The 45,990-nt window shown below is 69.2% G+C and carries 41 protein-coding genes; 19 read left to right on the top strand and 22 right to left on the bottom strand.

Annotated features, from left to right (window positions below; all coding sequences use genetic code 11):
• The first annotated feature begins 191 nt into the window (after positions 1–191).
• Both ABN028_RS32015 and ABN028_RS32010 read left to right on the top strand, forming a co-directional pair.
• The gene (locus ABN028_RS32015) at positions 192–1,502 is read left to right on the top strand and encodes a sulfotransferase family protein (protein WP_349699192.1); all 1,311 of its coding nucleotides are present in this window, start codon (positions 192–194) and stop codon (positions 1,500–1,502) included.
• A gap of 160 nt (positions 1,503–1,662) precedes the next feature.
• A complete protein-coding gene (locus ABN028_RS32010) occupies positions 1,663–2,322 on the top strand; it encodes a DUF1707 SHOCT-like domain-containing protein (protein WP_349331949.1) in 660 nt (219 codons plus the stop codon).
• Positions 2,323–2,439: 117 nt separating this feature from the next.
• Here the strand turns inward: ABN028_RS32010 and glpX are convergent, their stop codons facing one another.
• The 3 genes from glpX to xseA form a co-directional block, all read right to left on the bottom strand.
• Positions 2,440–3,483 carry a class II fructose-bisphosphatase gene (gene glpX / locus ABN028_RS32005; RefSeq protein ID WP_349331950.1) on the bottom strand — a complete coding sequence of 348 codons (1,044 nt, stop codon included), beginning with the start codon at positions 3,481–3,483 and terminating at the stop codon, positions 2,440–2,442.
• A gap of 109 nt (positions 3,484–3,592) precedes the next feature.
• Positions 3,593–3,838: an exodeoxyribonuclease VII small subunit gene (locus ABN028_RS32000; protein ID WP_349331951.1), complete on the bottom strand. Its 246-nt coding sequence runs from the start codon at positions 3,836–3,838 to the stop codon at positions 3,593–3,595.
• Positions 3,839–3,848: 10 nt separating this feature from the next.
• Positions 3,849–5,090, bottom strand: a complete 1,242-nt coding sequence (xseA, locus tag ABN028_RS31995) for an exodeoxyribonuclease VII large subunit (RefSeq protein WP_349699191.1) — start codon at positions 5,088–5,090, stop codon at positions 3,849–3,851.
• A 139-nt stretch (positions 5,091–5,229) separates the two neighbouring features.
• Here xseA and ABN028_RS31990 point away from each other — a divergent pair, with 139 nt between their 5' ends.
• A complete protein-coding gene (locus ABN028_RS31990) occupies positions 5,230–6,204 on the top strand; it encodes a 4-hydroxy-3-methylbut-2-enyl diphosphate reductase (RefSeq protein ID WP_349331961.1) in 975 nt (324 codons plus the stop codon).
• Here the strand turns inward: ABN028_RS31990 and ABN028_RS31985 are convergent.
• A complete protein-coding gene (locus tag ABN028_RS31985) occupies positions 6,125–8,434 on the bottom strand; it encodes a DUF6542 domain-containing protein (protein ID WP_349699190.1) in 2,310 nt (769 codons plus the stop codon). The genes ABN028_RS31990 and ABN028_RS31985 overlap by 80 nt on opposite strands.
• Before the next feature lie 195 nt (positions 8,435–8,629).
• Positions 8,630–9,904, bottom strand: a complete 1,275-nt coding sequence (locus ABN028_RS31980; RefSeq protein ID WP_349331954.1) for a DNA recombination protein RmuC — start codon at positions 9,902–9,904, stop codon at positions 8,630–8,632.
• Positions 9,905–10,147: 243 nt separating this feature from the next.
• On the opposite strand from ABN028_RS31980, the gene ychF reads away from it, so the two are divergent.
• Positions 10,148–11,221: a redox-regulated ATPase YchF gene (ychF, locus tag ABN028_RS31975; RefSeq protein WP_349699189.1), complete on the top strand. Its 1,074-nt coding sequence runs from the start codon at positions 10,148–10,150 to the stop codon at positions 11,219–11,221.
• Between the two features lie 17 nt (positions 11,222–11,238).
• On the opposite strand, the gene ABN028_RS31970 is transcribed toward ychF, so the two are convergent.
• The gene (locus tag ABN028_RS31970; protein WP_349329904.1) at positions 11,239–11,913 is read right to left on the bottom strand and encodes a HigA family addiction module antitoxin; all 675 of its coding nucleotides are present in this window, start codon (positions 11,911–11,913) and stop codon (positions 11,239–11,241) included.
• Between the two features lie 370 nt (positions 11,914–12,283).
• On the opposite strand from ABN028_RS31970, the gene ABN028_RS31965 reads away from it, so the two are divergent.
• Positions 12,284–12,904: a DUF305 domain-containing protein gene (locus tag ABN028_RS31965; RefSeq protein WP_349699188.1), complete on the top strand. Its 621-nt coding sequence runs from the start codon at positions 12,284–12,286 to the stop codon at positions 12,902–12,904.
• An 81-nt stretch (positions 12,905–12,985) separates the two neighbouring features.
• Here the strand turns inward: ABN028_RS31965 and ABN028_RS31960 are convergent, their stop codons facing one another.
• A complete protein-coding gene (locus tag ABN028_RS31960; RefSeq protein WP_349699187.1) occupies positions 12,986–14,395 on the bottom strand; it encodes an MFS transporter in 1,410 nt (469 codons plus the stop codon).
• 91 nt (positions 14,396–14,486) lie between these two features.
• Between ABN028_RS31960 and ABN028_RS31955 the strand changes: the two genes are divergently transcribed.
• Complete coding sequence (locus ABN028_RS31955; protein ID WP_349699186.1) at positions 14,487–15,092, top strand: TetR/AcrR family transcriptional regulator; 606 nt, start codon at positions 14,487–14,489, stop codon at positions 15,090–15,092.
• 108 nt (positions 15,093–15,200) lie between these two features.
• Here the strand turns inward: ABN028_RS31955 and ABN028_RS31950 are convergent, their stop codons facing one another.
• Together ABN028_RS31950 and ABN028_RS31945 are read right to left on the bottom strand one after the other, a co-directional pair.
• Positions 15,201–15,971 (bottom strand): phytanoyl-CoA dioxygenase family protein, encoded by a 771-nt coding sequence (locus ABN028_RS31950; RefSeq protein WP_349699185.1) that lies wholly within the window; start codon positions 15,969–15,971, stop codon positions 15,201–15,203.
• Positions 15,972–16,000: 29 nt separating this feature from the next.
• Entirely contained in the window at positions 16,001–16,777 is a 777-nt protein-coding gene (locus ABN028_RS31945; protein WP_349699184.1) for a GntR family transcriptional regulator, read from the bottom strand.
• Between the two features lie 636 nt (positions 16,778–17,413).
• Between ABN028_RS31945 and ABN028_RS31940 the strand changes: the two genes are divergently transcribed.
• Together ABN028_RS31940 and ABN028_RS31935 are read left to right on the top strand one after the other, a co-directional pair.
• Positions 17,414–18,274 (top strand): M23 family metallopeptidase, encoded by an 861-nt coding sequence (locus tag ABN028_RS31940; protein WP_349699183.1) that lies wholly within the window; start codon positions 17,414–17,416, stop codon positions 18,272–18,274.
• A 43-nt stretch (positions 18,275–18,317) separates the two neighbouring features.
• A complete protein-coding gene (locus tag ABN028_RS31935; protein WP_349699182.1) occupies positions 18,318–19,277 on the top strand; it encodes a coiled-coil domain-containing protein in 960 nt (319 codons plus the stop codon).
• Positions 19,278–19,402: 125 nt separating this feature from the next.
• On the opposite strand, the gene ABN028_RS31930 is transcribed toward ABN028_RS31935, so the two are convergent.
• From ABN028_RS31930 to sdhC, 6 genes are all read right to left on the bottom strand, one after another.
• Complete coding sequence (locus ABN028_RS31930; RefSeq protein ID WP_349329896.1) at positions 19,403–19,939, bottom strand: hypothetical protein; 537 nt, start codon at positions 19,937–19,939, stop codon at positions 19,403–19,405.
• Positions 19,940–20,166: 227 nt separating this feature from the next.
• The gene (locus tag ABN028_RS31925) at positions 20,167–20,466 is read right to left on the bottom strand and encodes a 4a-hydroxytetrahydrobiopterin dehydratase (protein ID WP_349699181.1); all 300 of its coding nucleotides are present in this window, start codon (positions 20,464–20,466) and stop codon (positions 20,167–20,169) included.
• Positions 20,467–20,683: 217 nt separating this feature from the next.
• Complete coding sequence (locus ABN028_RS31920; RefSeq protein WP_349699180.1) at positions 20,684–21,919, bottom strand: exo-beta-N-acetylmuramidase NamZ family protein; 1,236 nt, start codon at positions 21,917–21,919, stop codon at positions 20,684–20,686.
• 222 nt (positions 21,920–22,141) lie between these two features.
• Positions 22,142–22,906, bottom strand: coding sequence for a succinate dehydrogenase/fumarate reductase iron-sulfur subunit (locus ABN028_RS31915; protein WP_349329893.1), 765 nt, complete (start codon positions 22,904–22,906; stop codon positions 22,142–22,144).
• A gap of 32 nt (positions 22,907–22,938) precedes the next feature.
• Entirely contained in the window at positions 22,939–24,753 is a 1,815-nt protein-coding gene (locus ABN028_RS31910) for a fumarate reductase/succinate dehydrogenase flavoprotein subunit (RefSeq protein WP_349699179.1), read from the bottom strand.
• Positions 24,754–24,782: 29 nt separating this feature from the next.
• Positions 24,783–25,583 carry a succinate dehydrogenase subunit SdhC gene (gene sdhC, locus ABN028_RS31905; protein ID WP_349699178.1) on the bottom strand — a complete coding sequence of 267 codons (801 nt, stop codon included), beginning with the start codon at positions 25,581–25,583 and terminating at the stop codon, positions 24,783–24,785.
• Between the two features lie 375 nt (positions 25,584–25,958).
• On the opposite strand from sdhC, the gene ABN028_RS31900 reads away from it, so the two are divergent.
• Both ABN028_RS31900 and ABN028_RS31895 read left to right on the top strand, forming a co-directional pair.
• Positions 25,959–27,155 carry an NUDIX domain-containing protein gene (locus tag ABN028_RS31900; protein ID WP_349699177.1) on the top strand — a complete coding sequence of 399 codons (1,197 nt, stop codon included), beginning with the start codon at positions 25,959–25,961 and terminating at the stop codon, positions 27,153–27,155.
• Positions 27,156–27,434: 279 nt separating this feature from the next.
• Positions 27,435–29,591, top strand: coding sequence for a GxGYxYP domain-containing protein (locus ABN028_RS31895; protein WP_349699176.1), 2,157 nt, complete (start codon positions 27,435–27,437; stop codon positions 29,589–29,591).
• 197 nt (positions 29,592–29,788) lie between these two features.
• Here ABN028_RS31895 and ABN028_RS31890 read toward each other — a convergent pair whose 3' ends face one another.
• The gene (locus ABN028_RS31890; protein ID WP_349699175.1) at positions 29,789–31,972 is read right to left on the bottom strand and encodes a S9 family peptidase; all 2,184 of its coding nucleotides are present in this window, start codon (positions 31,970–31,972) and stop codon (positions 29,789–29,791) included.
• Positions 31,973–32,085: 113 nt separating this feature from the next.
• Here ABN028_RS31890 and mshB point away from each other — a divergent pair, with 113 nt between their 5' ends.
• The 4 genes from mshB to ABN028_RS31870 all read left to right on the top strand — a co-directional run bounded on the left by mshB (position 32,086) and on the right by ABN028_RS31870 (position 36,125).
• Positions 32,086–32,979 carry an N-acetyl-1-D-myo-inositol-2-amino-2-deoxy-alpha-D-glucopyranoside deacetylase gene (gene mshB / locus ABN028_RS31885; protein WP_349329887.1) on the top strand — a complete coding sequence of 298 codons (894 nt, stop codon included), beginning with the start codon at positions 32,086–32,088 and terminating at the stop codon, positions 32,977–32,979.
• Positions 32,980–33,018: 39 nt separating this feature from the next.
• Complete coding sequence (locus ABN028_RS31880; protein WP_349329886.1) at positions 33,019–33,429, top strand: DUF6113 family protein; 411 nt, start codon at positions 33,019–33,021, stop codon at positions 33,427–33,429.
• Positions 33,404–34,054 (top strand): flavin reductase family protein, encoded by a 651-nt coding sequence (locus tag ABN028_RS31875; RefSeq protein ID WP_502877599.1) that lies wholly within the window; start codon positions 33,404–33,406, stop codon positions 34,052–34,054. Before ABN028_RS31880 ends, ABN028_RS31875 begins: the two co-directional genes overlap by 26 nt.
• A gap of 250 nt (positions 34,055–34,304) precedes the next feature.
• Entirely contained in the window at positions 34,305–36,125 is a 1,821-nt protein-coding gene (locus ABN028_RS31870) for a VanW family protein (protein ID WP_349699174.1), read from the top strand.
• A gap of 62 nt (positions 36,126–36,187) precedes the next feature.
• On the opposite strand, the gene ABN028_RS31865 is transcribed toward ABN028_RS31870, so the two are convergent.
• Together ABN028_RS31865 and ABN028_RS31860 are read right to left on the bottom strand one after the other, a co-directional pair.
• Entirely contained in the window at positions 36,188–36,955 is a 768-nt protein-coding gene (locus ABN028_RS31865; RefSeq protein WP_349329884.1) for a GNAT family N-acetyltransferase, read from the bottom strand.
• Between the two features lie 41 nt (positions 36,956–36,996).
• Positions 36,997–37,251: a putative acetyltransferase gene (locus ABN028_RS31860; RefSeq protein ID WP_349699173.1), complete on the bottom strand. Its 255-nt coding sequence runs from the start codon at positions 37,249–37,251 to the stop codon at positions 36,997–36,999.
• A 77-nt stretch (positions 37,252–37,328) separates the two neighbouring features.
• Here ABN028_RS31860 and fdxA point away from each other — a divergent pair, with 77 nt between their 5' ends.
• The 3 genes from fdxA to ABN028_RS31845 all read left to right on the top strand — a co-directional run bounded on the left by fdxA (position 37,329) and on the right by ABN028_RS31845 (position 40,272).
• Positions 37,329–37,655, top strand: coding sequence for a ferredoxin (gene fdxA, locus ABN028_RS31855; protein WP_349329882.1), 327 nt, complete (start codon positions 37,329–37,331; stop codon positions 37,653–37,655).
• Between the two features lie 164 nt (positions 37,656–37,819).
• On the top strand, positions 37,820–38,923 hold the full coding sequence (gene dapC / locus ABN028_RS31850; protein ID WP_349699172.1) for a succinyldiaminopimelate transaminase: 1,104 nt from the start codon (positions 37,820–37,822) through the stop codon (positions 38,921–38,923).
• A gap of 59 nt (positions 38,924–38,982) precedes the next feature.
• Positions 38,983–40,272 carry a citrate synthase gene (locus tag ABN028_RS31845; RefSeq protein ID WP_502877598.1) on the top strand — a complete coding sequence of 430 codons (1,290 nt, stop codon included), beginning with the start codon at positions 38,983–38,985 and terminating at the stop codon, positions 40,270–40,272.
• A gap of 288 nt (positions 40,273–40,560) precedes the next feature.
• Here ABN028_RS31845 and ABN028_RS31840 read toward each other — a convergent pair whose 3' ends face one another.
• Both ABN028_RS31840 and dapD read right to left on the bottom strand, forming a co-directional pair.
• The gene (locus tag ABN028_RS31840; RefSeq protein ID WP_349699171.1) at positions 40,561–41,556 is read right to left on the bottom strand and encodes a VldE C-terminal domain-containing protein; all 996 of its coding nucleotides are present in this window, start codon (positions 41,554–41,556) and stop codon (positions 40,561–40,563) included.
• A 14-nt stretch (positions 41,557–41,570) separates the two neighbouring features.
• Positions 41,571–42,512 carry a 2,3,4,5-tetrahydropyridine-2,6-dicarboxylate N-succinyltransferase gene (gene dapD, locus ABN028_RS31835; RefSeq protein WP_349329879.1) on the bottom strand — a complete coding sequence of 314 codons (942 nt, stop codon included), beginning with the start codon at positions 42,510–42,512 and terminating at the stop codon, positions 41,571–41,573.
• A 222-nt stretch (positions 42,513–42,734) separates the two neighbouring features.
• Between dapD and ABN028_RS31830 the strand changes: the two genes are divergently transcribed.
• On the top strand, positions 42,735–43,724 hold the full coding sequence (locus ABN028_RS31830; RefSeq protein WP_349699170.1) for an SDR family oxidoreductase: 990 nt from the start codon (positions 42,735–42,737) through the stop codon (positions 43,722–43,724).
• A gap of 60 nt (positions 43,725–43,784) precedes the next feature.
• Here the strand turns inward: ABN028_RS31830 and ABN028_RS31825 are convergent, their stop codons facing one another.
• Positions 43,785–44,222, bottom strand: a complete 438-nt coding sequence (locus ABN028_RS31825) for a VOC family protein (RefSeq protein ID WP_349699169.1) — start codon at positions 44,220–44,222, stop codon at positions 43,785–43,787.
• 47 nt (positions 44,223–44,269) lie between these two features.
• Positions 44,270–44,725: a helix-turn-helix domain-containing protein gene (locus ABN028_RS31820; protein WP_349699168.1), complete on the bottom strand. Its 456-nt coding sequence runs from the start codon at positions 44,723–44,725 to the stop codon at positions 44,270–44,272.
• 91 nt (positions 44,726–44,816) lie between these two features.
• Between ABN028_RS31820 and dapE the strand changes: the two genes are divergently transcribed.
• Positions 44,817–45,887, top strand: coding sequence for a succinyl-diaminopimelate desuccinylase (gene dapE / locus ABN028_RS31815; RefSeq protein ID WP_349329875.1), 1,071 nt, complete (start codon positions 44,817–44,819; stop codon positions 45,885–45,887).
• The last annotated feature ends 103 nt before the right edge of the window (positions 45,888–45,990 follow it).

The raw sequence follows: 45,990 nt of genomic DNA, 5'->3' as shown, positions 1-45,990 counted from the left end.
CATGGCCGGCCGCACACCACTACAAGTCAAGAAACACCTACGGCGCCGGATCCGACAGACTGCAGCCTGACAACCAACCAAGCGTCTCAGAGACGCCGACCTGTCACCCCAACCCGTGATCCGGAAGCCCTAGGAGAGCCGTGGCCGGAGCACCGCGGGCCAGCCTCAGAGGACCCGCGGCGTTCGGCCACATGTGGCCGGACTCTGTCCGGTCCGATGGTGACGATCTCGACCGGGCAGGATTTTGCGTTAGCCTCGCTGGCTCGGAGCGACATGCTCAACTCCTCGGGGGCCGGGAGGCGATCATCATTTCCGAGGGCCGTGGCAGGCCGATCTTCATTCTGGGGTGCCCGCGGTCGGGGACCACGCTGCTCAGCCTGATGCTGCACCAGCATCCGCGGATCGCCATCCCCCCGGAGAACCGGTTCCTGATGCCCGTCTACCTCAAACGGGAGCGCTTCGGCGACCTGGCCGTCGAGGCGAACCGGCGGGCGCTCGCCGAGATGATTGTCACCTCGAAGTGGTTCGGCGATCTGGGCCTCGACCCGAGCACGATCACGGACCGGATCGTCGACGAGGCGTGGACCGTCGGATCCGCTGTCGGGCTGGTGCTCCGCGCCTACTCCGACCGCTTCGGCAAGCTCCGTTGGGGAGACAAGCGACCCTATTACCGGACGGCGATCTGGCTCATCCGGCGGATGTTCCCCAACGCCCAGTTCGTGCACATCATCCGGGACGGGCGCGACTGCGTTGCCTCGATGAAGTCTGTGCCCCCGTGGGACGAGCTCGGATTCAGCGCCCGGGTCCGCGCGTGGACGGAGGCGATCGACCGCGGCAATCGGGCGCGCGACGACCTACCCGCCGACACCTACCACGAGATCCAGTACGAAATGCTGGTCGCCGATCCGGAGAAACACCTGAGCACGCTGTCCGAGTTTCTCGGCGAACCGTACGACGAGGCGATGCTCAGCCCTGAGCGGCTCGCGGACACGTTCGTACCAGAGCACCAGACCTGGCACGTCCGGACCCGACAGGAGGTCTCGACGCGTTCGGTCGGGAGTTTCCGGGACCGGCTGGAGCCATGGCAGCTTCGCGTCTGCGAGGCCGTGATGGGCGAGCGCTTGAGGGAGTACGGCTACGAGCTGACCGGGGCAGGGCCACCGGCGCCGGAAGAACTCGAGGACTTCTTCACGTACACGCGGAAGCAGGCTCGCCGGGTGCGTCGGCGGAGACGGCGGGACCGTACGGTCAGCTACCCCTGGCCGGTGGCGGACATGTCGGTGCGCGAGGCCCAGCTGCACCGCCAGGCATCGGCGTTGAGGAACGAGGTCGCGAGCCTTGTCAGCCAGCGTGACGATCTGCAGAAGCGGCTCACGAAGGTCACCGAGTCGCGATCGTGGCAGTTGACCGCCCCACTCCGCGCAGCGCACCCCAAGCGGCTCACGTCGGCTGCACGGAACCGACGCCCCTGGGGCAGTGGAGGCAGCACCGGACCGCGGTAGCCCATCCAGCCGGGTGGTGATCGGCGACTTCGTGGCACGGGACTCGGCGGAGGTTGCTCCAGGTCGGTCGGCCCCGTCGCGCGCATGGCCTAACCTCGACCTTGGCGGTGGCCCTTCGGCGAGGCCGTTGGGTCCACCACGGCGACAGGAGCGGCTTGCGATGGCACCTACGGGCGATGCGCGCCAGTGGTTGGCGGGTGGGGTGGGAGACCTCCGCGCGTCCGACGCCGACCGCGAACGTACGGCCGACATGCTGCGCCACGCCGTTGCCGAAGGGCGCCTCGACATCATCGAGCTCGAAGAGCGGCTCGAACGGACATTCGCGGCAAAGACGTACGGCGAACTGGCGCTGGTGACGACCGACCTCCCGATCGGTGAGCCCGGCGTCGCCGCGGACACCAGGCGCGCCGGGCGTGGGCGGCAGCGTCCCGCTGTGGCTGGCGTCCCGGGCCCGCTGACCGTGCCCGGTCCACCCGAGATCACCGCCATCCTGAAGGACGAGAAACTCGGCGGACGTTGGCTGGTCCCACCGCGGGTCACCATCCGCGCCCTGCTCGGCAAGGTCACCCTCGACTTCACCGACGCGGTGATCCCGCACGAGGTGGTGCTGGACGTGGCGATGGGTCTCGCCCAGCTCACGCTCATCGTGCCGGACGACATCGCGGTGGAGTTCGAACGAGGTACGCAGGTCATGGTGAGCCGCAAGGACCGGAGTCGCGGACAACCCGCGCCCGGGACCCCGCGCATCCGCGTGCGCGGGCTCGTCGTTGCCGCTGAGCTGCTCGCACGCCCGCCGAAGCGCCGCTGGTTCCGGCGTTGACGGGGCGCCCGCGCGAACCGACCGACGCGTGAGGTGCCGCCCGACCGCGGGAAATGCCCGCCGACCGGGTGAGGTGCCGCCCGAGCGCGGGGCGATCGGCGCCCTGCCGCCGTTGGCTCAGGTGGCGCGTTCGAAGTCGATCGAGGCGTACGCCCGGAGCTTGCCCAGCGCGTGTTCGGAGATGATCGAGCGGATCGTGCCGCTGCGGGACCGCATCACCAGCGAGTGCGTGGCCGCACCGTCGCCTCGGTACCGGACACCCCGGAGCAGTTCGCCGTCGGTGATCCCCGTCGCCACGAAGAACACATCGTCGCCCTGGACCAGATCATCGGTCGTGAGTACCCGTCCGATGTCGTGACCCGCGTCGATGGCCCTCTGTCGTTCGGCGTCGTCGCGTGGCCACAGCCGACCCTGGATCATGCCGCCGACGCACTTCATCGCGCACGCGGCGATGATCCCTTCTGGCGTTCCACCGATCCCGACCAGGAGGTCGACGCCGGTGTCCGGCCGGGCCGCGGTGATCGCCCCCGCCACGTCGCCGTCGGTGATGAACTTGATCCGCGCCCCGGTCTCCCGGATCTCGCGTACCAGCTGCTCGTGCCGGGGCCGGTCGAGGATCACGACCGTCACGTCGTCCGGTTCGGCACGTTTGGCCCGCGCGACCCGCCGGATGTTCTCGGCCACCGGCGCGGTGATGTCGATGGCGTCGGCGGCTTCGGGCCCGGTGACGAGCTTCTCCATGTAGAAGACGGCGGACGGGTCGTACATCGCGCCGCGGGGAGCGACGGCGAGCACCGACACGGCGTTGCTCATGCCCTTGGCGGTGAGTGTCGTGCCGTCGATCGGGTCCACCGCGACGTCGCAGTCGGGGCCGTCGCCGGAACCGACCTGCTCGCCGTTGTAGAGCATCGGCGCGTTGTCCTTCTCACCTTCGCCGATGACGACCGTGCCGTTCATGCTCACCGAGGCGATGAGGGTACGCATGGCATTGACGGCTGCCTGGTCGGCGCCGTTCTTCTCGCCCCGCCCCACCCAGCGTCCGGCGGCCATTGCAGCGGCCTCGGTCACCCGGACCAGTTCGAGGGCGAGGTTGCGGTCCGGTGCGTCGGCTTCGGTCCGCAGCGGGGGTGGAACGACGTCTTCCAGAGTCGGGTCCGACATCTCACATGCCCCCTGCGTGTTGTCCTGCTCAGTCGTTGCTGACCGGTCGTTGCTGCCCGGTCCAGGCTGCCCGGTCGTCGAGCTCAGTCGTCGTGCTCAGTCGTCGTGCTCAGTTGTCGCTGTCGAGGTCCTCGGCCTCGTCAGCCGGTGTGCCTGTCTGGGCAGCCGCCAGCCGGGCGCGCGCACCGTCAAGCCAGCCTTGACAACTGGTCGCGAGCTCTTCGCCCCGCTCCCACAGCCGGAGGGACTCCTCCAGGGTGGTCCCGCCTGTCTCGAGTTGGCGTACGACCTCGATGAGTTCGTCGCGCGCCTGTTCGTAGGACAGGGCCGTGGGGGGTTGGGTCGACTCGCTCACGACTCGAACCCTATCCTCTGCGTCCTTCACCTGAGGGTTTCCCACGATCGCGTACTTCCACGCCGAACCGGCCGGCCGCGACCCTGGCGTCGAGCGGCTCGCCGACGGAGACCTGGTCCGGGTCTCGCACCACCGCGCCGTCAGACTTCTGCAGGACGGCGTAGCCGCGTTCCAGGGTCGCCTTGGGGGAGAGTGCGCGAACCCGGGCAAGCTGGTGGCTGAGGTTGTCCTGTGCCCGGTCGAGCAACTGGACCGTGCACCGCCGGGAGCGGTCGCGAAGCGCCCGGATCTCGTCCTCCCGGCGGCCGATGTCGTGGCCTGGATCACGCAACGCCGAGCGGGTACGCAGGCTGTGCAGGAACGCCTGCTCCCGGTCCAGGCGGTGCTCGACAATCTGCCGTGCCCGCGCCTGCAGGTCCCGGATCCGGGCGGCCTCCTCGCTCACCGCGGGCACGATCCGGCGGGCGGCATCGGTCGGCGTCGACGCGCGGACGTCGGCCACGAGGTCGGACAGCGGCGTGTCCTGCTCGTGCCCGATCGCGCTCACCACCGGCGTACGACACAGGGCGACCGCCCGGATCAGGCCCTCGTCGGAGAACGGCAGCAGGTCCTCGACGGACCCGCCGCCGCGGGCCAGGACGATCACGTCGACCTGGGGGTCGGTGTCGAGCCGGCGCAACGCCTCGATCACCTGGCCGGCCGCCTGGTTGCCCTGGACGGCGACGTTCTCGATCCGGAACTCCGCGGCTGGCCACCGGCGCCGGGTGTTCTCCAGGACGTCGTGTTCGGCGGCGGAGCCCCGCCCGCAGACCAGGCCGATCCGCCCCGGCAGGAAGGGCAGCCGGCGCTTGCGCTCCGGTGCGAACAGGCCTTCGGCGGCGAGCAGGCGCTTCAGGCGTTCGAGCCGGGCGAGCAGCTCGCCCAACCCCACCGGCCGGATGTCGGACGCGGCGAGGGAGAGGGTGCCGCGCGGGATGTAGTAGGCCGGCCTGGCGTGGACGACCACCCGCGCCCCCTCGGTCACCGGCGGGTCGACCACATCGAACACCACCCGGGGACAGGTCACCTGGACGGAGATGTCGGCCGCCGGGTCGCGGAGAGTGAGGAAGACCGTCGATGTGCCCGGCCGGCGGGACAGCTGCGCGACCTGGCCTTCGACCCACACCGCACCGAGCCGCCCGATCCACTGGCCGATGAGGTTGGCGATCTGGCGGACCGGAGCGGGTTGCTCAGCTGAGGTCTGGAGGGCCATGTCCGCTCAGCGTAGTGTCGCGGCCCATGACCGCTCTGTCCCTCCTGCCACAGCCGCGACCCGTGACTTCGTGACGATCGCCACACGTCGGCGGCCACTCGTCGTACGGCCGGTCGCCGAGCCAGGTCCGGCACCTACGATGAAGGGCATGACGTCGACCGAGCGCCGTGTCCTGCTCGCCGCCCCCCGTGGCTACTGCGCCGGGGTCGACCGGGCGGTGATCACGGTCGAGAAGGCCCTCGAGCACTATGGCCCGCCGATCTACGTACGCAAGCAGATCGTCCACAACAAGCATGTCGTCGACACCCTGGAGGCGCGCGGCGCGATCTTCGTCGAGGAGCTCGACGAGGTCCCCGAAGGCGCGACCGTGGTCTTCTCCGCACACGGCGTCGCGCCATCCGTCCACACCGAGGCGCGGGACCGGTCCCTCAAGAGCATCGACGCCACCTGCCCGCTCGTCACGAAGGTGCACCAGGAGGCCAAGCGCTTCGCCGGCGACGGCCGCGACATCCTGCTGATCGGCCACGCCGGGCACGAGGAGGTCGAGGGAACCGCCGGTGAGGCGCCCGACCACATCCAACTGGTCGAAGGACCGGACGATGTCGACCGGATCGAGGTTCGCGACCCGTCGCGGGTCTCCTGGCTGTCGCAGACCACGCTGTCGGTCGACGAGACGATGCAGACGGTCGAACGGCTCCGTGAGAAGTTCCCGCAGCTGATGGATCCGCCGAGCGACGACATCTGCTACGCCACGCAGAACCGCCAACAGGCGGTGAAGGAGATCGCGCACGCCGCCGACCTGATGATCGTCGTGGGCTCGGCCAATTCCTCGAACTCCGTACGCCTGGTCGAGGTGGCTCTCGAAGCCGGAGCGCGCGCGGCCTACCGCGTCGACAATTCGTCCGAGGTCGACGAAGCCTGGCTCGACGGGGTCGCCGTCGTCGGCGTGACCAGCGGTGCGTCCGTGCCGGACTCGCTCGTGAAGGGCGTCCTCGACCTGCTGCGGGAGCGCGGCTTCCCGGCGGCCGAAGAGGTCAGAACGGCGGACGAGAGTCTGATCTTCGCGCTGCCACCTGAGCTGCGGAGGGACCTCCGAAACTCTCGTCCACGCTGAGGTCGGAGGACCTGGAGCGCCCGACCGCCACCCGCAGCGCGATGGTGCCGAGGGTGAGCGACGACGCCGCGACCAGCGTCCACGACTCGGTAGCCAGCCCGGAGAGTACCGCGACGACCGGCGATGACGTGCCGCCAAGCCGCTCCGGTGACGTGACACCGATCCCTGCGAATGTGGCAAGTGCGGCCAACGGGGGCAGGACGCCGGCGGTGAAGATGTCGGACCGCCGGATCCCAGCGGCCACCCCGAACGACGTGAGGACGAAGCCCAGGCTGAACAGCACGCCGAGGTGGCCGGTGAGGTACAGGTCCAGGAACGCTGCTCCGAGCCCGCCGAGGATGGCGACCGGCACCGCGAGGAAGGCCGGGAGACCTACCGGCCGGGTACGGCGTACCCGGTGACCGGACCGCTTGGCGCGTCCCGAGCGGGCCGAGCGGGCCGTGCCGGGGGTGCTCGAGCCGGCCGAACGCGCCGCCTCTCCGCCGGTGAAGCGGACGCCGAGACCACGGGCGGCGGACTCCCGCTCGTCACCGAGGTCGGTGAGCGCGATGGGTTCGCTCGGACCGGTGGACAGGTCCGCCCTGAGTTCGACCATCGGGCTGGACATCGGCCGGCCGAGTGCGGTGGCGGTCAGGTCCCTGCCCGCGGCCCGTCGACGCGGCCGGAGGTCATCGGGATAGTCGTCGAGGTCCGGCGTGGCTGCGGCGTGCCTGTCGGCGCCGGGCTCCGCGGTCAGGTGGACCGCAGGCAGCATCACCATGGGTTCGGTGACAGGGCCCACGAGGTCGTCACTTCCCAGGTCGGTGTCCGGATCCTCGCGGCGGTGGCTGCGTCGCCGCCCGCCGCTGTCGGTGCGGGGATCACCGAGGAGTTCGGGATCGTGGTGGTGGCCGGTCGAACGGCCTGTGCCATCGCCACCCCACTGCGACCGACCGTCGTCAGCGGGACGCCGGCCGGTGTCGCGAAGTGCGTGGAAGCCGGTGGTGACCTCGCTGGCGGCGGTGGACTCCGGCAGGACGTCGGAGACGTGACCGCTGCCGGAGCCGGTACGACCCCAGCCGTGGTCGGGAAGCGGGCCGGTGAGCGGCTGACTCTCCAGGGGGGTCGACAGATCGTCGAACGACTCGGGGGAGTAGCTGGACGAGGCGTACCGGTCGAGAGGTGCCGGAGCGCCCATCGGAGCATCGAACTGGCCAGGCCGGTAGTCCGGCTCGCCCCCGGGGTAGTCCGGCTCGCTCCCGGGGTAGTGCGGCTCGCTCCCGGGGTATTTGGGCTCGCTCCCGGGGTAGTGCGGCTCGCGACTCGGGTAGTCAAAGAGGCCCGGGCTGACGTCCAGCGCTTCTTGGCTGCCCGCCTCGGTTCCGGACGGATCCCATCGCCCTCCGCTGTCGCCGGCTGGTGGGTTGGACTGCGGTACGGAAGGCAGGTGGGGGAACGGCTGGTCGAAGGCGGGCTCCACACGTCGCCGCCGCCGGCCACCGCTCGGATGCTCGCGCGGCATTTCGTACGGCGCCGGCTCTTCGTACGGCGGACCGGAGTCGTACCGGTCAGCGAACCCGGAGGACGCCGCGCCCTCATAGGAGGCTGGCCCTTCGTACGGCGGGTCCTGCGATGGCGTCGGGGACTCGTCACGCGCGGCCGGCGGCTCGTACGAGCCGGCGATCGCTTCGCCTCTGGCCGTCGGTGGTGAGTACCAGTCCTGGTGGCGCTCGAACCACCGGGCGGGTGACTCGTACGACGAGCCAGGATCGTCGTAGCGGTCCGCCGGAGCAGCGTAGTGCTCGCCGGGTGAGGCGAAGTGATCCCCGCCGGCCGGGCCGAACCGCTCGCTGCCAGGCGCCTCGTCCCTTCGGGCGGATGGTGCGTGCGGTGGGGCCTCCGACCCGTAGGTCAGCGGGGGCGGGTACGCGTCGTCGGCTCCGTCGAGGGCATCGGGTGACGCTGTCCACGGCGTGCCTGCGGGCTGGTCGGAAGGTGACGGGTCCGGCGCAGAGAACACGCGTGCCCGCCGGCCACCTCGCCGTGGTGGCCACTGATGGTCGCGGTGGTCTGAACCGAACGCGACCCGCCGGCCACTGCCCGTCGACCCCCCGTGCGCACCGTCCCGCTCCGAGGTGTCGTAAGCCGACGTATCGTCACTCGACGTGTCGAAGGCAGAGGTGTCGTAGGCAGACGTGTCGTACGCAGAGGTGTCGGGGCCGGGACCCTCGGTAAGCGCCGCCGGGTCCACCTGATGACCATCTGTAGCTCGTCGGCGACCAATTGTGTGCGGACTCGGAGGAGTGTAGGCAGAAGGGGGCGAACCATCCCATCTGGAATCCGACACCCCAGCACGATATTGCGCTGAGCTATGCCACGTCACCCGCCTGGGGCTACTAGCTGGTACCAAATGCGGGCTCTATGGGGACATACGACCTCCACTTGACTACGTAACGTGCCCGACTCGCCTCATGGCGCGAGATTCGGCCGCGGACTCCACCAGTTCGGCGGCCGCCAGTGGCCGCACGGCCTGCTCGACCGGAGCGGGACTCGCGAGCTCCTCGCTGGTCACCTTGAGCTCGTGAAGGCGCCGCGCCGAGACGAGCACCCGGGTCTCGAGGGATCCGACCGCTTCGTTGTAGGAGCCGACTGCTCCCGCCAGCGAACGGCCGAGCCGGTCGAGGTGTCGGCCCATCCGTCCGAGACGTTGATAGAGCTCTCGCCCGAGTTCGAACACCTCGCGGGCGTTGTGGGTGAGGGCCTGCTCGGTCCATGCGTAGGCCACCGTGCGCAGCAGGGCGATCAGCGTGCTCGGCGTGGCGAGGATGACCCGTCGCTCGGCGGCGTACTCCAACAGCCTCGGGTCTGCCTCGAGAGCGTGAGAGAGGAACGCCTCGCCCGGCATGAACAGCACCACGAACTCCGGTGTCGCCGGGAGCCGCCGCCAATACGCCTTGCCGGCGAGTGCGTCGACGTGGGTACGCACCTGCCGGGCGTGGGCGTCGAGCCGGCTGGCGCGGGTGGCGTCGTCACTCGCCTCCGCCGCGTCGAGAAACGCCTCCAGCGGCACCTTGGCGTCGACGACGACGTGCTTGCCACCGGCGAGGTGGACGACCAGGTCAGGTCGCTGCACACCGTCGACCTCGCCGTCGGTCGTGGTGGCGGTGTGCTGGAAGCTGACGTCGCAGTGGTCGACCAGCCCGGCCAGCTCCGCCGCGCGGGCCAGGTGCAGCTCGCCCCACCGGCCCCTCACCTGAGGCTTGCGGAGAGCGGTCGCGAGCGCGCCGGTCTCCTTGCGGAGGGCCTCGCCGGTCAGGCGTACGGCATCGATCTGCTCGCGCAGGGTCGACTGCAACGCGACGCGGGACTCCTCCAACTCGCGCAGCCTCGCGTCGAACCGGTCGAGGCTCTCCTTGACCGGACCCACCGCCGTGGCGGTCGCCGACTCCGCGGCCCGCATCCGCGCGTCGGTGAGGTCGAGGAGCTGTCGGCTGGACTGCGCCATCGCGTCGGCCGAGACGGACCTGAAGTGCTCGGCAAGCGTGCGCCGGTCGGCCGTCAGCTCGCCGAGCCGGCCCTCGGCGGCGTCGCGCTCGGCGGCGGTGCGGGCGAGAGTCTCGGCGACCCGCACCCGGACCAGCAGGGCGCCCAGCGCCGCGCCGACGAGCAGGCCGACGGCGAACGCGAGGCTGATGACGATGAGAGAAGGCGCGCCGTTCATGAGATCCACTCTGTCGGGTCGCACCGACAACTCCGGATCGCCACGCCCAACGCAGGATCTGCCACTCGTGATCGCTCCTGTACCTCGGACAATGACCACGCTGGGCGGGCCTGTGGGAGCGGGCACATGGGTGCATGCCTGGCTGTGCTCCCGCAGACCTGCCCAACGTGGTCATTTCCAGCGGCATCGCACTCCCGGGCCTGGCCAAGCCGTTCTGTCGCCCACTGCGTAGGCTTGTGCGCTGTGGCTTTGTCGATCGGGATCGTCGGGCTCCCCAATGCGGGGAAGTCGACACTCTTCAATGCGCTGACCGCCAATGACGTCCTCGCGGCGAACTATCCGTTCGCGACGCTGGAGCCCAACGTCGGCGTCGTCGGCGTACCCGATCCGCGGCTCGAGGTTCTGGGGCGGATCTTCGACTCGGCCAAGGTTGTCCCGGCGACGGTGCAGTTCGTCGACATCGCCGGGCTCGTCCGCGGCGCGTCGGAAGGTGAAGGCCTGGGCAACCAGTTCCTGGCCCACATCCGTGAGACCGACGCGATCTGCCAGGTGACGCGGTCGTTCCGCGATCCCAACGTCGTGCACGTCGACGGAGAGGTCTCGCCGTCCGGCGACATCGGCACCATCACGACCGAGCTGATCCTCGCCGACCTGCAGACGATCGAGAAAGCCCTGCCCCGGCTGGAGAAGGAAGCCCGCCTGAAGAAGGAGCTCGCCGAACGCGTCGATGTCGTACGCCAGGCACAGGCTGCGCTCGAGAAGGGCGTCACGGCCTATGCGGCGGGCCTCGACCTGGTGGCGCTGCGCGAGCTGAACCTGCTGACGGCCAAGCCGTTTCTCTACGTCTTCAACTGCGACGAGGACGAGCTCGCGGATTCAGCCGTACGCACGGAGTTGTCCGCGCTCGTCGCTCCCGCGCAGGCGATCTTCCTCGACGCCAAGATCGAGGCGGAGCTGCTGGAGCTGCCACCCGACGAGGCGCTGGAGCTGCTGCAGTCGACCGGGCAGGATGAGTCCGGCCTGAAGATGCTGGCGAAGGTGGGCTTTGAAACCCTTGGCCTGCAGACGTTCCTGACGGCCGGGCCGAAGGAGGCGCGGGCGTGGACGATCCGCCGCGGAGCAACGGCGCCGGAAGCCGCGGGAGCGATCCACACCGACTTCCAGAAGGGCTTCATCAAGGCCGAGATCGTGTCGTACGACGATCTGGTGGCGGCCGGGTCGATGGCTGAGGCGAAGGCACGCGGGCAGGTACGCCTGGAAGGTAAGGACTACGTGATGGCCGACGGCGACGTGGTGGAGTTCAAGTTCAACGTGTGACCGGAGGCGCTCACGCTTCACGCAGTGAGCGGCGTGATGGCGTCGATCTCGGCCCGATGCCGATCTTTCTCGATCTCGATGTCGTAGTCGGCCTGGACGTTCAGCCAGTACCGCTCGCTGAGCCCAAGTGCCTTGGACATGCGTACTGCGGTCTCGGGAGAGATCCGGCGCTTGCCGTGCACGATCTCGTTGATCCGGCGCGGTGAGACTCCGATCGCCTGGGCTAGGCGGTACTGCGAGATGCCCAGAGCGTTCCGGAAGAAAGAAGCGATCAACGAGACAGGGACATGGGCATGAACCGCAGGGCCGTTGACCTTTTCTGGTGTCCGCTTGATGTGGCGCGGGCTTGATCTTTTCTGGTTCGCGTACATGCCGGGGGAGTACTGACTGCGTAAGGTGGTGGCGTGTCGATGACCTGGACGGCTCCCGCGCCGGCGATGCGCACGCCACGACAGGGCGCGGTACAGCGTGCGCGCGAGCCGCGACGGTTGATGCTCGCCCTCATGCTCCTGGCTGGCATTTTCGCCATGCACGGGGTTCAGATCGTGTGCGGTCACATGGGAGGGCACACCCCCGGCGAAGCCGTGCCGTCGGCTCGCGACACACAGGCCGCGGCATCTGGTCCGCACGCCAAAACCGATGTCGCGGCGCCGCGCCAGGTAGCTCCTGATACAGCGGCCGACACCGTCCATGGCCGCTCCGCGGTGACGGCCACAGTCGGACCAGCAAAGCGCGTTCACACCCGCGGGTCGGAGCCGAGGCCTCTGCCCACAGACGTCGGACCGGTGATGGGGTTGTGCATCGCCGTGCTCGGCGGGGGTGTGTTTCTGTTCGGCCTGCTGTTCCGGGTAGGTCGGGGCTGGGCTGTGTGCTCGGCCTCCGCCATGTCCGTGTCCGCAGTTGTCTTGTCGTACCTACGATCCAGGCGACGACGACCCCGCTCCCTCGCACGAACCCTCTCCGTGCTCTGCGTGTCGCGGACCTGATCCGCCTCGTGCCGACGGTCGTTTGGCCGGTCGGCGTACGGGACAGATCAACCGACAAGCAGAACACGGAGGATTCGTGCGTAAACCTGTTGCTTTCCTGCTCGCGTCGTTCGCTGCAGCCGTGCTGATCGTCAGCTGCGGCGGTAGCGGTACGACACAGAACGACGACGCCAAGAACAAGCCCGGCGACACCACGTCCGCCAAGGCGGCGTTCGGCGACGCTGACGTGGAATTCGCCCAGGGCATGATCCCGCACCACCGCCAGGCGGTGGAGATGGCCGAGCTTGCACCGACCAGGGCGCAGAGCCCGCAGGTCAAGGAGCTGGCCGCGCAGATCAAACGGGCACAAGATCCGGAGATCAAGACCATGTCCGGCTGGCTGAGGTCCTGGGGCGAAGAGGTGCCTGAGGACACCGGTGACACCGGCATGGACCACGGCGGCATGGACATGGGCGAGGACATGCCCGGCATGATGTCCGGCGAGCAGATGGCCGACCTCGAGGCGGCGAAGGGTGCCGCCTTCGACCGGATGTTCATGGAGCTGATGATCGACCATCACGAAGGTGCGATCGAGATGGCCGAGACCGAGCAACGCGACGGCGAGAACACCGCCGCCAAGAAGCTCGCCGCGACCATCGAGAAGGCCCAGACCGCCGAGATCGCCCAGATGCGGAAGCTACTCGCCAACTCCGGCTGACGGCTCTCGCGTTCGCTGCCGAGAAGGGGGCAGCTCCAGGTCGGCCCTGGGGCCGCCCCCTTCCGTTCTGCGGTGGGGACGTCAGGTCGAGGCGCTGCTGGGTGCTGTCTGTGGGGCGGGCTTCGGCGGTGTCAGCGCTGCGGCGACAAGGGCGGCGACGCCGGCGGCCGCGGCTGCGACGACGAAACCATCCGTGAAGCCGGCGAGAGTGTCGCCGACGAGGCTGGCTGCCGCCACGCTCGAGACAACGGCCGCCCCGCTGGCAGCACCGAACTCATGGAAGGTGCTGACGATGCCGGAGGCGATGCCGGCCTCGTGGGGGGCCACCTGACCGAGCGCGGTGGCCGACGCGACGACGAAGAGGGCGCCGGACCCGGCGGCCGCGATCGTGACGCCGATGACAACGGTGGCCGGCCGCATCGACAGGGCGGGGATGGTCATCCCCGCTGCGGCGACGATCAGGCCGGCGACGGCGAGGGGCCGCGCTCCCAGCCGGCCGATGGAGCGGCCGGTGAGGTGGGCGCCGGCCATCGTTGCCAGTGCCACCGGGAGGAACAGCAGGCCCGTCTGCATCGCGCCGTATCCCTGCCCGTGCTGGAAGTAGAACGTGCCCAGGAAGAACACGGCGATCATCAACGCCGTCGCCAGCAGGATCAGGAAGGTGCCGGCGGCCACTGGGCGGCGAGCGAGCAGCCGGACGTCCATCAACGGCGAGCGGGCCCGCTTCTGCCAGGTCACGAACGCCAGGTAGCCGACCGCGGCGATCAGGACGAGCACGGCGGTGGTGACAGTCAGCCAGCCGCGATCACCCGCGCTGATGAACGCGTAGATCAGCGCCCCGGATGACGCGGTGACCAGGAAGGCCCCGAAGACGTCGAGTCGGGCTCCGGTCGCGGTCGGGGTCTGCCGCGGCAGCATCCGGCCCAGCGCGACGATGATCACCAGGCCGATCGGAACGTTGACGAAGAACACCCACGGCCAGCCTGGCCCGGCGGTGAGGACCCCTCCTAGCAGCACCCCGAGCGCCGCGCCGCCGCCGCCGAGCGCGGACCACACGCCGAGCGCCTTGTTCCGCTCGTCGCCATCGAACAGCGTGACGACCAGCGACAGCGCCGACGGCGACAGCAGCGCCGCCCCGACGCCCTGGGCGACGCGCCCGCCGATCAACATGCCCGAGGCCTCAGCAAGCCCGGTCACCAGCGACGCCACCGTGAAGATCAGCAGACCGGCGAGCACGATCCGCTTCGCCCCGAGCAGGTCCGCGAGCCGGCCGCCCAGCAGCATCAGCCCGCCGAACGTCAACGCGTACGCGCTGATGGTCCAGGCGAGGGCCTCGCGGCTCGCCCCCAGGTCGGTCTCGATGTGCGGCAGCGCGATGGCCACCACCGTGATGTCGAGGATCAACATCAGCTGGGCCACTCCGAGGAAGCCCAGGATTCGCCAGCGCAGTGGGTGCGGCGTACGTTCCACGCCTGTCTCGTCGAGTGTCATGACCGGCCTCCCGCCGTAAGTCGTACGTTCGCGTACGAATTCTGAACCGGGAGCTTAACTCGTATATTCCCGTACGAGATAGGGTGGTGGCATGGCTCCTGCTGCCGCACGGCCGCGCAGGCGCGCCGACGCCGAACGCAGCATCGCCGCCGTCGTCGCGGCGGCACGAACCTGCCTCGGCCGGGACCCGTCCGCGACCATCGACGACATCGCGAAGACCGCGGGCGTGGGGCGGATGACGCTCTACGGCCACTTCCGCACCCGGGCGCAGCTGGTCGAGGCGGCACTCGCCGACGCACTCCGGGCCGGTGAGGAGACGCTGGCCGCCATCGACCTCGGTGGCGACCCGCGGGACGCGCTGACCCGCCTGCTCGAATCCAGCTGGTCGCTCGTCGCCGAATCAGCCGCACTGCTCCAGGCGGCTCAAGACGTCCTGCCCGCCGGGCGGCTCCGCCAGCTGCACGACGCGCCTGCCGAGCGGGTCCAGCAACTCATCCGCCGAGGCCAGGAAGACGGCGTATTCCGCACCGACCTCCCAATCGCCTGGCTGGTCAGCGTCGTGCACTACCTGCTGCACGGCGCGGCGGTCGAACAGCGGGCCGGACGCCTCGAGAACCCCGACGTCACCCACATCGTCACCACGTCCGTGCAGTCGATTCTCGCCCCGCCCGCACCAGCCCCAACACATCCAGAGTGACCATCCGTCATTCCAGCGGGCTGGTGGAAGTGGACCCTGATCGTGGCGGCCTGGAGGTGTACGCCGCCCTCGTTGGCCGGAGGGCGGAGCGCCCGCCCGGACGGCGAGTCAGGACCCGTGGGGTCCAGGGCGTTGCCAGTAGAAGTCGCGCGGTTCGGCGCGGCGCCTTGCCGGGCGGCCGAAACCCATGATGTACGCACGACGCGGCGAGTCCGACCGGTTCGGCCCCGTGTAGTGCAGCGTCCGCGACCCGTGGACCGTCGCCCCACCGGGTGCCAACGGGCAGGCGGTCACCGGCAGGTCAGCGATGTCGCCGTCGTACTCCAGCGCCTCGACACTCGGGTCGTCGCTGATGTGCCGGTGTGGCAGGACGTCGTCTCGGTGGCTCCCGGGGACGAACTGCATGCAGCCGTTCTCGACCGTCGCCTCCTGCAGGGGCATCCAGAAGCTGAGGGCGTCGTATTCGAGTCCCGGGTCCCAGTACGCCTCGTCCTGGTGCCACGGCGTCGCGGCACCGTGCCGGCCAGGCTTGAGGATCGCGTGGTCGCCCATGCGTTCGGTGTCGGGTCCGAGCAGCTGCCGGGCGATGGCGAGCGCCCGCTCGCGCGCCTGGATGTGCTGGAGTTCCGGTGCGTACTTCTCCGGGCTGAGGACCTGCGGCAGGGTCTCGTGGCCGTCGTCGTCGATGCCGGCGAGCTCGAGCCGGTCTCCGGCGGCGAAGTCCTTCCTGGCGGCGAAGAGCTGGTCGTAGATCGCCTGCAGGCGGATGATCTCCTCGGCCGAGGTCAGGGCAGTCACGACGAGGAACCCGTCGCGGTGGAATGCCGCCACCTCATCCGGAGTGAGGGGTGCCAGCGGCGTCGAGGTGGTCTCGGTCATGGGAACTCCTTGTCGGCGGTTGAGTCGACTCAGCCGGTGCCGGCGGCCAGGGTCGCGTGGAACCGGTAGCGGTCGGCCCGGTAAGTGATCCGCCCGCATTCGACCGGCCGGCCGAGTTGGTCGTAGGTCGTCTGGGAGGTGATGAGAACCGGTGCCCCGACCGCGATGTCGAGAAGGTTCGCCACCCGGTGGTCGGCGGCGTCGGCCTCGATCGCGTACGCCGCATGGGTGGGCGTCGCGCCGCGTTCCTCTAGTGCGGCATAGAGCGAAGCGGTGCCGAAGTCGACCTTGGCGATGTCGGCCGCGAGCCGGCTGAGGGGTACGACGCTGCGCTGGATCGCCACCGGGGCATCGTCGAACAGGCGCAGGCGTTCGAGTGCGAGCACGCGCTCGCTGCGGTCGACGGAGAGTTGCTCGGCCTCGCCAGCGGTCGACCGCCGGACGCGGCGGCTGAGTACGCGTGCACGTGGCTTGACGCCCTGCTCGGTTGCCAGGGCGGTGAAACTTCGCAACGCCCCAGGCGATTCGCTGAGCTGGCCCGGCGTCGCGTACCACCCACGGCCGGCCGACGGCGTGAGAAGCCCTTGCTGGACGAGGTTCTGGAGTGCTCGCCGCAACGTCACCCGGCTGACGCCGAGTTGCTCGCAGAGGATGCGTTCGGGGACCAGCCTGCTGCCGGCGCGGATCCGGCCGGTCGTGATCTCGGTGGCGAGGAGTCGGCGAACCTTCTCGTACGCAGGTTCCGGGCCGTCACGGCTGATCGGCTCGGCGAGGTGGGAGGCCTTCGAGGCAGCTGCCCGCGTCACCGCCGAACGGTATCACGTGGTATGCACAGTTCTGCAGTGGTCATACGCGGTATCACGTGGTACGCAACGAACGGAGCAGGCCTGGTACGCAAAAGACCGAGATGCAGCCGTACCGGCCTGGGACTCCGCACACGCAGATTCGGCCAGTGACCGCGAAGGCGCGGATACTGAAGGTTCTCCGCCGAACGGACAACCTGCTTTCGTTGTCGGCGACGCCTCGAAGAAACCTCGACTCCATGGCCGATTGCGGCCTCCGCCAGCCGAGGGGCGGGTCCGAACTTTCCGCATTGTGGACTCTTGGCAGATCTGATCACCCTATGTAGCGCAGAATCCCTCAAGTCGGCCACGGGGGCCGTACCGGCACCACCTGCACAGCACGGCTCCCGGAGAGCATTTCGCGTATGCAACCTGTTTGCCGCACGTCGAACCATCGCACCGATCGTCACCTCACGTCACGTGGGTCTTCCTGGTCGAGGCAGTCATCGGCGGGCCGTGCCTTCTCGCGCACCCCCGACCGAAGGAGACCTCGTGAGGCCGCACTCACAGTCCCACTACGTAGGGTCAGCAGGACCTAGGCATCGAGGAACCCGCCGCTCTCTCTTCCACCGATCTCGAAGATCGGCCCGAGCCCTCTCGGTGGTCGCCGCCGTCCTCGGGGTGACCGTGGCGACGGTGGGTGTGGCGGCGCTGTGGTTCACTCTCGAGTACCCAGGTCGACTCGCGGCGATGATCACCTCCAACGGCGCGTCGGCCAGTCCGGACGCCCAGCCGAGATCGCTCAACTCGCGGTACCTGGACCTCGGCGGCCTGCACTCATCCGTCGACCCGACGTCGAGTGTGGAGACCGCGCGGGCGGACAGGTCCAAACTCGCCGACAGGTCGGCGACGAGGGCCAAGCCCACGGCCAAGGCGACGAGTACGAAGCCCAAGCCGAGCCCGACCAAGGCCAGCCCCAAGCCGGCAGCCGCGCCCGCACCGAAGAAGGCGGTGGCCGAGAAACCCGCCGGGCAGCCGTCACCGGTCAAGCTCGCCGACGGACGTCCCAACTTCCAGTCGCCGTTCACCTGTGGCGAGCGGTGGAGAGGGACGACGTACGCCAACCACAATCCGGAGGACAAGAAGATCGACTTCTTCTACCAGGACGGAGAGACGCGCGGCCGTGACGTGCGGGCGTCCGCACCAGGAGTGGTGAACCGGATCCTCCCCGAGATCGGCGCGATCAAGATCTATCACGGCGACCGCTGGTACACGATGTACAACCACATGGACCCGATCCTCGTGGAGGTCGGCCAGAAGCTCGCCCAGGGTGAGCTGGTCGGCAAGGCCGGTTCGGTGGACACCGGTGTTCCCCACCTCCACTACGAGCAGATCTACGACGCCGACAACGACGACTGGGGCAGCAGCCCGGCAGAGATCGTGAATCCGATCATCCAGGAGGTTCGTTACTCCCTCAGCGCTGGCGACGAGCCGATCATCAAGAGCACGAACAACTGCTGACAACGCACCCGACAGACCGCGGGGTCCGGCACGATATGCCGTGATGGAGCAATCGGCAGAGTTTCTCGAGACCGCACGTGAGCTGTACGCGGTGCCGCCGGGGGAATTCGTCGCGGCCCGTGACGACCTGGTCCGGCGCGCCCGTGCCGACCACCGGCTCGACCTGGCCCGGGCTCTTGCCGGGCTGCGCCGGCCGACCCAGAGCGCCTGGGTGGTCAACCTGTTGGTACGTGAGCGTGGTGAGCTGGTCGCGGAGCTGCTGGAGCTGGCCGAGGAGTTCCGGCCGGCGTACGAAGCGGGCGCGGGCGACCAGCTTCGCGAGCTGTCGACCCGTCGGCAGCGGCTCGTGTCACAACTGATCACCGCCGCTCGGCGGCTCGCCGGAGAGGCGGGCGTCCGGGTGTCGCCTGAGCTCGGCCGTGACGTCGAGGGGACGCTGGGCGCGGCGCTCGTCGATCCCGACGTCGCCGAACAGGTCCGGGGCGCGACGTTGGCGGCGGCGGTGGAGTACGCCGGGTTCGGGCCGGTGTGGGCGGCTCCTGGCCCGGCGGTGGTCCGTGACCGGGGCGCGAACCGGTCCGGCGCCGAGAAGAAGACGCCACGCGGCCGGAACGCAGGGGTCGAGCGGCTGTCGGATCCTGGTCGACGTACGGACGAGCGATCGGGCGGGCGACGACGTACCGACGATGGCGGGCGGGCCGGCACTGACCGCCGTACGGAGGCTGAACGGCGGGTCGCGGAAGCCCGCGCGGCGGTGGCAGAAGCAGAACGCGACCTTGCCGACCGCGACAATGCCGTCGACGAGGCGGTCGGTCAGGCCAACGCTGCGCGGGACGAGGTCGACCGGCTGCGTACGCAACTGCGTGACGCCGAGGAACGGGCGAAGGCCCTGGAACGCGGCGTCCGCGCGGCCACCAAGCGGCAGCAACGGTCGGCCGACCACCTCGCCACCGCGCGAGGGCGGCTCGCGGACGCGACCCGCCGGGCACAACGCGCACCCTGAGAACGCAAAGAGCGCCGCCGGGAACTGCTACGTCCCGGTCGGCGCTCGACCCGTTGCGTTCTTCGTGCGCGCTGTGGCGGCAACGGTCACCCAGGTGGTCTGGCCATTGACGTCCTGGGCGTCGCCTAGGCGGCCCTCTCGGTCATCCGCGTCCGATGCCGGCGACGCCTGCGTACGGCTGGGAGACAGTCGTCCTCCGGGTATTGCCCGTCGGAGTCGGCCTCCCGGCGCTCCGCGATCCCGTCGAAGGTGGGTCGTGGTAGCGGGAACCGCAGCCGGGAACGTACCCGGCTGAGCCGGCTGCCGGCGGACCCGTTGGCGTCCGGACCACGGTGCAACGATCGCGACCTCGGATAGTCACTGGCCGCGTGTGCGAGATAGGCCACCGCGACCGGTTGTGCCTCGCGATTGCGCAGGTCGCCGCGATAGACCCGGACGCGGACGGTGGCGACGATGTTGTTGGGTTCCTCTCCGTCCGAGCCGCCGTAGACATAGACCCTGCCGCCTGGGAGCCTGCCCTGGTGGTCGATGATCCACTGCTCCAGCAGGCTGCGGGCGATGGAACGAGGATCCCGGCTGAAGCTGTCTTCGCTGATGACACTGGACAGCCAACGGCCGTCGGGCGTGGTTGTCGCGATGTCGTACGTGTATCGCTCCCTCATGAGAACCCCCTCGAGTCGGGGTTGCGAACGCAGGCAGCGCGCCGTTGGGAGCCGGTACGTTCGTACGCTCGGCCTTAAAGGATGACCAGCGAATGCCCGGTGAGTCAACGGTCTGACGCAATGGACGTCCGTGTGGCTCCCACCCGGAGACAAGATTCTCCGGCTTCGGCCCTTGCCAGCCGGAAATATGGCTGATGATCACCGCCCGGAAACCCAGAGCGAGCGTGCTACCGGCCGGCACGGCTCTCGGCGAGCCGGTTGATATCCCGGGCGAGGCTGACGTCCTTGGTCGTGATGCCACCCTCGGAGTGGGTGCTCAGCGTGAACGTCACCGTGGTCCAGCGGATGTCGATGTCGGGGTGGTGGTCCTGCTGTTCGGCGGCCTGCGCGACGTCACTGACCAGCGCGACACCGGTGAGGAAGTCGGGTGCCGTGACGGCGCGGTGAAGAGTCCCGGCGCGCGCCTCCCATCCGGGGAGGTCGCGGAGGGCGTCGGTGATCTGGTCATCGCTCAGGAGTTCGGCCATCGGTGCTGCCCTTTCCGCTCGAAGGGGGCCTTAGGTACGACGTACCCCATGGGAGGAGGGTGCCCCATGGGAGCAGGTGCCCCATAGGAGGAGGTGCCCCATGGGAGGAGGTGCCCCGTGGGAGGAGGTGCCCCTGGCACGAAGGATTGTGGGAGGAGGGTGCCCCTGACACGAACCTACGGGATGAGGGGCTCATCCAAACGGGCGAGCCCGGTCCTCAGCCAGCCGTCGCGGTGTCGGGATAGAGCAGGACCTCCTCGCCCGCCCACGCGGCCGGGTGCTGAGGCGAGTCGGATCCGGCGAGCGCGAGAAGTGGCGTCGGGTCCTTGCCCGCGTCCACGCTCTGGCGGAGCGAGCCGCTTCCCCACAGCAGGTCGATGAAGTGCCGGTGCCCCGTCCCCCCAGCGCCGGCCGCGGTCGTCCTCCACCCGAACTCGCACGGGTAGAGCGTGCGCAGGGTGTGCAGCATCGCGAGGGCCGTGCGTACCGGGGCGAAGGTGGTCCGGTCGGTCACGTGCAGCTGGACCCCGCGGACAGGTTGGCCGGCGTACTTGTGGAACGTCGGGGTGAACCACGCCTCCCTGAACCGCACCCCGGAAAGCGCGGAGTCGTTGAGGGTTGCTGCCCACCGCCCGTCGACGTACGGCGCCCCGATCAGCTCGAACGGCCGCGTCGTCCCGCGCCCCTCGGAGAGGTTGGTGCCCTCGAAGAGACCGGTGCCGGGATAGGCGAGCGCACTGTCCAGGGTGGGGATGTTGACCGACGGCATGACCCACGGCAGGCCGGTCTCGTCGGCGTGGAGCGACCGGTGCCAGCCCTCCATCGTGACGACGGAAAGGTCGGCTGGTTGTCCGACCTCGGTGGGGATCGCGGTGGCGTTGAGGTGCCGGGCGAGTTCGCCGGCGGTGAGGCCGTGCCGGACGGGGATCGGCGCCCGACCCACGAAGCTCCCGTACGCCCGATCGAGCAGCGGGCCCTCGGCGGCCAGGCCACTCACCGGGTTCGGCCGGTCGAGTACGACGAAGCGGACGCCGAGCCGGGCCGAGGACGCGAGCAGGTCGTACATCGTCCAGACGTAGGTGTAGAACCGGGTCCCGATGTCCTGCAGGTCGAAGAGCAGCGTGTCGACCTCGGCGGCCGCCACGACCGCGTCGAGCCCCCGGCCGCTGGAACGGTAGGTGTCGTGGAGCGGCAGTCCGCTCACCGGATCATGGGTGTCCGGCTCACTGTCGCCGGCCTGGGCGGTGCCGCGGAGGCCGTGTTCGGGACCGAAGAGCGCCACCAGGGGTACGCCGGAAGCGAGGAGCGCCGCGGCGTCGGAGCTGAGGTCCGGCATCACGCCGGTGTAGTTGGTGACGAGACCCAGCCGGCGTCCTGGGCCCGCGAGTGTCGGGTCGGCGCTCAGGCGTTCGGCACCGGTCCTCGTGCGTACGGGCGTCTCACGCTCGCTCACGTGCCGGCCCTCCTGCCTGCCATTGGCCCGTGATCACCGGTTGGTGGCGGCCGGCGATGGGCACGGCCGGTCTCTCACCGGTGCCGCGCAGTGGGCGCCGGGTCACCAGGCGGTCTCGGTGCGGTGGCCAGGCCCACCACCTGGAGACACGGTGAGAAATTACCCGTGGTCGTCATGGATCGTCAATTAACCACGTGGCCGAGCGAAGGCATTGGGGGCGGCTCAGACCTCCGTGCGCTGGTCGCGGCGGAGGATCTTCGAACCGAGCCACACCAGCGGGTCGTACTTCCGGTCGGCCACGCGCTCCTTCATCGGGATGATCGCGTTGTCGGTGATCTTGATGTGCTCGGGGCACACCTCGGTGCAGCATTTGGTGATGTTGCACATGCCGAGCCCGGCGGCGGCCTGGGACAGCTCCCGGCGGTCATTGGTGTCGAGCGGGTGCATGTCGAGCTCGGCGTACCGCAGGAAGAACCTCGGCCCGGCGAACGCCTGCTTGTTGTCGTCGTGGTCGCGGATCACGTGACAGGTGTCCTGGCACAGGAAGCACTCGATGCACTTGCGGAACTCCTGCCCGCGTTCGACATCGACCTGCATCATCCGGCGCTTGCCGTCGGCGTCGGGCGGCTGTGGCGCGAACGCCGGGACCTCCTTCGCCTTCTCATAGTTGTACGAGACGTCGGTGACGAGGTCCTTCACGATCGGGAACGTCCGCATCGGCGTGACCGTGATCGTCTCGTCCTGCGCGTACTCCGACAGCCGTGTCATGCACATGAGCCGCGGCCGGCCGTTGATCTCGGCACTGCACGAACCGCACTTGCCCGCCTTGCAGTTCCAGCGCACCGCGAGGTCACCCGCCTGCGTCGCCTGCAACCGATGGATGGCGTCGAGGACGACCTCGCCCTCCTCGACCGTCACCGTGAAGTCCTGCAGCGCACCGCCGTCGAGATCGCCGCGCCAAATCTTCATCGACAGGTCGTAGCCCATCTCGTCTCCTCGGTCCTTCGTCCTCGTTGCGGCTAGCTCTGGGCGAACAGCGTGTTCAGGTCGTCGGGCATCGCAGTCAGCGGTTGGATGGCCAGGTCGATCGCTCCGGCGCGTTCGCGCAGAACGATGTTCTTGGTTCCCCACTGGTCGTCGGTCATCGGGTAGTCGTCGCGGGTGTGACCACCCCGGCTCTCGGTCCGGGTGAGGGCCGCACGGGCGATGCACTCCGAGACCCACAACATGTTCTGCAGGTCGAGAGCGAGATGCCAACCAGGGTTGTACTTCCGGTCACCGGCCACCGTGAGGTGGTCGGCGCGCTCGGCAAGCTTCTCGATCTCGAGCAGGGCCTGCTCCAACTCGTCGGCCTTGCGGATGATGCCGACCAGGGAGTGCATGACGTCCTGGAGCTCGCGTTGGACGTCGTACGGGTTCTCGCCGCCCGCGTCGGCGAAGGGTGTCAAGGCGGCGTTGACGGCGGCCTGGACCGCGGCGGAGTCCACCGCCGGCCGAGCCGTGCGGACCTTCACCGCGTGGTACGCGGCGTTGAGACCGGCCCGGCGCCCGAACACCAGCAGGTCCGACAACGAGTTGCCGCCAAGCCGGTTGGAGCCGTGCATACCGCCGGAGCACTCGCCGGCGGCGTAGAGGCCCTCCACCGCCGACTCGCCGCTGTCGGCGTCGACCTCGATGCCGCCCATGACGTAGTGGCAGGTGGGGCCGATCTCCATCGGCTCCTTGGTGATGTCGACGTCGGCCAGCTCCTTGAACTGGTGGTACATCGACGGCAGCCGTCGCCTGATGAACTCCGGGTCACGCCGCGACGCGATGTCGAGGTAGACACCGCCGTGCGGGGTGCCACGCCCCGCCTTGACCTCGGCGTTGATCGCGCGCGCGACCTCGTCGCGGGGGAGCAGCTCCGGAGGTCGGCGGTTGTTGGTCTTGTCGGTGTACCAGCCGTCGGCCTCCTCGATCGTGTCGGCCGTCTCGGCTTTGAAGAACTCCGGGATGTAGTCGAACATGAAGCGCCGACCCTCGGAGTTCTTCAGGATGCCGCCGTCGCCGCGGACCGACTCGGTGACCAGTAGCCCGCGCACCGACAGCGGCCACACCATGCCGGTCGGGTGGAACTGCACGAACTCCATGTTGATCAGGCCCGCACCTGCCCGGAGCGCCAGTGCGTGTCCGTCGCCGGTGTACTCCCAGGAGTTCGACGTGACCTTGAACGACTTGCCGATCCCACCCGTGGCCAGCACGACCGACGGCGCCTCGAAGAGGACGAAGTTGCCGCTGTCGCGCCAGTAGCCGAGCGCACCGGCCACCTTGCCGCCGTCCTTGAGAATGTCCGTGACCGTGCATTCCATGAAGACGTCGATGCCGAGCGCGACCGCCCGTTGCTGCAGCGTACGGATCATCTCCAGGCCGGTGCGGTCACCCACGTGCGCCAACCGGGCGTACCGGTGACCACCGAAGTCGCGCTGCGAGATCAGCCCGTCCGCGGTGCGGTCGAAGAGCGCGCCCCACTCCTCGAGCTCGAGCACCCGGTCGGGCGCCTCCTGGGCATGCAGCTGGGCCATCCGCCAGTTGTTGAGCATCTTCCCGCCACGCATGGTGTCGCGGAAGTGCACCTTCCAGTTGTCCTCGGGATAGAGGTTGCCCAAGGCGGCGGCGGCGCCGCCCTCGGCCATGACGGTGTGGGCCTTGCCCAGCAGGGACTTGCAGACGATCGCCGTGCGTGCCCCCGCGTCGTGGGCGGCGATCGCCGCGCGCAGGCCGGCGCCGCCGGCGCCGACGACGATGACGTCGTAGGAATGCCGTTCGTCAACTGTGTCTGGAGAGTTGGCGCTCATCGATGGTCCCTCAGGTCTTGGCGAGGCGTTCAGTTGTAGAAGCGGAAGTCGGTGATCCAGCCCGCCGACACGGCCATGATGTAGGCGTCGGTGCCGATGACCGTGACGAGCGAGATCATCGCGTACTGGCCGTGCCGGGTGTTGAGCTTGGACACGAAGGTCCAGTAGCGGTAGCGCCACGGATGCTTGGAGAAGCTTCGCAACCGCCCCCCGACGATGTGGCGGCACGCGTGGCAGGACAACGTGTAGGCCCACAGCATCGCGAGGTTGATCCAGATGATGAGGGTGCCGAGGCCGATGCCGACCCCACCGTCCTTGCCGTTCAGTGCGAGCACGGCGTCGTAGACGTTGATCAGGCCGAAGACGAGCGCGCCGTAGAAGAAGTAGCGGTGGAGGTTCAGCAGGATCAGCGGGAACCGCGCCTCACCGGTGTACTTCTTGTGTGGTTCGGGAACCGCGCACGCAGCCGGGGCGAAGAAGAGTGAACGGTAACCAGCCTTGCGGTAGTAGTAGCAGGTGCCCCGGAAGCCCGCGAGGATCACGAAGGTGATGACCGCGATCGGGATGAACGGCGGCATTGCTGGCAGCGGAGTCCCGAAGTGGCTCGACCCTGGCACACACGCCGAGCTGATGCACGGCGAGTAGATCGGCGTGAGGTAGTGCTCCTCGCCGGCCCAGTAGTACTTGTTCATGAAGATCCGCGCCGTCGCGTAGACGATGAAGAAGAGCAGGACGGCACCGGTGGTCAGCGGGCCCCACCACCACTTGTCACGGCGGAGCGTCCGCTCCGTGATGCGTGCGCGTTCGGGCCCCAGCACTCCCGTGGCCATCTCGCCCCTTCCTCTCCAGGTGTCCTCGGCCGGCCAATCTCGTGGCCGGACGGCCGCGACCTTCGGGTCTGGAGTCTGCCGCATGGCCTGCCGGCCGCCGCCCGTGGGTGATCGGTGAAGATCATCGCGCTGGGCTCGTGCCGGCGTACTCCCGGTCAGCCTCCGCAACGCATCGTGCACCTTCTCGGCCCCGAACGGTGGAACCTGCAGTCCGCATCACATGTGGCATCGGACACACTGTCGCGCGACGACCGGCCCGACGGCGCCGGCGTGGAGGCGGTTTCAGGATCACCGGAACCTTCCGGCTGGAGCTCTCAGGCTCGGGCAAGGGGCACTCGTTCCGGCGCGAAGCGGGCGTCGGACATGATGGACGGGATGGCGGATACCTCGCACCAGGTGGTTGTCGCGGCGGCGGTCGTGCGTACGGGCTGCCTGCTCGCCGCGCGGCGGCGTGCCCCCGCGCGGTTGGCCGGCGCCTGGGAGCTCCCTGGAGGCAAGGTCGAGCCGGGTGAAACCGACGCGGCCGCCCTCGTGCGCGAGTGCCGCGAGGAGCTCGGCGCGGAGATCGATGTGATCGAACGCATGGAGCCCGCGGTCTCCCTTGAGTCCGGCTGGGTCCTGCGCGGCCACGTCGTCCGCCTCGCCGCCGGGTCATCCGAGCCCGTGGCCGGGGCCGACCACGACGCGATCCGCTGGCTGATGCCCGAGGAACTCGACGACGTGGCCTGGCTCGATGCCGACCGGCCACTGGTCGACGCGCTGCGAGAGCGCCTGCTGGACGGCGAACCGCTGCCGGGCGGCGGGGTCGGAGGTGCCGTGCGGATCGGGCCGACCGTACGCCGGCCCGCAGGGCCGTGGACCCCGACCATCGCGGAGCTGCTCGATCACCTGCGGGCACATGGCGTTCCCTGCGTACCTCGCCCGTTGGGCGTCGACGCGCGCGGCCGCGAGGTGCTGTCGTACATCCCGGGGGAGACGGTCGCGGGTGGCGACGGCAGTGTTCCCGGATGGGCACGCGGCGACGACGTGATCGGCGCGGTGGGTAGGTGGTTGCGCCGCTACCACGAGGCCGCGCGGTCGTTCCGGCCCGCCGATCCGCGGTGGCGGCTGGCGGGTGGCGACGCTGAGGAGCTGGCGCCGGACCGGTTGGTGTGTCACAACGACATCGCGCCGGCGAACATCGTCGTCGAGCGGGACGTCACGACCGGACGGGTGGAGCTCGCCGGTGTCCTCGACTGGGATGTCGCCGGTCCGGGGCGGGCGATCGACGATCTCGCCTTCGCGGCGTGGAACCTCGTGCCCCTGCACGCCGAGCTCGCGGCAGTCGAGGCAGCGCGGCGGCTGCGGGTACTCGCCGAGGCGTACGGCGGGATCGATCCGTACGAACTGCTCGCGGCCGTACCCGTCCGCCTGGGGACGTCGATCGACCGGATCCAGGCGGGTGCGGCCCGCGGCGACGCCGGGATGCGACGGTTGCTCGCGGCCGGTGTGGTGACGAGCGTCGAGACCGCACGGGCACGGCTGACCGAACGCCTCCCGCAGGTCGACCGCGCGCTCGCCCGCGAGTCCTGAGCCGAGTTCGACCAGTCGGGATCCTGTCCTTGCACATCGTGCTGGCACGTCATACCGGCACAACGCGTGGTGGTGGTGGTGGTGTACACGCCCTGCCGGACTGGCGGGAAGCGGACAAGGGTGCTTGTCGCCGTGATCGCCGCACAGTACGTTCCCGGCGCATGACCTCCTGAACACTTCCATACATGCCGCGCCCACGACCCCACTTCTGGTTGGTCGCGGGGCAGCAATCGTGAATCCACCCGACATGTGGCGGCTCCACTTCGAGGAGTTCTTTAGATGACTGCATCTGTCCCGCGAATATCACGCCGAGGATTGCTCGGTACGGTCCCGGTTCTCGCCGTAACCGGAGGTGTTCTGTCTCCGCGCGGCACCGCGTGGGCGGCCGGATCCGAAGGAATCTCCTGGCCGGCCGGGCAGGAACTTCCCACGTTCGCGGGGCCCGAACGCCTTGACGCGCTCTTCATGGCCGGCGACACCCCCACCGACGTCCAGCTTCTCGTCACCACGTTGCAGGGTCTGGTCAACCGGAAACGGCCAGAGATCTACATCATCAAAGGCGAGGCAGGCGAAGGGCGCAAGACCTGGCTCGATGACTCGAAGGTGCCATACCGCGAGTTCACCGATCCGTGGAAAGTCATCAGGAAACATCTCGACCGGGCAAAGGGCGTCGTCATATATGATCCGGCGGTCGTCGAGAGCATCAATGTCGCGACCACGCTCGCCGGTCTGAAAGACGCCGTGATCGCGAGCCCGGAACTCGCGGAGAAACTCGCCGCCGAACCGTTCGAGATGCGCGTTGTCGACGACCTGCGCGGGCGGTTCTCGTCCAATATCGAGGCGACGGCCTGGCAGTTCGACAATCTCTGGCCGCAGACCTCCCACCGCGTCGTGCTCGGCATCAATCCTGGCCAGTCCGCGCCGATCCCGCCGGACAACTGGAAGGACTTCGCCGAGGTCGCTCGGGAGGACCGCCCGATCCGCGACGGCTCCAACCGGCAGGTGTACGAGTTCGACCTCAGCGCCTTCGCCGGGGGCGACAAGCTCTATCTGCGGTTCCAGGACTCGCAACCGTCCGACGGATGGGGTGGCGCGCTCCACGAGCTGACCCTGACCGCCGACGGCGAGCCGGTCGCGAACTTCGTCGCCGGTGACGAGACCGAGCGGGCGTCCCTCTTCGACCGCGGCGGTGCGGGGTTCAAGCCGCAGACCGACGACGGGGACTCGCACCGGTTCGCGGACGGCACCACGTACTTCATCTACGAACTCACCGTCCCGGCCGGCGCGCAGACCATCTCGGTCGCCCTGGACATGTTCAACCAGTTCCTCGTGTCGGCATCCAAGACGGCGCCGGCTGTGTCCTCCGACGACCGCATCCCGGCGTCGCAGCAGCTGCGCGACTATGCCGTCGCACTGAAGGCGATGCCGTTCTGGCTCGGCTCCAACGACAGCCCGGAGGAGGCCGAGCTGATGAGCCGGATCTTCTCCTCCTGCGAACGGGGGACGCCGTACCTCGGCTGGTTCAGCGGGGAGTTCGCCGGCGTGAAGCTGGCATCGGCCGAGGGTGTGTACGTCCTCGCCGCGGACTTCCTGGAAAACTCCACCGTCCACGGCGGGTTCCGGGCGCCGGTGGAGCCGCAGGTCGCGGCGGACGCGCCGGCGCTGGAGAACAAGGTCTACCTGACATTCACCTTCGCCGAAGGCGACAACGTGCAGTACTGCCAACACCGGATGCGCGTGCTGTGGGACGACGCAGGCCGCGGCAGTGTGCCGATGAACTGGTCGGTGAGCCCCCTGCTCGTCGACGTGGCGCCGCTGATCGTGAGCCATTACCTGCGTACGGCGACACCGAACGACCTGCTCGTCGCCGGGCCGTCAGGGGCGGGCTACTTCTACCCGTCGTTCTGGCCGCAGGACCACCTGCCGGAGTTCCTCGGGCAGAACAAGGCGTACTTCGACGCGCTCGGTCTCCACATGATCTACGCCCTCGACGACATCCCGGCGCTGGAGGAGGCGTCGGCCAATGCGTACGCCGACCAACTGGGGCTCGACGGCATCGTCTTCGCAATGTGGGCCGAGCGGAGCGAGACGACGATCATGGCCGACGGTCGGCTGCCGGTGTCGAACCAGATCGCTCACACCGACCGGGCCGAGGTGCTACGGCGGATCCGGGTCAACGCCGAGGCTTTCGACGGGTCGAAGCCGCTGTTCATCGCGGTGGCGGTCGCGGCGTGGGACCAGACGCCGAGTGACGTGGCATGGATCATGGACCAGCTGGGCGAGGAGTTCGTGGCGGTGCGGGGCGACGAGTACTTCTCCCTGGTGCGCGAGGCGTACGATCAGAACGCCATCGCCTCGGGGCGGAGGCTCCCGACGGCACCGGGGACATCGACGCCGGGGACATCGACGCCGTCTCCGGCCCCGCCCTCGCCCTGACCTGCGTTCGACCTCGCCCCGCGCGCGGTCGCCCCGGCGCTCTCGCCCTGACCCGCGTTCGAGCCCGTGGGCGGCGTTGGAGCCCTGCTCCGGCAGGTGGATAACATGGTCAGCCAGGCGAACCCCGCCGTGCAGGGCATTGACGCCTTGCCCGGTGTCCACCGGCCCGGTCAGCCAGGCGAGTATCTCCGGCGCCGCTACACGGCGACAGGCCCAGCGGTCTGTCCCACGTTGGCGAGGGCGTCGCGCAGGAACGCGAGCTCGAGCAGCAGGAGGTTCTCGGCCACGACCTCCTGCGGCGTCATGTGCGTGACGCCCGTCAACGGCAGCACGGTGTGCGGGCGTCCCGCCGCGAGCAACGCCGACGACAGCCGCAGCGTGTGCGCCGCGACGACGTTGTCGTCGGCGAGCCCGTGGATCAGCAGCAGGGGCCGACGCAGGGACGCCGCCGCGTCGAGGAGGCCGTTGCGGTCGTACACCTCCGGCTGCTCGTCAGGGTGGCCCAGATAGCGCTCCGTGTAACAGGTGTCGTACAACCGCCACTCCGTCACCGGCGCACCCGCGACCCCCGCGTGGAAGACGTCCGGCCGCGCGATCACCGCGAGCGCCGACAGGTAGCCGCCGTACGACCATCCCCGGATCGCGACCCGCCCGGGATCGACGTCGGACGGATAGCGCTTCGCCACCTCCGAGACGACCTCCACCTGGTCGTCGAGGGTGCTGGCGAAGTCGTTCAGCACAAGGCGTTCCCACGCGGGCCCGCGTCCGGGGGTGCCCCGCCCGTCGGCCACGACGACGCAGAACCCCTGGTCGGCGAGCCACTGGCTGGCGAGGAACGCCGCGCGGGCAGACCTGACCCGGAGCGCATGTGGCCCGCCGTACGGGTCGAGCAGCAGCGGCAGGCGCGCCGACCCGGGTACGTGGTCGCGGGGAAACAGGACGGCGGTCCGCAGCTGCCGTGGCCCCAACGCGAGGAGCGTGACCGCCGGGGCGAACGGCGGTCGTTCCTGCCGCGAACCGATCCGGCCGACCTCCTCGCCGCCGTTCTTCTTGCCGCCGACCTCCTCGTCGCCACGGAGGACCCGCACGAGGACGCCGTCGTGGTCCAGGCCCTGTGAGGCCACCAGCGTGAGGCCGCCGGCGGTCCGTCCCGTGTGCACGCCAGGGTCGGTCGTGAGCGTGGTGACCCGCCCGTCGAGGCCGACCCACGCGACATGCTGCTCCATCGGTTCGGACGTCGCCGACACCAGGACGCCGTCCTCACCGATGTCGAGAACGGCACCCACCTGCAGACCTTCCGGCGTCACCGGAATGCCGTCGTAGGCCAACCGCCTGGTGTCCCCGTCGTCCACCGTGGTGACCAGGCGGCCGTCGGGCAGCCAGGCGGGTGTCCCGGGGATGAGGTCGATCCACGCCGGATCGGTGGCCTCGCGGACGAGCGAGGTCGCCCCGCTGGCCAGGTCGACGGCGAGCACGTGCGCCGTCCGCTGGTCGCGAGTGAGGACATGCAGGAGCGGTCCACCGTACGACGTCCAGCTGACGTCGGCGAGGTACGGGAACGCCGCGCGGTCCCATGCCACCTCCTGCCGGGCCCCGTCGAGGTCGACCAGCCACAGGGTGACCTCGGCGTTCTGCGTACCCGCCGCCGGGTAGCGGACCGGGTTCGGCGCCTGGTCGGGACGGGCGGGGTTGGCGATGTGCCAGACCGGTACCGGCGCCTCGTCGTACCTCTCGACCAGCAGCGCGGAGCCGTCCGGTGCCCACCAGAAACCACGGGTGCGGTTCATCTCCTCGGCGGCGATGAACTCCGCGACGCCCCACGCCACCGTGTCGCTCGGCTCGGCGGGTACGAGCGCACGGTCGTGGTCGCCGTCGAGATCGACCAGCCGCAGACCACGGTTGGCGGCGTATGCGACACGTCTCCCGGTCGGGTCCGGCCGAGGGTCGACCACCGGCCCTTCCGCCGGAAGCTCCCGCACCTTGCCGCTAGCCAGGTCGGCAAGGAACAGCCGCGACGACAGCGCGAACGCCGCGACGCGGTGCTCGGCGTCGCAGGCGTAGCCGACGATGCCTCCCGCGGCCTCCCGGGTGCGTTCCCGCCGGGCACGCTCGGCGGGGGAGAGGTTCTCGGCGTCCGCGCTGAGCAACGCCGTCGGGTCGGCGATCCGACGTTCGGTGCGGTCGGCGACGTCGTAGCTCAACAGCTCGGTGCCACGGTCCGTCCCCGAAGGGGCGCGGAGGAAGACGACCCGACTGCCGTCAGGGGCGAGCGAGAACGTACGCGGTGCGCCCAGCGTGAACCGCAGCGTGCGCGCGGACAGGCGCGGGTACGAGACTTCGGCGGGGGGCTGCTGCCCGGTGTCCGGGTGGGATCTGCTCACGGGAGACGATCCTGGCATGCCCGCGGTGATGCCGCCTGTCCCGATGCCGCCGTCCGCCCCCGATGTGGCCTGTCCCGCTGAGACCTGTGGGTGGGAGTCCGTAGGGTTGGCTCATGGCTGCTGATCGCAGAGTGCTGCTCGTCCACGCCCATCCCGACGACGAGACGATCGGGAACGGCGCGACGATGGCCAGATACGTCGCTGAAGACGCCCGGGTCACCCTCGTCACCTGCACCCGCGGGGAGGAGGGCGAGGTCCTCGTCCCCGAGCTTGCCCATCTCGCCGCCGACCAGGACGACGGCCTGGGCGAACACCGCGAGAAGGAGATGGCCGACGCCATGGGCGCCCTCGGCGTCACCGACTACCGCTGGCTCGGTGGCGCTGGCCGCTACCGCGACTCCGGCATGGTCGGCACTCCCGCCAACGAACGCCCCGACTGCTTCTGGCGGGCAGACCTGCGTGAGGCCGCCGACCACCTGGTGCCGATCATCCGTGAGGTACGCCCGCAGGTGCTGGTGACCTACGACCAGTTCGGTGGCTACGGACACCCCGACCACATCCAGGCGCACCGGGTCGCGACCTACGCCCACGCGCTCGCCGGTGCGCCGTCCTACCGCCCCGACCTCGGCGAGGCGTGGGACGTGCCGAAGGTCTACTGGACGGCGATGCCGGAGTCGTTGTTCCGCGAGGGTCTGCGCCGGCTCCGGGCGAGTGGCGACGCGACGTCGTTCGAGGGCATGGACCCCGAAGGGGAGTTGCCGCCGTCGTTCGTTTCGGACGATCTGATCAGCGCACGCATCGACGGCACGGCGTACGTCGAGCAGAAGATGGCAGCGATGCGCGCCCACGCAACGCAGATCGCGGTCGACGGCCCGTTCTTCGCCCTGTCCAACAACCTCGGCAACCAGATCTGGGGCCTCGAGTGCTACCGCCTGGTCCGCGGCACCCCAGGTCAGGTCGACCCCGAAACCGGCGCGGAGACCGATCTGTTCGCCGGGGTGGCATGACCCGCCGGACGCACGCACACAGGTCGTAGCCCCGCCGTCGTGTCCGACTACGTACGCTCGCTCGGGACGGTCGGGCTCGGCGTCCTCGGCGCCCTCACCGGCGTCTGCGGGGCCGTGGTCTCCCGGATGGACGCCCGCGTGCTCGGTGTGCCGCTCCCTTACGGTCTGGTGCTCGCGATCGCCGCGGCGACCCTGCTGTTCTGGCAGGCCCGGAAGTTGCGCGGACTCGCCGGCGCGACCGCGGCGGCGCTCGGCTGGGGCGTACCGGTCGTCATCGGGTTGTGGCCGCGTCCGGAAGGCGACATCGTGTTCGCCGCCGACGGTTTCGGTCTCGGATACATCTGCCTCGGTGTGGTGGCCGCGGCGTGGAACGTGGGGCGGGCGCGTGACCACCACGAGGAGTCCCGTACGACGGGTATGGTCGATGGACGTGCTCGAAGGACTCGGTGAACCAGGGCCGCTGCAGGACTCGGCATCGCCCGACTGTGCGGATGCCCTCGACGCATCCTCGTCCGCGACCTGGCAACCGGTCGATGACGTGACCTACCGCCGCGCGCTCGCACGGTTCGCCAGCGGCGTGACCATCGTGACCACCCAGGTCGACGGGGTCGACCATGCGATGACCGCGAGCGCGTTCACGTCGGTCTCGCTGCGGCCCCCGCTGGTCCTCGTCTGTGTGGAGCGGGTGGCGCGATTCCACGAGGCGGTGCTCGCGAGCGGCCGGTGGGCTGTCTCCGTGCTCCCGGCCGATGCACACGACGTGGCCACCTGGCTTGCCATGCGTGGGCGTGCGCTTGACGGCCAGCTCGCGGGCATCGCCATCCGACGCGGCATCACCGGGGCCGCGTTGCTCGCCGACGCGATCGCCACGCTGGAGTGCCGTACGTGGGCGGTCCATGACGGCGGGGACCACTCCATCGTCGTGGGCGAGGTCGTCGCGGCCGAGCCGGTCAACGGCCTGGCCGACCTTCCCGCCGACCCGGCGGCCTGGGGTGGTCGGTCGCCGTCACCGGCTCCGCTCGTCTACTTCGCGGGCGGCTACCGCACCGTCACGGAGCCAGCGGTCCCCGAGTGACATCCTGGACATACACCGCATGCTGGCTTGTAGGCCGCAACCAGCGGAAACCCTCCGGCCTGACCGAAGCTGTCCGTAAGCACTGCGGCATGAACGGGTAGCGTCAGCGGTTGCGGATCCATATCAGCCCGACACCGATAGGGCTCGCTCCTTGCCGAACCCTTTACTCTTGGCGGACTGTCAGCGTCGGCGCCTAGTCTGTGTCCTCGATCTGGGCGGCGGCATCGCGAGCGATGGAAGCGGAGGCACCGTGTACGAGCCGGGGGGAACGGGACAGGCATTTGCCTTGCCACCTCCGCCTGAACGGCGCAGGGGCCGGATCATCGCGCTCGCCGTCGGCGGCGTCCTGATCGTGGTCCTCGGGGTCTATACCGTGATGGTCTTCAGCCTTGGTGACCGGGTACCCCGAGGCACGACCATCGCCGGTGTCCCGCTCGGTGGGCTCACCCGTGCCGCCGCCGAGGCCAGGTTGCGCGACCAGCTCGTCCCTCGGGCAGACCAGCCGATCAAGGTCACCGCCGCGGGCAAGTCGTACTCCCTGAAACCCGCCGACCTCGGGCTCGCCCTCGACGTCTCCGCGACGGCCGACGCGGCCTACCTCGCCAGGACGTTCAACCCGGTCCGGGTTGTGGACGCACTCGTCGGCGGTGAGGAGGCCGCGCCCGTCCTGGCCGTCGACCACGAACGCCTCGACAAGTCCATGGCGGCCCTCGCGCGCAAGGTCGACACGCCGGCGAAGGAAGGCCGCATCACGTTCGCCGGAGGTACGCCGAAGGCCAGCGAACCAGCGTCCGGCCATGAGCTCGACCAGTCAAGGGCGTCCGACACGCTCCAGCGGGAGTTCCTCCTCACCTCCGGACCGATCGAGCTGCAGACCGCCGACGTCACGCCGAGGGTGAGCGCGGGCGAGGTCAAGCGGGCGATGCGCGACTTCGCCAACCCCGCGATGGCCGCTCCGGTGACCGTGCAGGTCGGCGACGAGTCGTTCGAGGCGACACCGGCGGAGATCGGGACGTCGCTGCAGATGGTCCCCGGTGAGGGTGGGAAGCTGACGCCCAAGCTGGACGGCAAGGCGCTCACCAAAGCGCTCGGCGGCAAACTCACCGAGGTTCAGGTCAAGCCCAAGGACGCCACGATCGTGATCTCCGGCGGCCAGCCGACGATCCGACCGGGCAAGATCGGCCACACGGTTCCGCCGGACAAGCTCGCGGCTGCCGTGGTGCGTGCGTTGCCGAAGTCGGCCGACCAGCGCCTGGCGCGGGTCGAGACCGTGACGGCGCAACCGAAGCTCACCACGGCGATGGCGGAGAAGCTTGGCGTGAAGGAGGTCGTCGGCGAGTTCTCGACGCAGTACCCGCACGCCGACTACCGCAACATCAACATCGGCCGCGCGGCCGAGCTGATCAACGGCACGTTGATCAAGCCTGGTGAGACCTTCAGCCTCAACGGCATCGTCGGTGAACGCACCGAAGCCAACGGATTCGCCAAGGGCCTCGTCATCAAGGGCGGCCGGCTCCGTGAGGAACTCGGGGGCGGCGTCTCCCAGGTGGCGACCACGACATACAACGCGGCGTTCTTCGCCGGCATGGAGGATGTCGAGCACCGCCCGCACGGCTTCTACATCAGCCGTTACCCGGTCGGCCGTGAGGCGACGGTCTACTGGGGCTCGCTCGACCTCAAGTGGCGCAACAACACGCCCTACGGCGTCTACGTCCAGGCCTGGCGCAACCTCAGCAGTCCCAGCAGCTACGGCGGCGTGACGGTGCGGCTGTGGAGCACGAAGTACTGGACGGTGAAGTCCGAGACGTCCGACCGGTACAACATCAAGAAGGGCAAAGTGATCCACGACCCCAAGCCGGGCTGCGTCCCGCAGGAGACCGGGGTCGACGGGTTCGAGGTCGACGTACGCCGGTGGATCTACCGCGGCGACGAGCTGGTCGCGTCCGAACGCGACCACGTGAAGTACAACGCCGAGGACGAGATCATCTGTGGGCCCGAGCCCGAGGAGACACCACCGCCGGAGGCCGCGCCCGATCCGCCGGCGACCGCGACAGACGAAACCCAGGACTGAGCCGCCAAGGAGGTCCTCGGCCGAGGAGGGTCCTCAGCTGGCGGTGGTGCGCGGGCCCGCCATCAGCCGTCCATAGGTGAGTAGTAGCGGTAGTGGTGGTCGACGCCGAAGCCGAGTCGTTCGTACAACGCCTTGGCGGCCGTGTTGGACGAACCGACCTGGAGATAGACCCAGCTCGCGCCCAGGTCGCGACCCCAGCGGCCGATGCGCGCCATGATGGCTCGGGCCATCCCGCGCCGGCGACACGGCGGCGAGACCTCCACGGCCGCCACTCCGAGCCAGGGACCGGTGACAACACCGCGACCGATGCCGGCCAGCTCCGGCCGGCGGTCAGCGGTCACGGCATCGGGCGGTCGCGCGACCCGGGCGAGGGCGACGTTCTCCGGGCTCGCCAGCACGTGCCGCGCGGCCTCGAGCGTGGTCGTCCTGCCGTACAACCCGAGCCAACTCTCGTCGAGGGTCCTTCCGAGTTCGACGTCGGCGGCCGAGCTGTCGGCGGCTGAGATGTCGGAGAGTCGCGCCATCATCTCGTCGAGCCGGGCGACCTGCACTTCCGAGGTCGCGTACGCCTCCTTGCCGCTTGTCACGACGGCCCAGCCACGGCCGCGGAGCGCCTCTTCCATGCCGGAGCCGACCGCCACCTGGATCCGGGCGGGGAGGCCGGCTCGGGCGTAGAACCTCTCGACGAACGCCAGTGCATCTTCGAGCGGCAGCCCCGGATCACCATGCGGTACGACCGAGTTGGCACGCCCGGTGAACCCGTCAGCGGCCTGGAGCAGCCACCCACCGAGGCGTTCGGTGACCAGTGCCGGCCAGCCGTGTGCGGACACCAGGGCCAGGGACGTCCCGCTTTCTGGCTGAGTGACGGGAATCACGCGTCGGGCCCCGGCTGTCGCCTCGCACGCCGCGGAGGGGCGGGTGGGACCGGTTTGCCCGCGACCACATCCTCGTCAGCGATCTCGATCACCTCGCCAGTCGAGCGTCGGATGAGGATTATCCCATTCGTCCAGGACTCCAGGACGCCGAGGACGTCGCCGTAGATCGGCCGCCCGCTCGCCGCGCTCTCAGCCGCCAGCCGCCGGCGTACGACGACGCGCCGACCGATGTCAGCCGGCGACAGTGCCATGGAATGGACCCCTTCGACCCGGGTGTTGAACCGTCCTGGCGATACTAGGAGGGTCAGCTCGAGACGAGGAGGAACCGGTGACCTACGTCATCGCGCAGCCGTGTGTGGACCTCAAGGACAGGGCCTGTGTGGACGAGTGCCCCGTCGACTGCATCTACGAGGGCTCGCGCATGCTCTACATCCACCCCGACGAATGTGTCGACTGCGGTGCGTGCGAGCCGGTCTGTCCCGTGGAGGCGATCTTCTACGAGGACGACGTTCCGGACCAGTGGAAGGACTACTACGCCGCGAACGTCGACTTCTTCGACGACCTCGGCTCGCCGGGGGGGGCCGCCAAGACCGGGGTCATCGAGAAGGACCACCCGCTCATCGCGGCTCTGCCACCGCAGATCACCGAGGAGTGACCGAGGCCATCTCCTCGTGATCATGTCGGTGATCATGAAGCCGAACGGACGCACAACACCGCGAGACGTTCATGATCATCGACATGATCACGGCCAGGTCGGCGGTCATGGTCGTGCACATGATCACCGACATGATCACCGAAGGCTGAGGCGAGAGGAACATCGTGCGAGGCCCGCTGCCGGACTTTCCCTGGGACAGACTGGACCCTGACAAGCAACGCGCGGCCGCCCATCCGGACGGGATCGTCGACCTGTCGGTCGGGACCCCGGTCGACCCCACCCCGGAGGTCGTCCGCGAGGCACTCTGCGCCGCCGCCGACGCCCCCGGGTACCCCACGACACACGGCATCCCTGCACTGCGGGAGGCCGCGGTCGGCTACCTCGACCGGCGCTTCGGGATCACCGGGCTCGAAGCTGCCGCCGTCCTTCCGACGATCGGCTCGAAGGAGTTCGTCGCCTGGCTGCCGAGCACCCTCGGACTCGGCGTGGGCGACGTCGTGGTGGTGCCGGAGACGGCCTATCCGACGTACGCCGTCGGCGGACAGCTCGCCGGCTGCACCGTCGTACCGGCGGACTCGACCATGGCGCTGGGGCCGGAGACGCCTGCCCTCGTGTGGTTGAACTCACCGTCCAACCCGACGGGCCGGATCCTGCCGGTCGAGCACCTCGCGAAGGTCGTCGCCTGGGCGCGCGAACGCGGTGTCACCGTGGTGTCCGACGAGTGCTACCTCGAGTTCGGCTGGGACGCCCGACCGGTCTCGGTCCTGCACCCGGACGTGTGCGGTGGCAGCCACCAGGGTCTGCTCGCCGTCCAGTCACTGTCCAAGAGGTCCAACCTCGCGGGCTACCGGGCCGGCTTCGTCGTCGGCGATCCCGTGCTCATCGATCGGCTTCTCGGCGTACGCAAGCACGCCGGGATGATGGTCCCGCGCCCTGTTCAACAGGCGATGGTCGCGGCCCTGGACGACGACGCCCATGTCGACGCCCAGCGGGAGCGCTACGCGGCGCGACGGGAGGTCCTCCGCCGGGCGTTCGAGGGAGCGAGGTTCCGGATCGACCACTCCGAGGGCTCGCTGTACCTCTGGGCCACCCGCGACGAACCCTGCTGGGACACCGTGCGTTGGTGTGCGGACAGAGGCATCCTGGTAACACCAGGTGACTTCTATGGTGCCGCGGGTGTCCGGCATGTCCGGGTAGCGTTCACCGCGACGGACGAACGGGTCGCCGCTGCCGCGACTCGGTTGGAGGCCACGCGAGATCCGGCGTGACCTTCGATGCCTTTGACGAATTGCCGAAACCCGCAACATGGGCTGGACGGAGGACGAGGGTGAGCGACGTACATTTCACGCTGGGGCACGGCGACGACCAGGTGGAGTTGCCCGTGGTCAAAGCGACCGAGGGTTCGTCCGGAATCGACATCTCCTCGCTCCTGCGAACCACCGGTCACGTGACGCTCGATCCGGGCTATGTCAACACCGGTGCGTGTACGTCGGCGATCACCTACATCGACGGTGACGCCGGCGTTCTGCGTTACCGGGGATATCCCATTGCCGAGCTTGCGGAGAAGAGCAACTTTCTCGAAGTGTCGTACCTCCTGATTTACGGCACCCTGCCCACTCAGGCACAGTACGAGGATTTCGCCGACAAAGTACGCCGGCACACTCTTCTCGACGAGGATCTCAAGCGGTTCTTCGACGGATTTCCTCGCGATGCCCATCCGATGCCGGTGCTGTCGTCGGCGGTCAACGCGCTGTCGACGTTCTATCAGGAAAGCCTCGCGCCGTTTGACCCGGAGCAGGTCGAGATCTCCACGGTCCGGTTGATGGCCAAGCTGCCCACGATCGCTGCGTACGCCTTCAAGAAGACGATGGGCCAGCCGTTTCTGTACCCCGACAACTCGCTCGGATACATCGAGAACTTCCTCCGTATGACCTTCGGCCTCCCGGCCGAGCCGTACCACCCGGACTCTGCGGTGGCCGAAGCGTTGGACCTGTTGTTCATCCTGCATGCCGACCATGAACAGAACTGCTCCACATCAACGGTCCGACTGGTCGGGTCGAGCCAGGCCAATCTTTTCGCCTCGGTTTCCGCCGGCATCAATGCACTTTCCGGCCCTCTGCACGGCGGCGCGAACGCCGCTGTGCTCGAGATGCTGGAATCCATCGCGGCCGAGGGTGGCGACGTCGGTCACTTTGTCGACCGCGTGAAGAACAAGGAACGCGGCGTCCGGTTGATGGGATTCGGGCACCGCGTCTACAAAAACTACGACCCGCGGGCCGCCATCATCAAGAAGACCGCAGACGATGTGCTCGCTCGGCTCGGCAAGTCCGACCAACTTCTCGACATCGCCAAGGAACTCGAGGAAGTCGCGTTGCACGACGACTACTTCGTCGAGCGAAAGCTCTACCCCAATGTCGACTTCTACACCGGCCTGATCTACCGCGCCATGGGCTTTCCGACCACGATGTTCACCGTGCTGTTCGCCATCGGCCGGTTGCCCGGCTGGATCGCCCAGTGGCGGGAGATGGTCAGCGATCCGGCGACCAAGATCGGTCGCCCGCGCCAGGTCTACATCGGCGAGCCCGAGCGCTCGTTCGTTCCGATCGACCAGCGCTGAGCATCCACGCGCTGGGCCTCGGCTGGGGTTGCGCGTCCGCCGACCTTCGGCAAACTCGGCAAATGACCACGCTGCCCATGCGTTCGGAATCCGGGACAGGTGTCGGTGCCTCGGCGGCAACCACAGGCATGGGTAGCGTGGTCATTTGCAGCGAGGTTCGCGGGGAAGGGCCGGCGAGCTTCGCGGGGAAGGGCCGGCGAGCTTCGCGGGGAAGGGCCGGCGAGGTTCGCGGGGAAGGGCCGGCGAGGGCCTGGGACCCCGGGACCTGGAAGTCCACGGACGAGGCTGTCACCCGGTGGCGAGCACGATGCGGATCCGACCCGCGGGAGCCGACTGATCGGCCTGTCGCCACCCCTTGGTCGATTCCGCAGCCGACCAGGTGCGCTCGCCATAGGACACCGACACGATCCCGAACCGCTGGGAGTACGCCACCGCCCACTGGGCGACCGACCATCCGTACGACGGTGCCGTGTCACCGAGGGGGATGTCGACGGTTCCTTCCTCGTCGTCGCCAGAGCCAGAGCCAGGGCCGTCGCCGCCAGCGCCGTCGCCGCCAGCGCCGGGATTCCTACCCCGACCATCCGTGCGCACCTCGTCTGGACCGGCCCCGTCGGCCGTCGTGCGGGACCGGCTGGCGACGTCTCCGGCCCGCGCGCCGTCCGGGCTGCTACCGAACGCCTTCGCCAACTCGCTGCGGAGGGCGTCCGGGTCGGCGGTGGTGGGTGCCTCCCGCAGCTCGCAGAAGAATGCGGCCGGCGTCTCGCCGGTCAGCGACGACGCGAGGGCCCGCGCACCCGGCTCGTGCTGGGCGTAGGCGCCACCGTCCGCGGAGTTCTGGACCAGTTGCGCCGCGTCGGCGATCTCCATCGCGTCATAGCCGTCGATCTTCGCCAACGCGGTGTAGAAGCGTGACGTCGCGTAGTAGGGGTCGAGGATCTCCTCGGGCGTCCCCCAGCCCTGGCTCGGCCGTTGCTGGAAGAGGCCTACCGAGTCGCGATCGCCGTAGTCGATGTTGCGTAGGCCGGACTCCTGGAACGCCGTCGCCAGGGCGATGGTCGCGGCCCGTGCCGGCATCCCACGCTGCACTGACAGAGCCGAGATCAGGGCGGCGTTCTCGGCCTCCTCGATGCTGAGCCGGGTGGTCCTGTCCAACACGCGGGCAGAGCAGCCGTCGACGAGCGGCTGCTCGAACAGCTTCTCCGACGCGATCTTGGCGCCGATGACCACCACAGCGCCGGCCGCCGCGAGTCCGAGGCAGACTCGGACAACCTTGCCCCCGCGCATCAGTCGTCCCGGAGTCAGTCGTTGGCGTGGAGGGCGGTGTTGAGCTCGACGCCGGTTCCACCGCGGGGGAGTGCCTCCAGGGCGCCGGAGAGGCTGTTGCGGCGGAACAGCAGGCCGGGCATGCCAGACAGCTCGAGCGCCTTGACGATCTCGCCGTCGGGGAGCCGGATCTTCGAGCCAGCCGTGATGTAGCAGCCCGCCTCGACCACGCAGTCGTCGCCGAGCGAGATCATGATGCCGGCGTTGGCACCGACCAGGCAGCGCTTGCCGATCGAGACGACCTGGGTGTTCCCGCCCGAGAGGGTGCCCATGATCGAGGCGCCGCCACCGATGTCCGAGCCGTCCTCGACGATCACGCCGGCCGAGATCCGGCCCTCCACCATGGAGGAGCCGAGCGTGCCGGCGTTGAAGTTGACGAAGCCTTCATGCATGACCGTCGTGCCCTCGGCGAGGTGTGCCCCGAGCCGTACCCGGTCGGCGTCGGCGATGCGTACCCCGGCCGGTACGACATAGTCGACCATTCGCGGGAACTTGTCGATCCCGTAGACGGTCACCGCCCGGCCAGCCGCCCGCAGCCGCCGGCGGGTCTGCTCGAAGGCGTCGACGTCACAAGGTCCCTCGCTGGTCCAGACGACGTTGGCGAGGACACCGAAGATCCCCTCGACGTTGGCATCGCGCGGGCGGACCAGCCGGTGCGAGAGCAGGTGCAGTCGCAGGTAGGCGTCCGGCGCGTCGGCCGGCGGGTGGTCGAGCGACGCGAGGACGGTACGTACGACAGTGGTGCGTACTCTCCGCAGTTCGTCGTCCCCTTCGAGCGCGACGAGCTCGGCCGGAGGTTGGTCGTCCTCGGGTCCCGGTGGTCCCAGCGCGGGCGTCGGGTACCAGGTGTCGAGGATCCTGCCGGCGTAGGTCGAGGTGGCGACTCCGAAGCCCCAGGCACCAGGTGTGTCGGTCATGGCATTCAGCCTGCCAGAGCGCGGGCTCGGCCTGCGCGCGGGTCCGCAAAGTTCGCCCACGGTGGCCGGGGTTGCGCCGGAGCGAAAATTTCCGGCCGGGTTGGGTCGTCCAGGGTGTGAATCGTCGCCCGCCGGACCCGCCGGGCAGTGGCAAGATGTCGTGCGGACTGCGGTTTCCGACCGTTTGCCTGCCGGCTTTCTCACCAGGGGAGCAACCAGCACATGACGTCGCTCAAGGTCTTGTTCATCGGTGGCACGGGCATCATCAGCTCCGCCTGCGGCGCCAGAGCCGTCGCGACCGGGATCGACCTCACGATCCTCAATCGCGGCACGACAACACACCGCGCGGTGCCCGAGGGCGCCGAGGTGATCCAGGGCGACATCCGTGACCCCGAGTCCGCGCGGTCGGCGCTCGGAGACCGGGAGTTCGACGTCGTGGTCGACTTCGTGGCCTTCACACCCGACCAGGTGCAGGGCGACATCGACCTGTTCTCCGGGCGGACGGGCCAGTACGTCTTCATCAGCTCGGCGTCGGCCTACCAGACGCCGCCAGGGAGGCTGCCCATCGTCGAGTCCACGCCGCTGCGCAACCCCCACTGGCAGTACTCCCGCAACAAGATCGCCTGCGAGGACCTGCTCATGTCGGCGTACCGCGAGCGCGGGTTCCCGGCCACCGTCGTCCGCCCTTCGCACACCTACGACCGGACAGCCATTCCGACGATGGGGCACTGGACCGACATCCACCGGATGCGTCAGGGCCAGGGCGTCGTGGTGCACGGCGACGGCACCTCACTCTGGGCGATCACGCACCACACCGACTTCGCCAAGGCGTTCGTCGGCCTGCTCGGCCACCCGAAGGCCGTCGGCGACAGCTTCCACATCACGACCGACGAGATCACGACGTGGAACGAGATCTACGACGCGCTCGCGGCCGCGGCCGGAGTCGAGGCGAACCTCGTCCACGTCGCGTCGGACACGATCGTGGCGGCCGAACCCAACCTCGAGGGTGCGCTGCTGGGCGACAAGGCGCACTCGGTGATCTTCGACAACTCCAAGGTCAAGGCCCTCGTGCCGGACTATGTGGCGACCATTCCGTTCGCCGCCGGTGCCAGGGAGATCGTCGACTGGTACGACGCACACCCCGAGCGTCAGACGGTGAACGATGATATGAACGCGTTCTTCGACAAGCTGGTCGCCGCCGCGGCTGGGTGAGCACCTGGGGACCGGGATCCACCCGGTCCCACAGCGTTGCGGCCTACCAGGCCGGCAGGCTCACGACTGAGCCGGCGGCTCGATCGGTTCCGGCGCAAGCTGGACGATCCGGAAGTGGTTGCCGAACGGGTCGCGTCCGCCGCAGTCGATGCCGTAGAAGTGCTCGGTCGGCTCCTGGGTGAACTCCACGCCGCGCGATTTCAGTACGTCGTAGGTCTTGCGGCAGTCGTCGGTCGTGAGACCGAAGGTGAAGCCGGTCGCCCCCTTGGTGACGAGGTCGCGGATCTGCTCCGCCGAGGCCTCGTCGATCGAGGGCGGGCCCGGCTTCTCCAGCAGGATCTGGCGGTCCGGATCTCCCGGGACGCGGACGGTCAGCCATCGCATGACGCCGAGATCCATGTCCGCGGCGACCTCGAGGCCCAGCTTGTTGACGTAGAAGTCGTACGCCTCGTCCTGGTCGAGGACAAAGACGTGCGAGATGTTGATGTTGTTGTACATGGTGGTTCTCCTGGGTGTTTGGACGTGGGAACGGTTCGGTCACGACGCTAGTCAGCGGCGGAAGCGGGAGCTTCTCCGAAACTGCTCTTCACGGCCGGCGCCAACTCCATCGGGCCGCTCGGTCGTGTCCAGGACATCACGAAACAGCCGGGGACCGCGGTGCGGTCGACGCGCCGTCGATACCCCGACGGCGACTCGCCCACGATGTCGCGGAAGGTTCTACTGAACGTGCCGAGGCTCGTGAAGCCGACCTCGAGGCAGATGTCGGTGACGCTGCGGTCACTCTCGCGGAGCAGGAACATCGACCGCTCCACCCGCCTCCGCTGGAGGTACCGGTGTGGCGTCTCGCCGAACGTCGCCCGGAATGTCCGGATGAAGTGGGACTCGGAGACGTGGGCGATCCGGGCGAGAGCTGGGACGTCGAGGGGCTCTGCGTACGCACGGTCCATCGCGTCGCGGGCGCGCAGCAATAGGCGATTGGACCGCTCCACGGCTCTGCTCACGAGGTCATCACACCACGCATCACCATGGCATCACCGACGAGGATGTACGCGGCAGAGTCCGCCTCGCCGCGCCGGATGGCAGACTGCCCGCATGCCTTCGCAGGATCAACTCGATCTCGGCTCGGACGTCGCCTCGCTTACGGAGTCCCTCGTCGACTGCGAGTCGGTGAGCGGAAACGAGCGGGCGCTGGCCGACCGGGTCGAGGCTGCGCTGCGGCCCCTGTCGCATCTGTCGACGACGCGGCGCGGCAACACCATCGTGGCGCGAACCGAGCAGGGCCGCGCCGAGCGCGTGGTCGTGGCGGGACACCTCGACACCGTGCCGGAGGCGGGCAACCTGCCGTCGCGCCGGGTCGGCACCCGCATCTACGGGCTCGGGGCGTGCGACATGAAGGGCGGCGTGGCGGTGGCGCTCCGCCTCGCTGCCGCGGTCGCCGAACCTGTCCGCGACGTGACGTACGTCTTCTACGACTGCGAGGAGGTCGAGGCCGAGAAGAACGGGCTCGGCCAGCTGGCCCGGCACTCGCCCGCCGTGCTGGCCGCGGACTTCGCCGTCCTCATGGAACCGTCGAGCGCCCAGGTCGAGGGCGGGTGCCAGGGCACTCTGCGGGCCGACATCGTCCTGCGTGGCAAGCGGGCGCACAGCGCACGGGCGTGGATGGGCGCGAACGCGATCCACGCCGCCGGCGAGGTGCTGGCCCGGCTGGCGTCCTACCAGGCGCGCGAGGTCCCGATCGACGATCTCGTCTATCGCGAAGGGCTCCACGCCGTCGGCGTCACCGGCGGTGTCGCGGGCAACGTGATCCCGGACGAGTGCCGGGTCACCGTCAACTACCGCTTCGCGCCGGACCGGTCGGAGGACGAGGCGTTCGCGCACGTGCGCGAGGTGTTCGGCGACCACGCCGTCGAACTTCGCGACAGCGCACCGGGGGCATTGCCAGGGCTGGATCGCCCGGCAGCGGCCGACTTCGTTGCGGCGGTGAAGGCCGAGCCGCGGCCGAAGTTCGGCTGGACCGACGTCGCCCGCTTCGCCGAGCTGGGCGTGCCGGCGGTCAACTACGGCCCGGGCGAGTCACAGCTGGCCCACACCAAGGACGAGTACGTCGAGATCGCGGAGCTGCACCAGTGCGAGGAACGCCTCACCGCCTGGCTCACGGCCTGACCTTCTCGCGCTCCCAGCCCAAACCCCCAGCCCAAACCCCCAGCCCAAACCCCCAGCCCAAACCCCCAGCCCAAACCCCCAGCCCAAACCCCCAGCCCGAACC

The sequence above is a fragment of the Actinopolymorpha sp. B17G11 genome (assembly GCF_040196095.1).
Taxonomy (GTDB): domain Bacteria; phylum Actinomycetota; class Actinomycetes; order Propionibacteriales; family Actinopolymorphaceae; genus Thermasporomyces.
This window is presented reverse-complemented; position numbering and strand designations above follow the sequence as displayed.

Coding starts and splice junctions, on each gene's coding strand:
- ABN028_RS32015 (WP_349699192.1), top strand. CDS start 192: ATGTGGCCGGACTCTGTCCGGTCCGATGGTGACGATCTCGACCGGGCA.
- ABN028_RS32010 (WP_349331949.1), top strand. CDS start 1,663: ATGGCACCTACGGGCGATGCGCGCCAGTGGTTGGCGGGTGGGGTGGGA.
- glpX (WP_349331950.1), bottom strand. CDS start 3,483: ATGTCGGACCCGACTCTGGAAGACGTCGTTCCACCCCCGCTGCGGACC.
- xseA (WP_349699191.1), bottom strand. CDS start 5,090: ATGGCCCTCCAGACCTCAGCTGAGCAACCCGCTCCGGTCCGCCAGATC.
- ABN028_RS31990 (WP_349331961.1), top strand. CDS start 5,230: ATGAAGGGCATGACGTCGACCGAGCGCCGTGTCCTGCTCGCCGCCCCC.
- ABN028_RS31980 (WP_349331954.1), bottom strand. CDS start 9,904: ATGAACGGCGCGCCTTCTCTCATCGTCATCAGCCTCGCGTTCGCCGTC.
- ABN028_RS31970 (WP_349329904.1), bottom strand. CDS start 11,913: ATGGACGGTGTCGGCCGCTGTATCAGGAGCTACCTGGCGCGGCGCCGC.
- ABN028_RS31960 (WP_349699187.1), bottom strand. CDS start 14,395: ATGACACTCGACGAGACAGGCGTGGAACGTACGCCGCACCCACTGCGC.
- ABN028_RS31955 (WP_349699186.1), top strand. CDS start 14,487: ATGGCTCCTGCTGCCGCACGGCCGCGCAGGCGCGCCGACGCCGAACGC.
- ABN028_RS31950 (WP_349699185.1), bottom strand. CDS start 15,971: ATGACCGAGACCACCTCGACGCCGCTGGCACCCCTCACTCCGGATGAG.
- ABN028_RS31935 (WP_349699182.1), top strand. CDS start 18,318: ATGGAGCAATCGGCAGAGTTTCTCGAGACCGCACGTGAGCTGTACGCG.
- ABN028_RS31930 (WP_349329896.1), bottom strand. CDS start 19,939: ATGAGGGAGCGATACACGTACGACATCGCGACAACCACGCCCGACGGC.
- ABN028_RS31925 (WP_349699181.1), bottom strand. CDS start 20,466: ATGGCCGAACTCCTGAGCGATGACCAGATCACCGACGCCCTCCGCGAC.
- ABN028_RS31915 (WP_349329893.1), bottom strand. CDS start 22,906: ATGGGCTACGACCTGTCGATGAAGATTTGGCGCGGCGATCTCGACGGC.
- ABN028_RS31910 (WP_349699179.1), bottom strand. CDS start 24,753: ATGAGCGCCAACTCTCCAGACACAGTTGACGAACGGCATTCCTACGAC.
- sdhC (WP_349699178.1), bottom strand. CDS start 25,583: ATGGCCACGGGAGTGCTGGGGCCCGAACGCGCACGCATCACGGAGCGG.
- ABN028_RS31900 (WP_349699177.1), top strand. CDS start 25,959: ATGGCGGATACCTCGCACCAGGTGGTTGTCGCGGCGGCGGTCGTGCGT.
- ABN028_RS31895 (WP_349699176.1), top strand. CDS start 27,435: ATGACTGCATCTGTCCCGCGAATATCACGCCGAGGATTGCTCGGTACG.
- mshB (WP_349329887.1), top strand. CDS start 32,086: ATGGCTGCTGATCGCAGAGTGCTGCTCGTCCACGCCCATCCCGACGAC.
- ABN028_RS31875 (WP_502877599.1), top strand. CDS start 33,404: ATGGACGTGCTCGAAGGACTCGGTGAACCAGGGCCGCTGCAGGACTCG.
- ABN028_RS31860 (WP_349699173.1), bottom strand. CDS start 37,251: ATGGCACTGTCGCCGGCTGACATCGGTCGGCGCGTCGTCGTACGCCGG.
- ABN028_RS31840 (WP_349699171.1), bottom strand. CDS start 41,556: ATGCGCGGGGGCAAGGTTGTCCGAGTCTGCCTCGGACTCGCGGCGGCC.
- dapD (WP_349329879.1), bottom strand. CDS start 42,512: ATGACCGACACACCTGGTGCCTGGGGCTTCGGAGTCGCCACCTCGACC.
- ABN028_RS31830 (WP_349699170.1), top strand. CDS start 42,735: ATGACGTCGCTCAAGGTCTTGTTCATCGGTGGCACGGGCATCATCAGC.
- ABN028_RS31825 (WP_349699169.1), bottom strand. CDS start 44,222: ATGTACAACAACATCAACATCTCGCACGTCTTTGTCCTCGACCAGGAC.
- dapE (WP_349329875.1), top strand. CDS start 44,817: ATGCCTTCGCAGGATCAACTCGATCTCGGCTCGGACGTCGCCTCGCTT.